This is a genomic window from Hyphomonas chukchiensis, assembly GCF_000682695.1.
Taxonomy (GTDB): domain Bacteria; phylum Pseudomonadota; class Alphaproteobacteria; order Caulobacterales; family Hyphomonadaceae; genus Hyphomonas; species Hyphomonas chukchiensis.
This window is the reverse complement of the sequence record NZ_AWFG01000096.1, coordinates 57,100-112,263: the sequence shown is the minus strand read 5'-3', so window position 1 is coordinate 112,263 and position 55,164 is coordinate 57,100. Positions and strand designations below refer to the sequence as shown.

General features: G+C 62.1%; 57 protein-coding genes and 1 tRNA gene (2 of these 58 cut by a window edge). 21 read left to right on the top strand and 37 right to left on the bottom strand.

All coding sequences use genetic code 11. The features are described 5' to 3' along the window. The 8 genes from thrC to coxB all read right to left on the bottom strand — a co-directional run. On the bottom strand, positions 1-614 hold the 5' portion of the coding sequence (gene thrC, locus HY30_RS18775) for a threonine synthase (RefSeq protein WP_034744720.1). Its footprint begins 772 nt before the window's first position; the window shows 614 of its 1,386 coding nt (coding positions 1-614); it begins with the start codon at positions 612-614; its stop codon lies off the left edge, out of view. Continuing rightward, entirely contained in the window at positions 611-1,303 is a 693-nt protein-coding gene (locus HY30_RS18770) for an SURF1 family cytochrome oxidase biogenesis protein (protein ID WP_034744717.1), read from the bottom strand. The genes thrC and HY30_RS18770 overlap by 4 nt, the downstream gene beginning before the upstream one ends. Before the next feature lie 87 nt (positions 1,304-1,390). Then, positions 1,391-2,269: a cytochrome c oxidase subunit 3 gene (locus HY30_RS18765; RefSeq protein ID WP_034744714.1), complete on the bottom strand. Its 879-nt coding sequence runs from the start codon at positions 2,267-2,269 to the stop codon at positions 1,391-1,393. A 77-nt stretch (positions 2,270-2,346) separates the two neighbouring features. Further along, the gene (locus HY30_RS18760) at positions 2,347-2,925 is read right to left on the bottom strand and encodes a cytochrome c oxidase assembly protein (protein ID WP_051615737.1); all 579 of its coding nucleotides are present in this window, start codon (positions 2,923-2,925) and stop codon (positions 2,347-2,349) included. Next, positions 2,922-3,248 (bottom strand): hypothetical protein, encoded by a 327-nt coding sequence (locus HY30_RS18755; RefSeq protein ID WP_034744712.1) that lies wholly within the window; start codon positions 3,246-3,248, stop codon positions 2,922-2,924. Before HY30_RS18755 ends, HY30_RS18760 begins: the two co-directional genes overlap by 4 nt. A 1-nt stretch (position 3,249) precedes the next feature. Continuing rightward, the gene (cyoE, locus tag HY30_RS18750; protein ID WP_034744840.1) at positions 3,250-4,203 is read right to left on the bottom strand and encodes a heme o synthase; all 954 of its coding nucleotides are present in this window, start codon (positions 4,201-4,203) and stop codon (positions 3,250-3,252) included. Positions 4,204-4,317: 114 nt separating this feature from the next. Continuing rightward, positions 4,318-6,000 carry a cytochrome c oxidase subunit I gene (gene ctaD / locus HY30_RS18745; protein ID WP_155839425.1) on the bottom strand — a complete coding sequence of 561 codons (1,683 nt, stop codon included), beginning with the start codon at positions 5,998-6,000 and terminating at the stop codon, positions 4,318-4,320. A 25-nt stretch (positions 6,001-6,025) separates the two neighbouring features. Further along, entirely contained in the window at positions 6,026-7,027 is a 1,002-nt protein-coding gene (gene coxB, locus HY30_RS18740) for a cytochrome c oxidase subunit II (protein ID WP_034744706.1), read from the bottom strand. A gap of 153 nt (positions 7,028-7,180) precedes the next feature. Here coxB and HY30_RS18735 point away from each other — a divergent pair, with 153 nt between their 5' ends. The 5 genes from HY30_RS18735 to HY30_RS18715 all read left to right on the top strand — a co-directional run bounded on the left by HY30_RS18735 (position 7,181) and on the right by HY30_RS18715 (position 11,249). Continuing rightward, on the top strand, positions 7,181-7,735 hold the full coding sequence (locus tag HY30_RS18735; protein WP_034744702.1) for a tetratricopeptide repeat protein: 555 nt from the start codon (positions 7,181-7,183) through the stop codon (positions 7,733-7,735). 111 nt (positions 7,736-7,846) lie between these two features. Beyond that, positions 7,847-8,011, top strand: coding sequence for a DUF1328 domain-containing protein (locus tag HY30_RS19875; protein ID WP_034744699.1), 165 nt, complete (start codon positions 7,847-7,849; stop codon positions 8,009-8,011). Then, on the top strand, positions 8,008-9,243 hold the full coding sequence (locus HY30_RS18725) for an AI-2E family transporter (RefSeq protein WP_051615736.1): 1,236 nt from the start codon (positions 8,008-8,010) through the stop codon (positions 9,241-9,243). Before HY30_RS19875 ends, HY30_RS18725 begins: the two co-directional genes overlap by 4 nt. A 48-nt stretch (positions 9,244-9,291) precedes the next feature. Beyond that, positions 9,292-10,695, top strand: a complete 1,404-nt coding sequence (gene tldD / locus HY30_RS18720) for a metalloprotease TldD (protein WP_034744696.1) — start codon at positions 9,292-9,294, stop codon at positions 10,693-10,695. Between the two features lie 122 nt (positions 10,696-10,817). Beyond that, the gene (locus tag HY30_RS18715) at positions 10,818-11,249 is read left to right on the top strand and encodes a rhodanese-like domain-containing protein (RefSeq protein ID WP_034744694.1); all 432 of its coding nucleotides are present in this window, start codon (positions 10,818-10,820) and stop codon (positions 11,247-11,249) included. A 65-nt stretch (positions 11,250-11,314) separates the two neighbouring features. On the opposite strand, the gene HY30_RS18710 is transcribed toward HY30_RS18715, so the two are convergent. Together HY30_RS18710 and HY30_RS18705 are read right to left on the bottom strand one after the other, a co-directional pair. Further along, a complete protein-coding gene (locus tag HY30_RS18710) occupies positions 11,315-12,898 on the bottom strand; it encodes a peptide MFS transporter (protein ID WP_051615755.1) in 1,584 nt (527 codons plus the stop codon). Between the two features lie 124 nt (positions 12,899-13,022). After that, a complete protein-coding gene (locus tag HY30_RS18705; RefSeq protein ID WP_034744831.1) occupies positions 13,023-14,402 on the bottom strand; it encodes a glutamate--cysteine ligase in 1,380 nt (459 codons plus the stop codon). A gap of 103 nt (positions 14,403-14,505) precedes the next feature. Here HY30_RS18705 and HY30_RS18700 point away from each other — a divergent pair, with 103 nt between their 5' ends. Then, complete coding sequence (locus HY30_RS18700) at positions 14,506-15,138, top strand: DUF6891 domain-containing protein (protein WP_051615733.1); 633 nt, start codon at positions 14,506-14,508, stop codon at positions 15,136-15,138. Between the two features lie 6 nt (positions 15,139-15,144). On the opposite strand, the gene HY30_RS18695 is transcribed toward HY30_RS18700, so the two are convergent. Next, positions 15,145-15,909 (bottom strand): 16S rRNA (uracil(1498)-N(3))-methyltransferase, encoded by a 765-nt coding sequence (locus HY30_RS18695; protein WP_241765785.1) that lies wholly within the window; start codon positions 15,907-15,909, stop codon positions 15,145-15,147. A 60-nt stretch (positions 15,910-15,969) separates the two neighbouring features. On the opposite strand from HY30_RS18695, the gene HY30_RS18690 reads away from it, so the two are divergent. Beyond that, positions 15,970-17,343 carry an NAD-dependent succinate-semialdehyde dehydrogenase gene (locus HY30_RS18690; protein ID WP_034744688.1) on the top strand — a complete coding sequence of 458 codons (1,374 nt, stop codon included), beginning with the start codon at positions 15,970-15,972 and terminating at the stop codon, positions 17,341-17,343. A 254-nt stretch (positions 17,344-17,597) separates the two neighbouring features. Here the strand turns inward: HY30_RS18690 and HY30_RS18685 are convergent, their stop codons facing one another. Then, entirely contained in the window at positions 17,598-18,194 is a 597-nt protein-coding gene (locus HY30_RS18685; RefSeq protein ID WP_034744685.1) for a hypothetical protein, read from the bottom strand. Between the two features lie 143 nt (positions 18,195-18,337). On the opposite strand from HY30_RS18685, the gene HY30_RS18680 reads away from it, so the two are divergent. Continuing rightward, positions 18,338-18,994, top strand: coding sequence for a hypothetical protein (locus HY30_RS18680; protein ID WP_034744681.1), 657 nt, complete (start codon positions 18,338-18,340; stop codon positions 18,992-18,994). 197 nt (positions 18,995-19,191) lie between these two features. Here the strand turns inward: HY30_RS18680 and HY30_RS18675 are convergent, their stop codons facing one another. The 3 genes from HY30_RS18675 to HY30_RS18665 form a co-directional block, all read right to left on the bottom strand. Further along, the gene (locus tag HY30_RS18675) at positions 19,192-19,446 is read right to left on the bottom strand and encodes a hypothetical protein (RefSeq protein ID WP_034744678.1); all 255 of its coding nucleotides are present in this window, start codon (positions 19,444-19,446) and stop codon (positions 19,192-19,194) included. A 26-nt stretch (positions 19,447-19,472) separates the two neighbouring features. Then, positions 19,473-19,730, bottom strand: coding sequence for a GlsB/YeaQ/YmgE family stress response membrane protein (locus HY30_RS18670; RefSeq protein ID WP_034744676.1), 258 nt, complete (start codon positions 19,728-19,730; stop codon positions 19,473-19,475). 75 nt (positions 19,731-19,805) lie between these two features. Then, positions 19,806-20,741, bottom strand: a complete 936-nt coding sequence (locus HY30_RS18665) for a LysR family transcriptional regulator (protein WP_081812372.1) — start codon at positions 20,739-20,741, stop codon at positions 19,806-19,808. Between the two features lie 83 nt (positions 20,742-20,824). Between HY30_RS18665 and HY30_RS18660 the strand changes: the two genes are divergently transcribed. Continuing rightward, the gene (locus tag HY30_RS18660; RefSeq protein WP_034744674.1) at positions 20,825-21,703 is read left to right on the top strand and encodes an oxidoreductase; all 879 of its coding nucleotides are present in this window, start codon (positions 20,825-20,827) and stop codon (positions 21,701-21,703) included. A gap of 62 nt (positions 21,704-21,765) precedes the next feature. Further along, positions 21,766-23,415: an NAD+ synthase gene (locus tag HY30_RS18655; RefSeq protein ID WP_034744821.1), complete on the top strand. Its 1,650-nt coding sequence runs from the start codon at positions 21,766-21,768 to the stop codon at positions 23,413-23,415. A 3-nt stretch (positions 23,416-23,418) separates the two neighbouring features. On the opposite strand, the gene HY30_RS18650 is transcribed toward HY30_RS18655, so the two are convergent. Then, the gene (locus HY30_RS18650) at positions 23,419-24,243 is read right to left on the bottom strand and encodes a hypothetical protein (protein WP_051615732.1); all 825 of its coding nucleotides are present in this window, start codon (positions 24,241-24,243) and stop codon (positions 23,419-23,421) included. Positions 24,244-24,377: 134 nt separating this feature from the next. Here HY30_RS18650 and gltX point away from each other — a divergent pair, with 134 nt between their 5' ends. Further along, the gene (gene gltX / locus HY30_RS18645; RefSeq protein WP_034744671.1) at positions 24,378-25,721 is read left to right on the top strand and encodes a glutamate--tRNA ligase; all 1,344 of its coding nucleotides are present in this window, start codon (positions 24,378-24,380) and stop codon (positions 25,719-25,721) included. A gap of 174 nt (positions 25,722-25,895) precedes the next feature. Here the strand turns inward: gltX and HY30_RS18640 are convergent, their stop codons facing one another. Next, positions 25,896-27,800, bottom strand: coding sequence for an acetyl/propionyl/methylcrotonyl-CoA carboxylase subunit alpha (locus HY30_RS18640; RefSeq protein ID WP_034744668.1), 1,905 nt, complete (start codon positions 27,798-27,800; stop codon positions 25,896-25,898). Positions 27,801-27,892: 92 nt separating this feature from the next. Between HY30_RS18640 and HY30_RS18635 the strand changes: the two genes are divergently transcribed. Further along, positions 27,893-28,288, top strand: coding sequence for a hypothetical protein (locus HY30_RS18635; protein ID WP_034744666.1), 396 nt, complete (start codon positions 27,893-27,895; stop codon positions 28,286-28,288). Here the strand turns inward: HY30_RS18635 and HY30_RS18630 are convergent. Further along, positions 28,278-29,153 (bottom strand): DUF817 domain-containing protein, encoded by an 876-nt coding sequence (locus HY30_RS18630; RefSeq protein ID WP_081812371.1) that lies wholly within the window; start codon positions 29,151-29,153, stop codon positions 28,278-28,280. The two genes, HY30_RS18635 and HY30_RS18630, sit on opposite strands and share 11 nt — an antisense overlap. A gap of 175 nt (positions 29,154-29,328) precedes the next feature. Here HY30_RS18630 and HY30_RS18625 point away from each other — a divergent pair, with 175 nt between their 5' ends. Further along, complete coding sequence (locus HY30_RS18625) at positions 29,329-29,685, top strand: hypothetical protein (RefSeq protein ID WP_034744663.1); 357 nt, start codon at positions 29,329-29,331, stop codon at positions 29,683-29,685. Here the strand turns inward: HY30_RS18625 and HY30_RS18620 are convergent. From HY30_RS18620 to HY30_RS18600, 5 genes are all read right to left on the bottom strand, one after another. Next, entirely contained in the window at positions 29,669-30,472 is an 804-nt protein-coding gene (locus HY30_RS18620) for an enoyl-CoA hydratase-related protein (RefSeq protein ID WP_034744661.1), read from the bottom strand. The genes HY30_RS18625 and HY30_RS18620 overlap by 17 nt on opposite strands. Further along, complete coding sequence (locus HY30_RS18615) at positions 30,469-31,524, bottom strand: acyltransferase family protein (RefSeq protein WP_241765783.1); 1,056 nt, start codon at positions 31,522-31,524, stop codon at positions 30,469-30,471. The genes HY30_RS18620 and HY30_RS18615 overlap by 4 nt, the downstream gene beginning before the upstream one ends. A gap of 66 nt (positions 31,525-31,590) precedes the next feature. Then, the gene (locus HY30_RS18610) at positions 31,591-32,175 is read right to left on the bottom strand and encodes an NAD(P)H-dependent oxidoreductase (protein ID WP_034744659.1); all 585 of its coding nucleotides are present in this window, start codon (positions 32,173-32,175) and stop codon (positions 31,591-31,593) included. Between the two features lie 168 nt (positions 32,176-32,343). Continuing rightward, on the bottom strand, positions 32,344-32,655 hold the full coding sequence (locus tag HY30_RS18605) for an EF-hand domain-containing protein (protein ID WP_034744656.1): 312 nt from the start codon (positions 32,653-32,655) through the stop codon (positions 32,344-32,346). Positions 32,656-32,762: 107 nt separating this feature from the next. Further along, entirely contained in the window at positions 32,763-34,370 is a 1,608-nt protein-coding gene (locus tag HY30_RS18600; RefSeq protein ID WP_034744654.1) for a carboxyl transferase domain-containing protein, read from the bottom strand. A 117-nt stretch (positions 34,371-34,487) separates the two neighbouring features. On the opposite strand from HY30_RS18600, the gene HY30_RS18595 reads away from it, so the two are divergent. Together HY30_RS18595 and HY30_RS19580 are read left to right on the top strand one after the other, a co-directional pair. Then, on the top strand, positions 34,488-36,284 hold the full coding sequence (locus tag HY30_RS18595) for a patatin-like phospholipase family protein (RefSeq protein WP_051615731.1): 1,797 nt from the start codon (positions 34,488-34,490) through the stop codon (positions 36,282-36,284). A 107-nt stretch (positions 36,285-36,391) separates the two neighbouring features. Beyond that, complete coding sequence (locus HY30_RS19580) at positions 36,392-38,371, top strand: ATP-binding protein (RefSeq protein WP_051615730.1); 1,980 nt, start codon at positions 36,392-36,394, stop codon at positions 38,369-38,371. Here the strand turns inward: HY30_RS19580 and HY30_RS18585 are convergent. From HY30_RS18585 to HY30_RS18570, 4 genes are all read right to left on the bottom strand, one after another. Next, complete coding sequence (locus HY30_RS18585; RefSeq protein WP_034744651.1) at positions 38,368-39,540, bottom strand: isovaleryl-CoA dehydrogenase; 1,173 nt, start codon at positions 39,538-39,540, stop codon at positions 38,368-38,370. The two genes, HY30_RS19580 and HY30_RS18585, sit on opposite strands and share 4 nt — an antisense overlap. A 46-nt stretch (positions 39,541-39,586) precedes the next feature. Continuing rightward, positions 39,587-40,810 carry a lysozyme gene (locus tag HY30_RS19575; protein ID WP_051615728.1) on the bottom strand — a complete coding sequence of 408 codons (1,224 nt, stop codon included), beginning with the start codon at positions 40,808-40,810 and terminating at the stop codon, positions 39,587-39,589. A 108-nt stretch (positions 40,811-40,918) separates the two neighbouring features. After that, complete coding sequence (gene mgtE / locus HY30_RS18575; protein WP_034744803.1) at positions 40,919-42,301, bottom strand: magnesium transporter; 1,383 nt, start codon at positions 42,299-42,301, stop codon at positions 40,919-40,921. Between the two features lie 53 nt (positions 42,302-42,354). Continuing rightward, positions 42,355-42,795 (bottom strand): MarR family winged helix-turn-helix transcriptional regulator, encoded by a 441-nt coding sequence (locus HY30_RS18570; RefSeq protein WP_034744801.1) that lies wholly within the window; start codon positions 42,793-42,795, stop codon positions 42,355-42,357. Positions 42,796-43,075: 280 nt separating this feature from the next. Here HY30_RS18570 and HY30_RS18565 point away from each other — a divergent pair, with 280 nt between their 5' ends. After that, positions 43,076-43,645, top strand: a complete 570-nt coding sequence (locus tag HY30_RS18565) for a tetratricopeptide repeat protein (protein WP_162176979.1) — start codon at positions 43,076-43,078, stop codon at positions 43,643-43,645. Positions 43,646-43,650: 5 nt separating this feature from the next. Here HY30_RS18565 and HY30_RS18560 read toward each other — a convergent pair whose 3' ends face one another. From HY30_RS18560 to HY30_RS18545, 4 genes are all read right to left on the bottom strand, one after another. Beyond that, entirely contained in the window at positions 43,651-43,923 is a 273-nt protein-coding gene (locus HY30_RS18560) for a hypothetical protein (RefSeq protein WP_034744645.1), read from the bottom strand. Positions 43,924-44,004: 81 nt separating this feature from the next. After that, positions 44,005-44,397 (bottom strand): PRC-barrel domain-containing protein, encoded by a 393-nt coding sequence (locus HY30_RS18555; protein WP_034744642.1) that lies wholly within the window; start codon positions 44,395-44,397, stop codon positions 44,005-44,007. 452 nt (positions 44,398-44,849) lie between these two features. Then, entirely contained in the window at positions 44,850-45,095 is a 246-nt protein-coding gene (locus tag HY30_RS18550) for a hypothetical protein (RefSeq protein WP_034744799.1), read from the bottom strand. A 110-nt stretch (positions 45,096-45,205) separates the two neighbouring features. Next, a tRNA-Leu gene (locus tag HY30_RS18545) sits at positions 45,206-45,290 on the bottom strand. Between the two features lie 86 nt (positions 45,291-45,376). Here HY30_RS18545 and lipB point away from each other — a divergent pair. Next, positions 45,377-46,075 (top strand): lipoyl(octanoyl) transferase LipB, encoded by a 699-nt coding sequence (lipB, locus tag HY30_RS18540; RefSeq protein ID WP_034744639.1) that lies wholly within the window; start codon positions 45,377-45,379, stop codon positions 46,073-46,075. Here lipB and HY30_RS18535 read toward each other — a convergent pair. The 4 genes from HY30_RS18535 to HY30_RS18520 all read right to left on the bottom strand — a co-directional run bounded on the left by HY30_RS18535 (position 46,060) and on the right by HY30_RS18520 (position 50,196). Beyond that, positions 46,060-46,854 carry a hypothetical protein gene (locus HY30_RS18535; RefSeq protein ID WP_034744636.1) on the bottom strand — a complete coding sequence of 265 codons (795 nt, stop codon included), beginning with the start codon at positions 46,852-46,854 and terminating at the stop codon, positions 46,060-46,062. The genes lipB and HY30_RS18535 overlap by 16 nt on opposite strands. A gap of 23 nt (positions 46,855-46,877) precedes the next feature. Next, entirely contained in the window at positions 46,878-47,414 is a 537-nt protein-coding gene (locus tag HY30_RS18530; protein ID WP_034744634.1) for a DUF805 domain-containing protein, read from the bottom strand. Between the two features lie 147 nt (positions 47,415-47,561). Next, positions 47,562-48,098, bottom strand: a complete 537-nt coding sequence (locus tag HY30_RS18525) for a DUF805 domain-containing protein (protein ID WP_034744630.1) — start codon at positions 48,096-48,098, stop codon at positions 47,562-47,564. 94 nt (positions 48,099-48,192) lie between these two features. After that, the gene (locus HY30_RS18520) at positions 48,193-50,196 is read right to left on the bottom strand and encodes an acetyl-CoA carboxylase biotin carboxylase subunit (RefSeq protein WP_034744627.1); all 2,004 of its coding nucleotides are present in this window, start codon (positions 50,194-50,196) and stop codon (positions 48,193-48,195) included. Between the two features lie 146 nt (positions 50,197-50,342). Between HY30_RS18520 and HY30_RS18515 the strand changes: the two genes are divergently transcribed. Further along, positions 50,343-51,311, top strand: coding sequence for a hypothetical protein (locus HY30_RS18515; RefSeq protein WP_034744625.1), 969 nt, complete (start codon positions 50,343-50,345; stop codon positions 51,309-51,311). Here HY30_RS18515 and HY30_RS18510 read toward each other — a convergent pair. Then, the gene (locus tag HY30_RS18510) at positions 51,308-51,754 is read right to left on the bottom strand and encodes an ion channel (protein ID WP_034744622.1); all 447 of its coding nucleotides are present in this window, start codon (positions 51,752-51,754) and stop codon (positions 51,308-51,310) included. The two genes, HY30_RS18515 and HY30_RS18510, sit on opposite strands and share 4 nt — an antisense overlap. A 19-nt stretch (positions 51,755-51,773) precedes the next feature. Next, positions 51,774-52,721, bottom strand: coding sequence for a hypothetical protein (locus HY30_RS19570; RefSeq protein ID WP_051615724.1), 948 nt, complete (start codon positions 52,719-52,721; stop codon positions 51,774-51,776). A 158-nt stretch (positions 52,722-52,879) separates the two neighbouring features. Here HY30_RS19570 and HY30_RS18500 point away from each other — a divergent pair, with 158 nt between their 5' ends. The 3 genes from HY30_RS18500 to HY30_RS18490 all read left to right on the top strand — a co-directional run. Then, positions 52,880-53,695: an SDR family NAD(P)-dependent oxidoreductase gene (locus HY30_RS18500; protein ID WP_034744619.1), complete on the top strand. Its 816-nt coding sequence runs from the start codon at positions 52,880-52,882 to the stop codon at positions 53,693-53,695. Positions 53,696-53,869: 174 nt separating this feature from the next. Next, a complete protein-coding gene (locus HY30_RS18495; protein ID WP_034744616.1) occupies positions 53,870-54,544 on the top strand; it encodes a TorF family putative porin in 675 nt (224 codons plus the stop codon). 178 nt (positions 54,545-54,722) lie between these two features. Continuing rightward, positions 54,723-55,164 carry the 5' end (the start) of a cation:proton antiporter domain-containing protein gene (locus HY30_RS18490; protein WP_051615723.1) on the top strand. It continues 1,364 nt past the right edge of the window, so 442 of the gene's 1,806 nt are visible here — the first part of the coding sequence; it begins with the start codon at positions 54,723-54,725; its stop codon lies beyond the right edge, outside the window.

The window sequence follows — 55,164 nt, the reverse complement described above, 5'->3', positions numbered from 1 at the left end:
ATCTTGTCCGCGAAGAGTGATTTCACGATCGCCTGGCAGTCATCGAAGTCGCCATCGAGGGCGAGGTTGGTGACATTGCTGGCGCCGGTCGTCGTCATGAAGAGGCGCTGCACCGGCGAGATGCGCTCATGCGGGTGCAGGATGAAGAGGTCCGCATGCTTCGAGCCGGCAAAGGCGGCAGCTGCCGCGCCGCCCGTATCGCCGGACGTGGCGCAGACGATGGAGAGGCGCTTGCCGCTCTTGGCCAGCATGTAGTCGTAGAGCTGGGCGATGATCTGCATCGCCACGTCCTTGAACGCCAGCGTCGGGCCGTGGTGCAGTTCCATCAGCCAGAGGCCGGGGCCCGCCTGCGTCAGCGGCGCGACCGAATGGTGCGCAAAGCTGGCATAGGCCCGCTCGCACATGGCCAGCATGTCGGCTTCGGGAATCGCATCGCCGGCGAAGGCCGACAGGATGCGGGCCGCGACATGGGCATAGGGCTCGTCGGTTTTGGCCGGGGCAATTTGCGGAAAGCTTTCCGGCACATAGAGGCCGCCATCGGGCGCGAGGCCTGCGAGGCAAGCGCCTGTAAAATCAACAGGCCCGGCCTGTCCGCGTGTCGAAATGTATTTCACGCACCACTCCCTTTGCGAAACCGCAGGCGGCCCTTCTGGTAATGGAAGGCGAGATACACGCCGAGCAGCGCCATGGCGAGCCCCCACCACGTAATCGCATAGCCAAAATGGCGCTGTGGCGGCAATTCGCTGTCCGGGCGGGCACGGGCGAACGGGTTTACCCCGGCCATTGAGCGACCGTTCTCGGTCAACTGGATGGTTTCAGGCTCGAAGACGCGGCCATGTACGCGGGCGGCATCTTCCGCCGGCAGCAGCGCGCCGAGGACGGCCGGGTCCAGCGTGTAGAAGATGCCTGTCTCCGGACTGTCGGTGCCGGTGAAGGCATTGCGCCCCCGCGGGCTCTGGTAGAGGCCGCGCGCGGCGAATCGCATGCCGGCGCCGCAATCAGGGCCGAGGCAGGGCTGCGGCGGCTCGACCTGATACAGCACTTCGATGGGCGTGAAGACGACTTCCTCGCCCGTATCGATTGCAACGACGCGCCGCCAGGCGGCGCTGCCATCGGTGTAGGAATAGACCATGGCCTCGCTGCCGGGCACGACATTGCCGTCAATAGTCGTCCAGTCCACCGGGGTCTTGTCGAGCGCCATTTTTTCGCTGAAGCGCCGATACTGCCAGTTGCCCAGCAGGACGAGGATCACGAGGCTGACCAGCGTGAAAAACGTGAGCACCGGAAGCGGTCGGAAGGACATGGCGGTGGTGGCCTTTATGAAAAAGGCCCGCCGGGCGGATCGACGCGCCGGCGGGCCTGGAATGGTTTCAGGTTCGCAGGAAGGCGCTTACTTGCCGCCTTCGAAAATCAGGTACGGCGCAACGTACACGAAGGCGAAGAGGAAGAGCCACACGACGTCAACGAAGTGCCAGTACCAGGCAGCGAATTCGAAGCCGAGGTGCTTCTGCGGGGTCATGCCGCCCATCATCAGGCGCATCAGGCAGATGGCGAGGAAGATGGTGCCGATGACAACGTGCGCGCCGTGGAAGCCGGTCGCCATGAAGAAGGCCGAACCATAGAGCGTGCCGTCATAGGTGAAGCCGGCTTCGCTGTATTCGATGACCTGAAGCGAGGTGAACGCCATGCCGAGCAGGATGGTGAGCAGCAGGCCGAGCTTGGCACCCGAACGGTCATTGTGCTGCAGCGCGTGGTGAGCCCAGGTGACCGTGGTGCCCGACAGGAGCAGGACCAGCGTGTTGATCAGCGGCAGGTGGAAGGGGTCGAAAGTTTCGACGCCAGCGGGCGGCCAGCTTTTGAAACAAGCCAGCGCATCGGCATAGAGCGGGTTGGTTGCGTCCCATGTGTCGCCAACGCGGGCGTGTTCAAAGATCGAGAATTCAAAGAAGCCCCAGAACCAGGCCACGAAGAACATGACTTCCGACGCGATGAACAGGATCATGCCGTAACGCAGGCCGATGGACACAACCGGCGTATGGTCGCCATGGGCGCCCTCTTTGGCGACTTCACGCCACCAGCCGATCATCACCCAGATGACCATGGCAAACCCGACGGCCATGAGCCAGGGGGTGCCCTTTTCCATGCCGAAAAGGCCCTTCATGTAGGTCACACCGCCAAGGGCCAGAACCACGACGGACAATGAACCGAGCAGTGGCCATGGGGAGGGATTGACGAGATGGTAGTCGTGTTTGACGTCGCCGCTGGACATGGCTTGGGAAACCCCTTGAAATTATCACGTATAGCTTTGCGCTGTTTAGCCCGCTCCGCAGGCGAAACGCAACAGGTTCAGCCGGGCGTGGCCGAATTCGCCGCACCCTGCGCCTGTTGCTTCAGCGGACCCTTGTACTCGGTACTGTCGAAGAACGTATAGCTCAGCGTGATTGTCTCAAGCTGGTTGGCCACGTGATCATCGATAATATCGGGCGAAATGAAGTAAACGACCGGCAGTTTCTTCGATTCGTGGGGGGCGATAACGCGCTCCTCGAAGCAGAAACACTCCAGTTTATAAAAATACGGCCCGGCGAAGTGCGGCGTCACATTATAGCTCGCGATCACGCGAATCGGCCGGTCAGTCGGATTTTCGACTTCGAAAAAGGCAAGGCCGTGCTGGCCGATCTTCACTTTCTGGTCGCGCTGCAGCGGACGGAAGGTCAACGGCGTGTCGGCCACGTTCGCATCGAACCGGACGGTGATTTCCTGATCGAGGATTTCCTTGGGCGCGCGGGTGGCGATTCGCGTCGTGCCGCCAAAGCCAGTGACCTGACAGAAGCTCTTGTAAAGCGGCTCCGCCATGAAGGCGAGGCCAAGCATGCCGGTGAAAACGCCTGCTGCAATCAGGCCGATCGTGACATTCGACAGTTTCATTCGGGTGCTCCCTCAGGCTCAAGCCCCGGCGGCGGGGCGGCCTGGTCCTGCGTCATGCCGGGCGGAAGGGCCGGCTGGTCATCAATCGGCATGCGGCCGTCTTCGCGCGCGCTGCCACCGCTATTGCTGTAATAGAAACCGGCGCCTTCGCTGAGATTGGCGTTCGCCAGTCGGATCATCGTGGTGATGGCCACGAGAACAACAAAGCCCAGCAGGGCAAGGCCGAGCCAGAGATTGCGCTTCTTGCGGGCCGCGACCGCTTCCGGTGTCAGGTGCGCCGCAGGGATGAACTCGCCCTCATAGGGCTCTTTGGAATCCGTCATCTCAGAAGCCCTTTACGGCAAAATACAATCCGGTCGCGTGCTCCAGGATCAGCGCGGCAAACACGACGAACAGGTAGAGGATCGAGAACAGGAACATGGACCGGGCCAGTTTCTTCTCGGCGCCGGTGCAATCATCGTCGCCCGCCTTGGACAGGAAAACCCGAACGGCATAGGTGAGAAACACTGCGCCCAGCACACCGGCCGTGACGGCATAGATCCAGCCGCCAAGCCCGGTCGCCACAGGGGCAAGCGCGAGCGGCACCAGCAGGATCGTGTAAATGAGCATCTGCAGGCGGGTCGCCTTGGCGCCATGGGTGACCGGCAGCATCGGCACGCCGGCCTTCTCGTATTCGCCATGCGCCAGCAGGCTGAGCGCCCAGAAGTGCGGCGGTGTCCAGAAGAAGATGATGGCGAACAGGATCCAGGCATCGACCGGCGTATTGCCCGTCACGGCGGCCCAGCCGATGACCGGCGGGAAGGCCCCTGCGCCGCCACCGATGACGATGTTCTGCGGCGTCGAGCGCTTAAGCCACATCGTGTAGATGACGCCGTAATAGAAGATGGAGAACGCCAGCAGCGCGGCAGCCAACCAGTTGGACGCGAGCCACATCAGCATCACCGATACGCCGGACATGATGAGGCCCATGGCGATCGCCTCCTCGCGCGGCACGGCGCCGGACGGGATCGGGCGGGTCGCGGTGCGCGTCATGATCGCGTCGATATCGGAGTCGAACCACATGTTGATCGCACCAGCCGCGCCCGATCCGAGGGCCACGGCAAGCAGGGCGATCACGGCCATCAATGGATTGATCGGCGTTTGCGTTGCGCTGGACGCCGCAATCAGGCCAGCCGCCGCGGTGAAGACGACGAGCATCATGATGCGCGGCTTCATCAGGTTCACATAGTCGCTCGCGGTGGCGTAGCGCTTTGCAGGTGTGGCGGGTGCGTCTGTCATGGTCGGAGCCTTATGGGGCATTCAAGCGAAACGGCCCATACGCCTTTTCAGCGCAGGGCCGCTTCGTGATTTGGGCCTGCCACGGTGCCGAAGCCTAACCGCGGCGAGGACGAATTAGTGGCCGCCCTTGGTCGTGACGTGGGGCAGTTCGTTGAACTGGTGGAATGGCGGCGGCGAAGACAGCGTCCATTCCAGCGTCGTAGCGCCCTCACCCCATGGGTTGGCTTCACCCTTGCGGCGGCGGATCATGGCTTCGGCGAGACCGAAGAAGAAGACCAGCGTGCCGACGAGCGTGATGGCGTAACCGATGGACGACACATAGTGCCAGGTGTGGAAGCCGTCAGCATAGTCGATGTAGCGGCGTGGCATGCCCTGCAGGCCGAGGAAGTGCTGCGGGAAGAACAGGACGTTCGAACCGATAAACATCAGCCAGAAGTGCAGGCCGCCAAGGAAGCCATTGTACTTGATGCCGAACATCTTCTCGAACCAGTAGTACCAGCCGGCGAAGAGACCGAACACGGCGCCGAGCGACAGCACGTAGTGGAAGTGCGCCACGACGTAATAGGTGTCGTGAAGGGCGTGGTCGATACCGGCGTTTGCCAGAACCACACCGGTCACACCGCCAACGGTGAACAGGAAGATGAAGCCGATGGCCCAGAGCATCGGGACCTTGAACTCGATGGAGCCGCCCCACATTGTGGCGATCCACGAGAAGATCTTGATGCCGGTCGGCACCGCGATGACCATGGTGGCCGCGATGAAGTAGGCTTTCAGGTCCACGTTCATGCCGACCGTGTACATGTGGTGAGCCCACACGACGAAGCCGATGACACCGATCGACACCATGGCATAGGCCATGCCGAGATAACCGAAGATCGGTTTCTTGGAGAAGGTCGAGACGATGTGGCTGATGATGCCGAAGGCCGGCAGGATCATGATGTAGACTTCAGGGTGACCGAAGAACCAGAACAGGTGCTGGAACATGACGGGGTCGCCGCCACCAGCCGGATTGAAGAACTGCGAGCCGAAGTTACGGTCGGTCAGCAGCATTGTCAGGGCGCCGGCAAGAACGGGCAGCGACAGGAGCAGCAGAACGGCCGTGACGAGAACGCCCCAGGCGAAGAGCGGCATCTTGTGCATGGTCATGCCAGGCGCACGCATGTTCAGGATGGTGACGATGAAGTTGATGGCGCCGAGGATGGACGCGATACCCGCCGTGTGGAGCGAGAGGATCAGGACGTCCATGGCCGGACCGGGGTGGCCGGTCGTCGACGAGAGCGGCGGATAGAGCACCCAGCCGCCGCCGAAACCATTACCGGCCGAGTTGCCGGGAACCGTCATCGAGATACAGGCCAGGACGAACGCAGCGACCGTCATCCAGAACGAAATGTTGTTCATGCGCGGGAAGGCCATGTCCGGCGCGCCGATCATCAGCGGCACGAACCAGTTGCCGAAACCGCCGATCAGGGCGGGCATGACCATGAAGAAGATCATGATCAGGCCGTGATAGGTGATGACCGTGTTGTAGAATTGCTTGGCATGCGTGATGGCCGCATCGCCCTGCACGCCTTGCAGGTGCTCGACGATCCAGAGCATCGGGCCGATGCCCGGCTCGGCCAGTTCCCAGCGGATCAGGCCGGAAAGGGTGTAACCGACAATACCCGCACACATCGCGAAGATGAGGTAGAGCGTGCCGATGTCCTTGTGGTTCGTCGACAGGAACCAGCGCCGGAAGAAAGGCGGCTTGTGGTCGTGGGCATCGTGGTGATGGTCGAGGGCGATTTCATCCATTGGCATGGCGTATCTACTCTTCTCTCAAAGCTTAGTGGTTGGCAGCGAGCTTGGTGCTCGGCTCAATGGCGGCGATGGTCTGGACCGCGGAATAGGCGCCTTCATAGTCGCCTGCGAGCATCAGCTGGGCCCACTGGTCGAACTGGGCCTGCGGGACAACGTGGACCTCGATCGGCATGTAGGCATGGTCGATGCCGCACAGTTCGGAACACTGGCCGTAATAGATGCCCGGCTCGTCGACGAGGAACCAGCCCTCGTTGAGGCGGCCTGGAACAGCGTCCGTCTTCACGCCGAAGGCCGGCACGGTCCACGAGTGGATCACGTCAGCAGCCGCCGTGTAGTAGCGGATGTAACGGCCAGCCGGGATGACCATCGGATAGTCGACAGCCAGGTTGCGCGGCAGGGAATCATAGTTCGTGCGGCCGGTGGACTCTTCGTATTTCTTCTTGTCGTCGGGCGTGCCCTTGTGGACGGCGTTGGACACGAATTCCAGCGGAACGCCATCAGCGTCGACAATGTCGGGATAGGAATAGGTCCAGTTCCACTGGTTGCCCTGGGCCTTGACGTTGATGAAGCCCTTCTCGGCCGCATCCGGGAAATAGTTCTTCGTGTAGCGCTCGTACTCGGCCGACTTGCCGTCAGCCAGTAGCTCGGCTGATTCGGTCTTGATCTTGTCGAGGTTCGGCACGACGTCCTGATAGTAGAGGTTCGGGAAGGACAGGCCGGCAATCGCCACAAGGATGAGCGCCGGAACGATGGTCCAGATCACCTCGATGAGGGAGTTGTGGCTGAACTTGCGCGAGACCGGGTTGGACTTGCGATTGTAGCGCACCATGACCCAGACCAGCAGGACGGACACGAAGATCGTGATCGCCGTGATGATCCACAGGACATAGTCGTTGTGGAAGAAGTGAATGCGTTCTGCAATGCGGGTTGCAGCGGGCTGAAAGCCGAGCGCACCGTCGTGGGGAATGGCAGCAAACGCCGGTGCAGCCAGTATTGAAGCGCACAGGGCGGCAAAAAAGTGTCGCACGAAGGAATCCTCGTCTCGTTGGAATTGCTCCGCTGTATCTATATCAGACCGCCCCCGCAACCCAGCAGTTTTCGCGCTCAATATTGTCGCAGGCGCTCGTCGCATATGGGAAATCGTGCTAATCTAAGGAAAAATACGAATAGGGAGACGTCAATGGTTAAACTATATGTACTCGCTTCACTTGCATTCTCGCTCACAGCGCCCTTCGCTTCAGCCCAGGTTGCCATTCTCGGCAGCGGCGTATCCAAGGACTGCTATGAAGCCGCCAAATACCAGCGCGTGTCCGCACGCGAAGGCGAGGAAATCTGCACCAAGGCCCTCGAAGCCGAGGTGATGAATATCACGAACAAGGCCGCCACCTATACGAATCGCGGCGTGCTCCGCATGCGCGCGGGCCGCCTCGAAGCCGCGCTTTCCGACTATGACATCGCCAAGCAGATGCGGCCCGACGAAGGCGCGACCTACCTGAATGAAGGTGCCGCGCATATCCTGCGCAAGGATTACACTTCGGCCCTGGTCTCGCTCGACAAGGCAATCGAACTGAATTCACACGATCTCTACGCGGCGTTCTACAATCGGGCGATCGCCAAGGAGAATACGGGTGACATCCGGGGGGCCTATTTCGACTTCAAGACGGCTGATGAGCTGAATCCTGAATCAGACCTGGCCCGCAAGCAAATGGCGCGTTTCGAGATCTCGACAAACTGAAGGCCCGGCTGCGCTTAGGCGATATTTTCGGGCTTTCTAAAACCTGACGTGGAACCAATCCGGCAACCTGCCGTTTCCCTTTTCAGAATTCACAATGGAAAAGGAAACACCATGTTGCGCTGGGCTATCATCTTTCTCGTCGTCGCGCTTGTCGCGGCAGTTCTCGGTTTTGGCGGCATTGCCGGCACTGCGGCTGGCATCGCGAAACTGCTGGCACTGATCTTCATCGTCCTGTTCGTTGTCTCGCTGATTTTCGGCGGCCTGCGTAGGGGATGACCTCACCCTCGTCCGCCTCGACGGATGAAACGAAGCGAGCGCCCGCTACGCATAGCTGGGCGCTCGTTGGTATTTTTTGGATCATGGCCCTGAGCACACTGACCGTGGCTCAGGGCCTTATTGTACCAATCGTCACCGCCATGATGCTGGCGCTGATCTTCAGCCCCGTCCGGCGGGCACTTGGCAGCGTCGGGATCCCTTCCGGCGTCTCGGCAGCGCTGATCCTCCTCGCCCTGCTCGGATTTATCGGAACACTGGGCTATTTCGTTTCCGGCGCTGCGAGCGACAGGCTCGCCGACGCACCGCACATGATCGAGGATGCCGGCGACAAGCTGAAGGAGCTCACAGGCACGGTACAGCCGGTGATGGATGCCACCGAGCAGATCGAGCACATCGCTGCCAAGGAGCCCGCCAAGGACACGGTCACCATCCGCGAGCCCGGCTTCATGGCCGGATTCACCGACAAGATGCCCATCGTTACAGGGCAAATCATCATCTGCCTGACGCTCGCCTTCTTCCTGATCGCCTCGGGTGACCTGTTCTATGAGAAGCTCGTACAGGTCATGCCCACGCTGAAGGACAAACGGCGCGCCCTCGCCATAGCCCGGGCGATCGAGAACCAGCTATCGGTCTACCTGCTGACGATCACGCTCATCAACATGGGGCTCGGCGTTGCCATCGGCCTGGCTATGTGGGCGCTGGGCATGCCGGATCCGCTCCTCTTCGGCCTCGCCGGATTCCTGCTGAACTATATCCCCTATATCGGGGCGATGGCCGGTGTCGGCATCTCGTTCATTGTCGCGCTGGTCACATTCGATTCGGCATCAGCCGCTCTCCTGCCAGCCTTCATCTATTGGGGGCTGACATCCTTCGAGGGCCAGTTCGTGACGCCTGTGATGGTGGGCCGTCGCCTGCGGCTCAATGCTGTTGTGGTCTTCGTGTCATTCGCCCTCTGGGCTTGGCTCTGGTCGTTCATGGGCATGCTGCTGTCGACACCGATGTTGCTGACCATGAAAGTCGTGTCCGACAATGTGCCCGGCATGGCCAGCTTCGGGAAGTTCCTTGCCGACAGGGATGACCTCTCGCGCTCGGACCGGCGCATCCTCAAATTCATCTTCCGCCGCGACGTGCCGCTCGCGAAACGCAAGGTGACGAAGGAGGCCGAAACAGCCGCGAAAGACAAACCCGCGTCGTCCGACTCCAAGCCCGAGGCCGAGCCGCAAACGGCTTGAGCAGGCTTTGCACTTGCTGCAGCGGCCAATCACACGCATCTAGGATGCATGACCCAGACCGAATTACCCTTCGATATCGCCCGCGCTGCGGATATCCTGTCTGACGCTGTCTCCGGCGGCGATGACGGCGACCTCTTCATCGAGCGCTCGCGCTCTGAAAGTTTCATGTTCGACGATGGCCGCCTGAAATCGGCTGCCTTCGACACAGACCAAGGCTTTGGCCTGCGGGTCGTGGCAGGCGAAGCGCAGGGCAGCGGCTACGGCTCCGAACTCTCCCTCGACGCCATCAAGCGCGGCGCGCTGACGGCATCGCAGGCCAAGCGCGGCTATTCCGGCCGCCTCGCTGACGGTCCCCAGCCAACCAATCGCCGCCTTTATGCCCCCATCGACCCGACCTCGGCACCTGATTTCACGGCGAAGACGGGCCTGCTCGCCGAGATCGACGCCTGGACACGGGCGCTGGACCCGCGCGTCGTGCAGGTCTCCGTCTCGCTCGCAGGCAGCCACCGGGAAGTCGACATCATTCGTCCCGATGGCGCTGTCTTCTCCGATGTGCGCCCTCTCGTGCGCCTCAATGTCTCCGTGACGCTGGAAGAGAATGGCCGCCGCGAATCGGCCAGCGCCGGCGCAGGTGGCCGCGCGGCCTATGACGAATGGATCCAGCCCGGCCGCTGGCAGGACCTTGTTCGCCGCGCGCTCGGCAAGGCGTCGGTGAACCTTCAGTCCATCCCCACGCCTGCGGGCGTGATGGAAGTCGTGCTCGGCCCAGGCTGGCCCGCCGTGCTGCTGCACGAAGCGGTCGGCCACGGCCTCGAAGGTGACTTCAACCGCAAGGGCACAAGCGTCTATGCCGGTCGGATCGGCGAACAGGTGGCCGCCAAGGGCGTCACCGTGATCGACGACGGCTCGATCGAAGCCCGCCGCGGTTCGCTCTCGTTCGATGATGAGGGCACGCCGACCCAGCGCACCGTGCTGATCGAGGACGGCATCCTGAAAGGTTACATGCAGGACCGCCTGAACGCCCGCCTGATGGGCGTCGCACCAACCGGCAATGGCCGCCGCGAAAGCTATGAAGCCCAGACCATGCCCCGGATGACCAACACGGTCATGCTGGGCGGTGACAAGGACCCGGCCGAGATCGTTTCCTCGATCAAGCGCGGCCTGTGGGCGGTCGATTTTGGTGGTGGCCAGGTCGACATCACGTCGGGCAATTTCGTGTTCCAGTGCACCGAGGCCTATCTCGTCGAGAACGGCAAGGTCGTGGCGCCGGTCAAGAATGCCACGCTGATCGGCCACGGGCCGACCGTGCTGCAGCAGGTCTCCATGATCGGCAACGACTTCGCCATGGATGACGGCGTCGGCGTCTGCGGCAAGGCCGGACAGTCCATTCCGGTGGGCGTCGGCCAGCCGACGCTCAAGGTCGGTGCCCTGACCGTAGGCGGCGCCGGATAAAATTCGCGTTAGGATTCACGCTGACTCTTGCGGCCCTGCGAGGGTTTTGCCACTTTATCGCCACATTGGGCGCCGGGTTCGTTAAGCATCCCGGCCTGCGGCGTAGAGGGTAAGATACGGCAATGAGATTGAGATTCCTTGCATTGGCTTGTGGGGCGATGGGCCTGGGCGGTGTGGCCATGGCGGATATCGAGACACTATCGGCCGATACGGCCTATCAGATGTCCCAGAAGGGCGAGCTTGTGCTGATCGACGTGCGCACGCCGTCGGAATGGGCGATGACCGGCATGCCGCGCGACAGCGTGGGCGCCACGCTGCAGGATACCGATTTCGTCGCAAGGGCACGCGGAGCCGTTCTCGGTGACCTGGACCAGCCTGTCGCCGTGATCTGCAAGTCCGGCACGCGCTCGACCTCTGCAGCGCAGAAACTGGTCTCCGAAGGCTTTGGTCACGTGTTCAACATCACTGAAGGCATGGCCGGCCATCTCGGCGCGGGCGACGGCTGGATCAAGCGCGGCCTGCCAACAGACCCGTTCAACCCGCCGGACCGGTAGACATATCAATCTCATAATAAAAAAAGGGCGGCCTTTGCGGGCCGCCCTTTTGTCTTGTCCGGCTGTTAGCCGAGGGTCTTGTCCGGTGCGCCCGGATCCGTGTTCGAGCCGAACGTATCGACCGTTGCGACGTCTTCGGACAGGTCGTCTGCCTCAAGCGTCTCAAGATGCATCATCTTGGTCAGGAAGGGCGAGGCGATGGCAAACAGCACGCCCACGCCGATGGCGACCCAGCCGACCTTTGTATAGACGCCGAGCACCTGCCCGACACCTTCACCGCCGGAAGCCGTCGCCTGCGCGATCAGGGCCGCAACCGCGTTACCGGCGCCCGACGCCAGGAACCACGCGCCCATCATCAGGCCGACCATGGAGGTCACCGACAGACGCGTCATGGCCGACAGGCCGACCGGGCTCATGCAAAGCTCGCCGGTGGTGTGCAGCAGGTAGATCAGGAAGATGAAGATAACCGGCGTCAGGCCGTCACCGGCTGCGCCGAAGACCAGCACGAGGAAGCCGAGACCGAGCTGCATCAGCGCCAGAGCGAACTTCATCGGCGCACTTGGCTCCCAGCCCTTCTTGCTGAGCCAGATCCAGAGCCCGGCGAAAACAGGACCGAGCGTCATGATGTAAAGCGCGTTGATCGACTGGAACATCGAGGCGGGCACTTCCCAGCCGAGCAGGTTCCGGTCGACATGCTCATCCGTGAAGATGTTCAGTGACGAGCCTGCCTGTTCGAACAGACCCCAGAAGAGGACGTTGGTGGAGATGAGGACAAGCGCCACGATGATCCGGTTCCGCTGGTGCGGATTGAGCTTTGCCACCGCGCGCCAGACGATGAACAGGTAGGTCACGATCATGGAGGCCAGGAGCAGCAGGTTGACCGCGCCCTGGCTGCGGACGAGGAACCAGACGATCAGCGTGGTCACGAGCGCGCCAGCCCAGATCGTATGTTCCCGGCTGAGCGGACCGATGATCTTGTCTGCCAGCAGCGCAGGATTGCTCGGCTCCCCTGCCCCCTTGAGCGCGGGCCTGCCCCAGACGAACACGACAAGGCCCAGCAGCATGCCGACACCCGCCGCGCCAAACCCGTAGGCCCAGCCATAGACTTCGCCGAGATAGCCGGCGATCAGCGCGCCGAGGAAGGCGCCTGTGTTGATGCCGACATAGAAGATGGTGAAGGCGGAATCGCGCCGTGCATCCGTCTTGGGATAAAGCGAACCGACAATCGTCGAGATGTTGGCCTTGAGGAAGCCGACGCCGACGATGATCAGCGCAAGGCTGAGATAAAAGATGTTGAGCACGCCGGGATCGGCTGTCTCACCGGCGGCGACCGGGTCGCCCTCAATCGCCATGCCGAGGTGCCCGAGCACGAGGAAGATCGCCCCGATGGTGACGGCCTTGCGCGCGCCGAGATACCTGTCTGCGAGAAATCCGCCGATCACCGGCGTGATATAGACGAGCGTCGTATAGGCGCCGTAGAGGCCGTAGGCGGCTTCACGGTCGAACAGGAAGTGCTTGGTCAGATAGAGGACCAGCAATGCCCGCATGCCGTAATAGGAGAAGCGCTCCCACATCTCTGTGAAGAAGAGGACGTATAGGCCTCTCGGATGCCCCAGAAATGTCTTGTCGTAATCCTGCCCGTCGGCCATCGAATTGTCTGTCACGCAGCGCTCTCCCGTCAGCTTCCCTGAATTTCGCATATTGAGCCTGCTCTGGCGCATGGCTCAAGGCATTTTCTGCTTTTTCAGGAAGCTGAGAGGGAAAAGCGTGCCCCTAATAGGCCTCTTCTGTGAAAATAGGGCGCACGTCGCGGTTCCAGGGGCCGTGATAGCGGGCGAGGAGCCGGTCGGCGGGTGTGAGGCCTGTCTTGGCGATGTCGTCGAGTTCAGTGAGGTAACCGGTCTCGTCATCCCCGGACGTGGACAGGTTGGCGCGGTTGCGCAGGCCCTGCCGCGAGAGCTCCAGCACCTGCTTGGCAAGATCCTGCATCGAGCCGCCGCCGGGCACAGGCGTCCGCAGGCCAAGCGTGCGAACGCCCTGACGCATGCATTCGCGCTCGGCATCGGTCCAGTTCTTGACCAGATCCCAGGCGGCATCGAGGCACTGGTCGCAATAGAGCAGCCCCGTCCAGAAGGCGGAGAAGGCGCAGAGGCGGCTCCACGGACCGGCATCGGACCCGCGCATTTCGAGGAAGCGCTTTAGGCGCACTTCCGGGAAAATCGTTGAAAGATGGTCTTCGAAGTCGCCCATGGCGGGCAGTTCGCCCGGCAGGATGGGCAGCTTGCCCGCCATGAAGTCGCGGAAGCTGAGCCCGCTGGCATCGAGATACTTACCCTGACGGCGCACGAAATACATCGGCACATCCAGCGCATAATCGACATATTGCTCAAAGCCGAAGCCCTGATCGAACACGAAGGGCAGCATGCCCGTTCGGTCCGGGTCCGTGTCGGTCCAGATCTGCGAGCGGTAGGAGAGGAAGCCGTTCGGCCGTCCGTCAAGGAAGGGCGAATTGGCGAAAAGCGCCGTACCAAGCGGCTGAAGCGCCAGCGAGACACGGAATTTCTTCACCATGTCGGCTTCCGAGCCGAAATCGAGATTGGTCTGTACGGTGCAGGTGCGGAACATCATCTGGCGGCCGAGGCGGCCCACCTTGTCCATGTATTCCGTCATGATGCGGTAGCGGCCCTTGGGCATTACCGGCGTCTCGGCGAGACTCCAGAGCGGGCTCGCGCCTGTGCCCAGGAAGGCAATGCCGAGCGGCTCGGCAATCTGGCGGACCTCCTCGAGGTGGCTGCCGACCTCATTACAGGTCTGGTGGATGGTCTGCAGCGGCGCGCCTGACAGTTCAAACTGGCCGCCGGGCTCCAGCGAGACGCTCGCCCCGTCCTTTTTGAGGCCAATGAGGTGCCCCCCCTCAATAATGGACTCCCAGCCAAAAGTGTCGCGCAGGCCTTCCAGCATGGCACGGATAGACGCCTTGCCCTCATACGGAAGCGGCCGCAGGTCGGCTGTGGTGAAGCCGAATTTCTCGTGTTCGGTGCCGATACGCCAGTCCGCACGGGGCTTTGACCCGGCGTCAAGGTACTCGACCAGTTCGGTCTTGGATTCGATACGTGCGGAGGACTCGTCGATGTCCGCGGTCGGTGTGGTCATCTCGGCCTCCCATAAATCGGCGATGGAAGTGCACATAGGTATGTTTCATCCCGACGCCAACCGGGTTATTCTATCCTTTGAAGAGAGAGTCTAAGGGGCATAAGTGACCAAGCTGAAGGCAGACGAGCGCGACGACCTGAAGATGTGGGCCAGAATCCACGTCCGCGGAGGCTATGAAGAAGCCGATGAGATCGAGGAAATCCTCTACGAACTCACCGAAGACTTCGAGACCCCGATGTCGGAACGCGACCGCCGGATCGAGGTGCGCAATGCCCTCATCGGGGCTGCGCAGACGCTGGTCGACGAGCAGGATTCCTGGCCTGTGCTGACCGATTATGACCGGCTGGAGCTGGCCATGGACACGCTTGAAGACAATGGCGTGGTCGCGCGGGCCAACTTCACCTGTTGCGGCAATTGCGGGGCCGCCGAGATCGGCGCCGAGATCGAGGACTACGAGGCCCTCGGCCAGGTTGCCCGCGGTTATGTCTTCTTCCACCAGCAGGACACGGAAAGCGCCGTCGAGGGCCATGGGCTCTATTTCAGCTATGGCGCGGCCCATTCCGAGCATGACGCGGCCCATATCGCGATTGCGCAGGAATTGTTCGACCTGCTGGTCGCGGTCGGCCTCAAGCCGCACTGGGACGGCAAGATCGACCACCGCGTCGGCGTCGTGCTCGACTGGAAGCGCCGCTGGGTGGACGGCGTGCCGACCCCGCTGAAGCGCTGGTCTTTCTAACGGGGTTTAATTTCCCCAATCGCCGCAGATCGCCTGCCACAGGGTCATCGCCGCCACGGCCGCCGTTTCCGCACGCAATATGCGCGGGCCGAGACTGACGGGGTGGGTGCCTTCGCGGGCCCGCAGGAAACCGCGCTCCGCCGGGCTGAAACCGCCTTCGGGCCCGATCAGGATGGCGGCCGCCTGCCCTTTCAGGCCTTCCAGCACCTGCACCATCGGCTCGGCACGCCCCGACTGGCCACCCCAGGGGGCATCTGCCTCATCGCCAGCCTCGTCACAGAAGATCAGCACTGTCCCGGCCGGCAGCGCCTCCAGGGCCGCGTCGAGACCCAAGGCATCGGCGAGGAGCGGCACGTCCAGCCGTTCGGTCTGCTCGGCGGCCTCCAGCGCGATCTTTTCGAACCGGTCGAGGCGCACGGTGCGCGACTGGGTGCGCTCGGTGATGACGGGCTGGATGAAGCCGGCGCCCAGCTCGGTCGCTTTCTCGACGATGAAGTCGGTCTCCGATTTCTTGACCGGCGCAAAGAGCAGCGTCAGCGGCGCCCTGGCCTGTGCCGGCTGCTCGCGCAGCTGCTCGGCGGGGGTCATCTCGGCGCGGCGGCCAGCCACGGCGCTGATCTCGGCGCGCCATTCGCCGTCACGGCCATTGAACACACGGGCGGCGTCTCCCACGCCGAGTCGCATGACGCGGGTCAGGTATTTTGCCTGCTCCTCGTCGAGCTCGAAGGCATTGCCTGCGACAAGATCACTGTTCACGAATAGGCGAGGCATGGAACTCATGGGCGTCCTATATGCCTATATAGAATTGAAGTTAAGCCGAAGGACTGTCTCATGAGCAAACCCGTTGTCACATCGATCAACCCCGCCACCGGAGACGTGCTTCAGACCTTTACCCCCCATGGCAGCGCAAATGTCGATGCGGCGATCGAGCGGGCGGACGACCGGTTCCAGACCTGGCGCCTCTCCAGCTTCACCGAACGCTCCCGCCTGATGCACAAGGCCGCCGACATTCTCGACGCCAGAAAAGATGCCTTTGCCCGCACCATGACCATGGAAATGGGCAAACCCCTGCGCGAGGCTGTGGCCGAAGTGGAGAAGTGCGCGCTCGTCTGCCGCCACTATGCCGACCATGCGGAGGCCTATCTGAAGGATGAGACGATCCAGACCGAGGCGAAGCGATCCTATGTCCGCAACCTGCCCATCGGCCCGGTTCTGGCCGTGATGCCGTGGAACTACCCGTTCTGGCAGGTCTTCCGCTTTGCCGCGCCGACGCTGATGGCGGGCAATGTGGGCCTGTTGAAACATGCATCGAATGTGTGGGGCTCGGCCCTCAATATTGAGAAAGTGTTCCGCGAGGCGGGCTTTCCGGAAGGCTGTTTCCAGACGCTGCTGATCGGATCGAAAGCGATTGAAGGCGTCATCCGCGACTCGCGGGTCAAGGCCGTGACGCTGACCGGTTCAGGCCCCGCCGGGCGCAGCGTGGCCAGCATTGCAGGCGAGGAGCTGAAGCCCTCGCTGCTGGAACTCGGCGGATCGGACGCGTTCATCGTCATGCCGTCGGCGGATATTGCCAAGGCAGTCGATACCGCCGTGAAATCGCGCAACAAGAATAATGGCCAGTCCTGCATCGCGGCGAAGCGTTTCTTCGTGCACGCCGATATCTATGACGCCTTCACGCGGGACTTCGTGAAACAGGTCGAGGCGCTGCGCGTCGGGGATCCGATGCTGGACACGACCGATATCGGGCCGCTGGCGACCAAGAGCATCCGGGATGATCTGGCGAGCCAGGTGGAGGCGACGCTGAAGGGCGGCGCGCAACTGATCAGCAAGCCGGCCGACGTGGACGACAAGGGCTGGTGGTTTGCCCCGCAAGTCCTCTCCGAAGCGCCGCGCGGCACGCCGGGGTCGGACGAGGAAATGTTCGGGCCCGCGGCCAATCTCTGGCGCGTCGACAGCCTGCCGGAAGCGATCCTCAAGGCCAATCACAGCGATTTTGGGCTCGGCTCGGCGCTCTTCACGCAGGATGAGGCCGAGATCGAGGAAGCCGTGCGCGACCTGCAGGCAGGCTCGACCTTCGTCAACGCGCTCGTCGCCTCCGACCCGCGCCTCCCCTTCGGCGGCGTGAAACAGTCAGGCTATGGCCGCGAACTCGCGGCGGATGGCATCAAGGCCTTCGTGAACCGGAAGACCGTTTCGGTGAGCTGAGCCTCTGTATCCCTATCCTTGGCGAAAGCCGGGGTCTTTCTCCCGTTGGCTGAGGCTCCCTTTGAGAACGCGGTACCGGACCCCCACCCAGCCTCCCCCTTGCAGGGGGAGAAGTCCCTTTTGTGAGGTGCCGTTATTCCCAAAAAGCGCGGACTGTTCTCCCCCTGAAAGGGGGGAGGTAGAGGGGGGTCATGCAGGTGCGACCGGAAACGCCCCTAGGGCGTCCGGCAAAACTGTCTGATTGTGCCGCGGACTCAGCCCGAACTTTCCCAGCTCTTGAACGCGTCGCGCAGCAATTCCGGCAGGGCCGTGGCGATGGCGCCCAGCTCCGGCGGCAGGCGGTGGGTGCGGGTCATGGGAAGTGCCATGGGGGCCGGGTCTCCGGCCTTGCGCTGGCGCTCGAGGGTTCGGGCGAGGCGGCGGGCGTGGGCTTCGGGCGCCGCGAGCAGTTCCTGCAAAGCCGCGAGGCGGGCGAGGATCGGGGCGGCCTGAACGGGTCCGCAGGATCGCGCCGCTGCCGCAAGCCCGTCCCGGTTCATGTCCGGCCCCAGGATGCGGGGCGAGAGGCCCGTGAGGCGGCCCGAGGCCTTGGTCTCGACCCGCTCGGTGCACGAAGGATGCACGGAAAATGCACGGATAGGGACCGGCGGCAGCACGAGCCCCAAGGCCATCAGAGTGAGAAGCCGCCGGATGATGATTTCGAGCCGCGCGAGTTCGGCCCGGGCGCGCTGGGCGAGGGTTCGCTTCAGTGTAGTGGGGTTGAGGTGCGCGTTCGTCATCGCAGCGACGGCGCTCAGAGCGCGTTGCGCCTGGGCGATACCGTGACTGACGAAGGCGGACGTTTTGGTCATGGCGGCCAGTATAGGCCGGGCGCCATTAGGGTTGGATAAGGTGGGGGCGCGGGGCGGCCTACTATTGATGAGCATCGCGATGCTCACCCCCTAAGCTTGCTCTCGCCGGTCGCCCGAAGTATGTCTGCGGCGGGGAGAGAGCGATGAAAGTATGTATCTCGCTTCTTATGATCGTGCTTTTCAGCACTGGCTGTTCGGATTCTGATCGTAGGGCATTTTTGACCAGTCGTTGTGAGGCTGCCCTTATGCCGTCGTCACCATACCTCACGAAAACCAGGGTCGATACACTTTCGGTTTATCCCGATGATGCGCCTCCAGTTCTTCTTAAGCCGGATGTTGCTGAATATCGGGAGCAAACAGTCGCGGCCAACTTTGGTTTTGGATACAACGATGTCTTTTCGGTCGATGATGCCGATTTGATCGTGCGGACCGTTCGAAATTTAGGCGATAAAACCTCAGATACGAGCACAGCCACTCTTTATTCGAACGATTATTGTGTCCTTCAAAAGCGAGGTGACCAAGTTGAGTTTATTTATGTTTCCGGGGGCGCCTCTGAGCATGCAAGGGAGTATGGTGTGTGCTTTGCCAGCCAGTTTCTATTGTTTGCGGGTTTCGATCCAAAATTTGCGGATTCTCTAATTATCCGTACGCAGGCGGATAAAATAAGAACTGATCAAAATCAATTTTATGATGTGATTGTCCAGGTTGTTGACAAGGAGCACTTGCGCGTCGGTTTGAGCCTGAAGGGGCCCAATATGGCATGCCTTTTGAGGGCAAAAAGCGAGCTTAGGCTGCATTAAGCCTAGCGTGATGCGCATAGGCCCAAAGACTGATGCATTACGGCCTGAGGCTTTAATGCGCTTTACGGGACTTGCTCCAATTGCCTGCGATCCCGGCCTTCGCCGGAACTTCGGTGTATGGGGTGGGGCATGAGGAAAGCGCTGCGACCAGCAGTGTCCGCCAGGGGGGCACGGCGGCCGGTCGCAGCGCCCAGTCCTCAGGCGGCGCCGGTCGGGGCGGGTGGCACCTGGCCTGTGGCGGGTTTGCGCGACGTGGAATCATCGCTGCGAATGCTGTCACGCACGGAATCCGTCAGCCGTCCGAGCACGGAGTCTTCACCTGTGAGATGGTGCTTGTCGGCTTCGGTTTTTACCGTGGAGAAGAAGCGGCCAAGCTTCTTGCGGTTGGCATAGCCTGCAACGGCGGCGAGGCCGAGCAGCGCGATTGTGGAGGGATATGACTTGCTGGACATGATATGGTCCTTTCCGGTTTCGGGGGTTACGCGGGAGTGCGACGTGAGAAGAAATTCCAGATCACAAGAACGATGATCGCGCCGAGCGTGGCGCCGATAAGGCCTGCGCCGTCACCTTCGCCATAGAAGCCAAGCGTCTGGCCGAGGAAGGTGAAGACGAAGGCGCCGACAACGCCGAGCAGCATCGTGAGCAGGAAGCCTTTCGGCTCGTTCTTGCCGGGGTGGAGAAACTTGGCGATGACACCGGCAATGAGGCCGATGAAGAGAGTCATGATGAAGCCCATCTGGCGGGAGTCCTTTGCGGCTGGATTGCCAAATTAATCCGCGCCAATGACTTTCGTTCCGGGCTAACAGAATGATTATTTGTTTTGTCGCGGCTCAGGTGCGCGGCGGGCCTCGGCGACAAAATCGACAAAGGCGCGCAGCGGCGCCGGCATGTAGCGCCGGCTGTAGAAATAGAGCTGCGGGCCTTCAAACTCCGGCCACCAATCCTGAAGCACCGGCTCCAGCGCGCCGGAGGCGAAATGCGGCTCGAGCCAGTTGCGGAAGCCCTGGATCAGGCCGAAGCCATTGATCGCAGCCTTGATGGCCGCGCTTCCGCCCGCCGTGCCGACGATCAGGCGGCCTTCCGGCTCGACCACGAGCTCCTCGCCATCACGCGCAAACTCCCACGGGATCAAGGCGCCGCTCGAGAATCGCAGGCGGATGCATTCATGCTGCAACAGGTCGCGCGGATGGTCCGGGCGGCCGTTGGCCTTGAGCCAGGCGGGCGAGGCGGCGATGGCGGCCTGCTGCGTGGCGGGGCCGATGGGCACGGCGATCATGTCCTGCGCGAGACGCTCGCCATAGCGGATGCCCGCATCACAGCCCGCCGCAACGGAGTCGACGAAGCGGTCGTCGACCATGATCTCGACACTGACGTCCGGATGGCGGCGCAGGAATGCCTCGACCAGTGGCGGCAGGATGTCGACCATGACGGCGCCGGGCACATTCAGCCGCAGCGTGCCGCGCACGGCATTGCCGGAGCTCATGGCGGATTCGACGGCGGCGCGCGCCTCGGAGAGGATCGGTTCAAGGCGGGCGGCGAGGTCGCGCCCGGCATCTGTCGGCGTGACGGAGCGCGTGGTGCGGCTGACCAGGCGCACGCCCATGCTGGCCTCAAGGCGCGACAGGGTTTCGCTGACGGTCGAGGGCGAGACGCCCAACTGGCGCGAGGCATCGCGGAAGCCGCCAGCGCGCACGATGGCCAGGAAGACGGAGAGTTCATCGAGGGAGGCGGGCATATTGTTCGACATACCGATCAGTCTATTCGGGATTGGCCGGATTATCAATTCGGTTGTCGGGCGCTATTTCGAAGGCGCACAAGGAGACCCGCGCGATGACACAGACAGACACGAAACCCTCTGCGACCGCCGCAGGCCGCTTCACGCTTCCGGGCACGGACATCAGCATTAACCGCATGGGCTATGGCGCGATGCAGCTCGCCGGGCCCGGCGTGTTTGGCCCGCCCAAGGACGAGGCCGTGGCCCGCGACGTGTTGCGCGAGGCAATTGCGCTGGGGGTCGACCATATCGACACGAGCGACTTCTACGGGCCGCACGTGACCAACCGGCTGATCCGCGAGGCGCTGCATCCCTATCCGGCCGACCTGACGCTGGTGACGAAGGTCGGCGCATATCGGGACGACAAGGGCGCCTGGCTGCACGACATCACACCGGACTTCCTGAAACGTTCGGTCGAGGAGAACCTGGAGAACCTGAAACTGGAACGCATGGATGTGGTGAACCTGCGCATTGCGGGCCCGGGGGAAGACGTGACCAAGGCCATGAAGGCGCTGCGCGACCTGCAGGACGAGGGCCTTGTCGGCCATATCGGGATGAGCACGGTGACGATGGAGCAGCTAAGGGCGGGTCAGGATATCGCCCCGGTCGTGTGCGTGCAGAACCTCTACAATATCGTGTTCCGCGAAGACGACGCGATGATCGACCAGCTGGCGGAGGCAGGCATTGCCTATGTTCCGTATTTCCCGCTTGGGGGCTTTTCGCCGATCCAGTCGGCGGGCCTGAATGACGTGGCGGCGGACCTTGGCACGACGCCGCAGCAGGTGGCGCTTGCCTGGCTGCTGCACCGCAGCCCGAACATGCTGCTGATTCCGGGCACGGGCTCGATCGCGCACCTGCACGAGAATGTGGCGGCGGCGGCGCTGGACCTGACGCCGGAGGCGAAGCGCACGCTGGACGGGCTGGCGGCGGCATAATTGGCCGGGCAATCGGCGCGCCGTCGATTGCTTATCCTTCGCGGCCCGCCTAAATGCTCATTATGAGCAAAGTACTGGATATTCTCGCCGCGCAGCTGAACCCCGTGGTTGGCGACATCAATGGCAACCTGGCGCTGGCCCGGGAGGCCTATGCCGAGGCGAAGGAGCGGGACGCGGACCTGCTGGTGCTGAGCGAGCTGTTCATCCTCGGCTATCCGGCGGAAGATCTCGTGCTGAAGCCGAGCGCCGTGGAATTGTCCATGGCGGCCGTGCAGACGCTGGCGGGCGAGACGGCCGGCGGGCCGGCCATACTGATCGGCTGCCCATGGGATGTGGACGGGAAAGTGCACAATTCATCGGTCCTGCTGAAGGATGGCATTGTGGCCGGGCGGTGTGACAAGCGCGAGCTGCCGAACTATGGCGTCTTCGACGAGAAGCGGATCTTTGCGCCGGGCGAAGGCGCGCCTTTCGTGTTCACATTGAAGGGCGTGAAGGTGGGCGTCGCGATCTGTGAGGACATCTGGTTCGAGCGGGTGCCACTATCGCTCAAAGGCGCGGGCGCGCAAATGCTGATCGTGCCGAACGGGTCGCCCTGGCGCCGGACGGTGCATGCCGAGCGGCACACCACGTTCAGCGCCTGGCGGAAGACCGGCGTGCCCTACCTCTTCGTCAACCAGGTCGGCGGGCAGGACGAGCTGGTGTTCGACGGCTCCAGCTATGCCGTGGACGATGATGGCACCGAGCACCAGTTGCTGGGCGATTTCGAGACGGGCACGGCGCTGGTCTCGTTCGACGGTGCGACGGGCAGTTTCCAGAGCGGGCCGAAAGCCACGCTGACCGAAGGCTGGGAGGCGGAATACCGCGCGGCGGTCCTGGCGCTCGGCGACTATGTGAACAAGAACCGGTTTCCCGGCGTGGTGCTCGGCATGTCGGGCGGCATCGACTCGGCGCTGACGGCGGCGATCGCGGTGGATGCGCTGGGCGCAGAGCGCGTCTGGTGTGTGATGATGCCGTCGAAATATACGTCGAGCGACAGCCTCGAGGATGCCAAGGCCTGCGCCGAGATGCTCGGCTGCAAGTATGACATCATCAACATCCGCCCCGGCGTGAACGCGCTGGACGAGATGCTGGCGGACCAGTTCGCCGGGACACAGCCGAACACGACCGAAGAGAATATTCAGTCGCGCTTGCGCGGGCTGACGCTGATGGCCCTGTCCAACAAGTTCGGCCACATGGTGGTGACGACGGGCAACAAGAGCGAGATGGCCGTCGGCTATGCGACGCTCTATGGCGACATGTGCGGCGGCTACAATGCGCTGAAGGATTTCTACAAGACCGAAGTGTTCGAACTGGCCAAGTGGCGCAACACGACGATCCCGCGTGGCGCGCTGGGGCCCGGCGGCGAAGTGATCCCTGTGCGTATCATCACCAAGCCGCCCTCCGCGGAACTGCGCGAGGACCAGCGCGACGATGACAGCCTGCCGCCCTATGACGTGCTGGACGACATCCTGCGCGGCCTTGTGGACCTTGAAGAGGACATCGACGACATCCTCGCGCGCGGCCATGACGTCGCCACGGTCCGCCGTATCGAGCACCTGCTCTACATCGCCGAGTACAAGCGCCGCCAGGCTCCGCCGGGCGTAAAAGTGGGCGGCAAGAATTTCGGCCGCGACCGGCGCTACCCGATCACCAACCGGTTCCGGGACGACTGAGGCCTACTCGATCGGTTCTTCGCCGAGGCTGCCGGCCAGCGCGGCGTTCTGCTCCGCTTCGGCGCGGATGCCTTCCACCTGGTCCAGCGTGATGTCCGACGCGTCGCCATAGCCGGTGATCGGCGATGGCACGATGCCGGGCACGGTGACCACTTCGTCGTAGAGCAGCCAGGCCCTGGAGCCATCGGTGCAGGTGACGCGAAGCCATTCGTCTTCCTGGCCCTTGGTGGCCTGGATATCGGTAATGTCCATCAGTTCGGCTTCGTTGATGTCATATTCCGTGCCGGCATAGGAGAGGATCGCAAAGCCCTCGCCGAGATAGCGCAGATAGTTCAGCTGCTCGCCCTGCTTCAGGTCCAGCGTCTGCATGCTGCCCGCATCGCTGATATATTCGATCTGGGCGTCCTGATTGAGCGTGACGGGGAAGGTTTTCGTGGCGACGAAGAATTCCAGCTCGTCGGACGAGACGCGCGGATTGTTCCAGAGCTGGTAATTGGCAAGCTGCGGCAGTGTGCACGCCTTGTCCTGCGGCGAGGCCGGGTTGGGCCTGGCGCGGCCCATGACGCTGATGCCCTCATCGAGCACGACAAAGCCCGCCGGATATTCGCCCGGCCAGCCGGGCGAAATATACCAGCCCTCGCCATAGCCGGAGAGCTTGGCAAAGTCCGGCGCCACATAGTCGCTCGCCTGAGGCGTTTCGCTGAGCGAGCCCGGCTCGGCCATTTCATGGTCCTCGACCGGCACGATGTCGCTTTCCTGCGGCACGTCCTTGGACTGGCCACAGGCAGCCAGCAGGATGGCGGCGGTGAGCATCCAGCCATATTTCATATCCGACTCCTTCGGGCGACTCGCTCGAGTCTCATTGATTAGCATAAACAATAGCAAGATTGTGACCTCAATGCCTTGGCTTTTTAGTCAATTTGATGTCGAAAGCGGCTTGGAATGACTGGAAAACAACGCCCATGACCCACCCGATTGTCCGCTTTGCCCCTTCGCCCACCGGGCGCCTGCACGTTGGCAACGTTCGCACAGCCCTGATCAACTGGCTGTTTGCGCACGCGAAGGGCGGTAAATTCATCCTGCGTATCGACGATACGGACCTTGAGCGCTCCACCAAGGCCTATGAAGACGGCCTGCGCGAAGACCTGACATGGCTCGGCCTCGTCTGGGCCGACACGTTCAGCCAGTCCGATCGCTTTGCGGAATATGACAAGGCCGCCGCGCGCCTGAAGGAGATGGGCCTCCTCTATGCCTGCTATGAAACCGCCGACGAACTGGAGCGCAAGCGCAAGATCGCCCTCTCGCGTGGCCGCCCGCCCGTCTATGACCGTGCCTCGCTGGACCTGACGGACGAGGAGAAAGCCAAGCTGGAAGCCGACGGCGTCAAGCCGCACTGGCGCTTCAAGCTTTCGGGCAACCGCGTCGAATGGGACGATCTCGTGCGCGGCCCGCAAAGCATCGATACGTCGAGCCTGTCAGACCCCGTGCTGATCCGCGAGGACGGCTCCTACCTCTACACGATGCCCTCGGTGGTCGATGATATCGACGCCGGAATCACGCATGTCGTGCGCGGCGAGGACCATGTGACCAATTCCGGCGCGCAGATCGAGATCTTCCTCGCGCTGGGCCGCACGGCCCCGCAAATGGCCCACACGCCGCTGCTGATCGGCGCGGACGGCCAAGGCCTATCCAAGCGTCTCGGCTCGCTCTCCATGGGCGAACTGCGCGCGCAGGGCTATGAGCCGATGGCGATCACCAGCCTGCTGGCCAAGATCGGCACGTCCGACAATGTCGAGGCGCGCACGAGCCTTGATGAACTGGCCAGCGAATTCGACTTCGGCAAGATCGGCCGCGCCCCGGCGCGCTTTGACGAGGCGGACCTCCTCTCGCTCAACGCGCATATCCTGCACGGCCTGCCCTTTGAGGATGTGAAGGAGCGGCTCGCCGCGATCGATCCGAAAGCGGCTGACGAAGCCTTCTGGACGGTTGTGCGCCAGAACTGCTCGCTGCTGCCGGACGTGTCGGCCTGGGTGGATGTCGTGTTTGGCGATACGGCGCCGCTGGTCGATGTCGAGGACAAGGACTTCGTGCTGCAGGCAGCTGACCTTCTGCCCGAAGGCGAGCTGACCGCCGAGACCTGGAGCGAATGGACGAACGCCGTGAAAGCCGCGACGGGCCGCAAGGGCAAGGGCCTGTTCATGACCCTGCGCAAGGCCCTGACGGGTCAGGAGCATGGGCCGGACATGGCGAGCCTGATGCCGCTGATCGGGCGTGAGCGGGCACTGGCTAGGCTGAAAGCGGCTTAAAGGCCCTCACCTCCCACTGCCTTCGGCAGCGGGCCCCTCCTCTCCCAGAGGGAGAGGCGTTAAGTGGCTCTTCCCGTCAAACCCCTCTCCCTCTGGGAGAGGAGGGGCCCATCGCAAAGCGATGGGAGGTGAGGGCGCTTCGTGAGATCAGGGCTCAGGATGAGCGCTCAGGTGTCAGGCCTCTTCCACAAGCTGAACCAGCACCACACCTTCAGCGACCTGTTCGCCGACCGCGCCTGAGACCGCTTCCACCACGCCATCGCGCGGCGCGGCGAGGCTGTGTTCCATCTTCATCGCTTCCATGACGGCGAGCGTCTGCCCGTGGGTCACCGTGTCACCGGCCTTCACGTTCATCGCGATGATCTTGCCGGGCATCGGGGCTTTCACCGCGTCGCCGCCAAGCAGGGCTTCGACATCGGCGTCATAGTCCGGCACCTCGACCAGCACGCTGTCGCCCGCTGTCGTGACGGCATAGCGACGGGGCGACAGATCTGTCACGAGGGGCAGCGGCAGGTCTTCATCAACCTCGTAATCGTCGGGATCGATCCAGTCGGCATCGCCGCCAACGGCCACTGATGCCCGATAAACGGGCGCCGCATTCATGCGCCAGCCATCCTTGATGTCCCAAGGCCTGGCGGCGCCAGGTGCATCCAGCTGGATATCGCAGACGGCCATGACAGAGGCGTGCTGGTTTGCGCCCGGAGCGTGGGTGAGTGCATCGCCCTGCTCCGCGATCCAGTTCACATGGTGCGTCGCCTCAAGGAAGGCGTCCGACATGGCGCAGCGGCGCAGGAAGCCGGCATTGGACGGCACGCCGACAAGCTGGGTATGGGCCAGCGCGTCGATCAGGCGGTCGGCGGCCTCGTCGCGGTCCTCGCCCCAGACGATCAGTTTGGCGATCATGGAATCATACGAGGACGGCACGCGGTCGCCGCTTTCAAATCCCGCATCCCAGCGGACATGCTCGCCGTCCACTTCTTCCAGCAGGCCGAATTCGAGGATCAGGCCCGCGCCGGGGCGGAAGCCTTCAGCGGGGTCTTCGGCGCAGATGCGCGCCTCGATGGCATGGCCGCCCAGCACGATCTCGGATTGCTTCAGCGGGATCTGTTCGCCACTGGCGACCAGCAGCTGCCATTCGACGAGGTCGGTGTCCGTCACCAGTTCGGTGACCGGGTGTTCGACCTGCAGGCGGGTGTTCATTTCGAGGAACCAGAAAGAGTCGAGACTCAGCGGTCGGCTGCCATCGACGATGAACTCCACCGTACCCGCGCCTTCATATTTCACGGCGGCGGCCAGTTTCACGGCGGCATCCGTCATCGCGGCGCGCACATCGTCCGGCATGCCGGGCGCGGGTGCTTCTTCCAGCACTTTCTGGCGGCGGCGTTGCAGCGAGCAGTCGCGTTCGAACAGGTGGACGGTATTGCCGTGGCTGTCGCCGAAGACCTGCACTTCGATATGGCGAGGCTGTTCGACCAGTTTCTCCAGCATGACGCGCCCGTCGCCGAAGGCGCTTGTCGCCTCGCGCACGGCGCTGTCGAGTTCGTCTTTCAGGTCGGCCGCCTTGGTGACGAGGCGGATGCCCCTGCCCCCACCGCCCGCAATGGCCTTGATCAGTATCGGATAGCCGATCTCTTTGGCCGCATTGGTCAGCGTCTTCAGGTCCTGCGCCTCGCCGCGATAGCCGGGCAGCACGGGAACGCCCGCCTCCTCGGCAATGCGCTTGGCTTCGTCCTTGAGGCCCATGGCGCGGATGGCGGATGGCGGCGGGCCGACCCAGATGAGGCCCGCATTGCGCACATCCTCGGCGAATTCGGCATTCTCGGACAGGAAGCCGTAACCGGGGTGGATGGCGTCGGCGCCGGCCGCCCTGGCGGCAGCGAGGATGCGGTCGCCGCGCAGGTAGCTCTCGGCAGCAGGCGCCGGGCCGATATGCACGGCTTCGTCAGCTTCGCGCACATGCTTGGCACGGGCGTCGGCATCGGAATAGACGGCGATCGTGCGGATGCCCATGTCACGGCATGTCGCCATGATACGGCAGGCGATCTCGCCGCGATTGGCAATGAGGAGGCTTTTGATCATGGCCGCAGCAAGACCCGATTTCGCCGCAAAAGACAAGTTGCGGGGCCGGAAGCGCGTGCCTAAGCTGGCGGGCCATCAAGGATGAGAACGCCATGCGCCGACTGACCGCCCTGATTGCCTCCGCCACGCTGTTAACCATGGGCACGGCTGCCGCCGCACCGAAAGACGAGACATCCGTCGCCAAGGCGTGGGAGAAACAATGCCGCGTCGATGTTGCGGCTGAGGGCGTGTCGAAGGCCCGGGCCAGGCCCTTCTGCAAGTGCGCCAGATCGGAAGTCGCCGACTGGATCGACAAGGCCGAAGGCGACGAGCACGCCCTGCGCCTCTGGTCAGCTTACTATCAGGGCGACCCGGACATGCGTGAGGATGATTTCTACGAAGGCGCCGCGGCGGCGGGCCTGAACCCGGACGAACTGAAGGCCATGCTCGTCTCGCTCTTCTTCGAACCCGGCAAGTTCTACGCGCCCTGCGTGGACATCATCGAGTGAGCATCGCTGGGCGGGCCCGGTGAACCGTCGCGACCAGCACGAAGCTGATGATCATCAGCAGGTACCATGAGCCGAGCTTGGCGAGCGAGACCATCTCCCATCCGTCTTCCTGCCCCGGATAGGCCCATGCCCGGGCGAAGGTGCCAAGGTTTTCGGCAAACCAGATGAACAGCGCGACCAGCAGGAAACCGACGACGAGCGGCATCCGGCGGTAAGCCTCGTCCGGCCTGAACTGGACCCAGCAGCGGCCATAGATCAGAACCGTCGCCGCAAAGAGGACAAGGCGAATGTCCGACAGCCAGTGGTGCGCGAAGAAGTTCACATAGATCGTGACGGCCAGCAGGCCCTGCAGCCAGAGCGGCGGGAAGTGCGTGAACCGGAAAGCAAAGATGCGCCACACGCGAGCGAGATATGATCCCACCGCCGCATACATGAAGCCGGAGAACAGCGGCACCGCGCCAATGCGGAGATAGCTGTCCTCGGGATAGATCCAGCTGCCGGCGTGCGTCTTGAACAGCTCCATGATCGTCCCGACGACATGGAACACGAGGATGATCCGCGCCTCCTCCCATGTCTCCAGCCCGGTCAGCAGCATGGTCACCTGAATGGCGACGGCGGCGAGCACGAGGAAGTCGTAACGCGAGAGTAGCGCCCCATCCGGATAGAACAGGAAGGTCAGCATCAGGAGGCCCAACATCGCCCCGCCAAACAGGCAGGCCCAGGCCTGCTTGATGCCGAAGGCCAGGAATTCGAAGGCCGCCTGGCTGACAGGCCCGCGCACCCAGCGCGCATGAAGAGCGGCACGCGCCGCATGGAGGCGGCGTTGCAGGGCATTGGCGGGCGGCGGACTCGGCGTGGGCTTCATGGGACCCTCCATCCACCCCGAAGCGGGCAGGTTTAGGGCCGGAAATGGTCACGGAACGGTCCGGGAATGGTCAGCGAACGGTCCACGAAGCACAGCGGAAGGGGGTGAAATTCCGGCTTTCTGCCGCCTGCGGGTTGTCGTAAGGGTTAACCATAGTCAATCGAGGGGACTAAACATGGCCTATGCATCCGGAGTTCAGTTGAGCGGTCTTGCCGGCGTGGTCGGCGCGGCCGTTGGCGGCTATATCGGCTATTCGCAGGCAGCGGACGTCAGCAACCTGACGCCCATTGCCGGGGCACTCATCCTTGGCGGTGTTGGCCTTGTGGCAGGCAGCGCGGGGGCGTTCCTGCTGAAGTCAGCGATGCAGTTTGTGATCTACCTCATCATGTTCGGCGTGCTGGTTTACGTATTCCAGACACCCATAACGAACATGACCGGGATAAACCCCGTGGCCGCGACCCTCGAATTCCTGGGCGACATGGGCCTGCCCGTGAAGACTGCGACCGACAAGCTGGTTACCGGCTCCAACTAGGCTTGCGCTTCTCCAGGAAAGCCGCAACGCCTTCCTTGCCTTCATCCGATGCCCGGCGGGCCGCAATGCGGCGCGCCGTCTCGTGGCCAAGATCCTTGTCGATGATCTCGCCTGTGACATCTGCCACCAGCTTCTTGGCATCGGCAATCGCGCCCGGTGCGGCAGAGAAGACGAGATTGGCAATATGCTCTTCCATGGCCGTCATGCCGGCCTGGTCGGCCACGACATAGTGCACGAGGCCCATGCGCTCGGCATATTCGGCATCGAAGGTCTCTGCCGTCACGAACAGGGCGCGGGCCCGGCGCGGACCGATGGCGTCGATCACATAGGGGCTGATCGTGGCTGGCGTCAGGCCGAGGCGCACTTCTGAAAAGCGGAACTTGGTGCCGGTCATCGCCACGGCCACATCGCACGCCGCGACAAGGCCTGCTCCGCCGCCCATGGCCGCACCCTGGACCAGCGCCAGCGTCATCTGGGGCATGTCGTAGAGCGCCTGAAGCATGGCCGCGAGCCTTTGCGCGTCATGCTCGTTGTCGTCCTTGGTGTGCAGCTCGGCGGCCTGCTTCATCCAGTTGAGGTCTGCGCCAGCTGAAAAGGAGGGGCCATTGCCGCGCAGGATCATCATCCGGATGGTTTCCTGATCCGCAATCGCCTCGAACGCATCCGTCAGCTCCTCGATGACGAGCGCATTGAACGCATTGTGAACGTCAGGCCGGTTGAGCGTGACAACAGCGAGGCCCTCCTGCGTGGCCTGGAGGGTGATGGTTTCGTAAACTGTGTCGGTCATGCGGTTTCCTGACGTTTGACGGCGTGTTCGGTTCCAGCGGCCTGCCTGTAATGGCTGGACGGCCGCAGTGCCGGCTTCTCGACACTATGCCAGAGAAGCAGGCTGGCGGCGAATACGATAAAGCCCGTAAGGGTGAATGCCGCAATGGGGCCAACTGCAGCAAAAAGCCCAAGCATCACAAGCGCCTGCAGGATCGGGAAATGGGTGATGTAGACCCCGTAGCTGACATCCCCGAACCGGGCGACATTGAGAGCGGCCCCCGGCACGAAAGCCACGCAGGCGATCAGGCCAGTGAGACCTGCGGCGCGGGCTGGCACAAAGGCAGGATGGACAAACGACAGGAAGACAAGGCCGAGCCCCACGGCGCCAAATAGCAGCGGGCGGGTTTTTGCAAGGCCCCACAGGCGCCAAAGGGCGATGCCGCTGGCAAAGAAGGCCATCTGGCCGGGCAACTGACGGGCCAGAGTGTAAGCTTCAGGCCCCTGCCAGACATGCGGCAGACCGAGCCGCCAGACCTCGCCGCCGACATACAGGACCGCGATGCCCACCCACCAGAACCGGCCCATGCGGCGCAGGACCAAGGCGATCAAGGGCAGTGCCAGATAGAACATGACCTCGATCTTGAGAGTCCAGAGCGCGCCATTGACCTCCGTGAAGCGCTGGCCCTCAAAAAGGTCGGGCAAATTGGGGGCGAGGAAGTTCAGGAAGGTGAGATTGGCGCCGAGATAGGCCAGCACGCCCGGCAAGTCGCGGCTGAGCACGAGCGAAATCAGCGCCGGAACCAGGATCACCGTGGCATAGGCCGGATAAAGGCGCCGAACCCGCTTGCCCGCATAGTCAGCCAGCGTAGCGGCGCGAGCGAGCGACCCGGAGACCAAGGCGCCGGACGTGATGAAAAAGCCCTCGATGGCGACCTCCGCACCCTGCCCCAACGCCGTTTCGAGCGGACCGAATGAATGGAGCGCAGTGAGCGCAACGGCATGGAAGACGCAAACCACAGCCGCAAAGACGAGGCGCAGCAGGTCGAATCGGTTTGTCTGCACGGGCAACATCCTCCGGCGCCACTGGTCACAGCCAGTGGCCGGAAAATCAAGCCTGCCTGTGTCACATGTTTCGCATCAAACGCCTTCGCGGCCGAAGATGCGCATCTCGGTGCACCAGCGCTTGAACTTGGCCTCATCGACCTCGCCGGCCGTGCCGAGAATGGTGTGGTGCAGCGGGCCGAAGCCGGACAGGCCGAGGACGCCGCGCTCGAGCGCGCGCAGGGCGCCGGCATCCATGCCAAACCGGTAGACGAGACCTGGCATGCCCATGGTAATGACAGTGCGCGCGGATTTGCCCTTCATCATCTGCATGGGCCATTTATGCGCGCTGTCGGATGCGGCGAGGAAGAATTCTGCGCGCGCCGCCTGTTCGAAAAAGGCGCGCAGCTTGGCCGGCATGCCACCGAGCCAGAGCGGAAAGGCAATCAGGAGATGATCGGCCTCGGCGATTTTCCGGCGTTCGCTCAGCACGGGCTCAGATGGCGGCGTGGCAAAATCGTCCGGTGTACTGAGGAAGCCGAAATCGAGACTTCCGACGTTTATGCGCGAGACGGCGTGGTCTTCCTCCGCCGCCCCTTCGGCATAGGCATCGCACAAGGCGTGGATGAGGTGATGCGGGGCGGGGTCCGGGTGACCATCGATGATGCAGATCTGTGTCATTGGGGCGGTCCTCAAGGTGATCCTGAGGGCCCATTCTGGCAGCCGTGCCCCCGCTCGCCCATACGGGCTTGCCCGTAGCCGAAGGCATGTCAGATTTCCGGCAGTCCCCGAAAAAGCAAAGAGGGCCTGCCAGGGGACAGGCCCTCTCCCCTTCCATGCCGGACGCAATTACTGACTGGCAGCCAGATCGGTTGCGGACACGGATGTCTCGTCTGTTTCTCCGCGCCAGGCCTGGACGGCGCGGTAGAGCTCTTCTTCGGAAACGGTGTGGTTCTGGTCGAGATCGAGCCGGGTGAATTTGGCGATAGCCTCGGATTCGGAGGCCTTGCGGGTGCCGGTCTGCTGGGAGACGTATTCGTCCTCCGAGATCAGGCCGTCATCATCGACATCGAACAGCGAAAAATCCGGCAGCTGATCCGCGTGGCTGATGAGGGCGGTCATCATCGCCGCCGCCATAAGGAAATTCGCACGTCGCACCATGGCCGTCTCTCCTTTTCATGCCTGCCGCAATGTTTGCGACAGGCTGACCATGTCACAATGTGGCATAAATTGGGCGTGAAAAGCCGTTCACGAACAAGATGTAATGTTTACATCCTGAACACGCCAAAGCCGCGTTCGGGGAACGGGGCGTTGAGGCTGGCGGAGAGGGCGAGGCCGAGGACGCGGCGTGTGTCGGCCGGGTCAATGATCCCGTCATCCCAGAGGCGGGCGGTCGAGAAGTAGGGGTTGCCCTCTTCCTCGTAGAGATCGCGGATCGGCTGCTTGAAGGCTTCTTCCGCCTGCGCGGGCCACTCACCGCCCTTGCGCTCGATGCCTTCGCGCTTGACCGTGGCGAGCACGGACGCGGCCTGTTCGCCGCCCATGACCGAGATGCGCGCGTTCGGCCACATGAAAAGGAAGCGGGGGCTATAGGCCCGACCGCACATGCCGTAATTGCCTGCCCCGAAGCTGCCGCCGGTGACGACCGTGAACTTCGGCACGCTGGCGGTGGCGACGGCGGTAACCATCTTGGCGCCGTCCTTGGCGATGCCGCCGGCCTCGTACTTTGAACCCACCATGAACCCAGTCAGGTTCTGCAGGAAGACGAGCGGAATGCGGCGCTGGTCGGCCAATTCGATGAAATGCGCCGCCTTCTGGGCGCTCTCGGAGAAGAGGATGCCATTGTTGGCGAGGATCGCGACGGGCATGCCGTAGAGCCGGGCAAAACCGCAGACGAGCGTTTCGCCATAGAGCTTCTTGAACTCGTGGAATTCCGATCCGTCGACGAGGCGGGCGATGACTTCGCGGGCGTCATAGGTCTCTTTCAGGTCCGGCGGGACGAGGCCGTGGAGTTCGGCGGGGTCGTAGAGCGGCTCAGCTGGTTCGGTCAGTTCGAAAGGCTGGGGCTTGGGAGTGGCGAGGGTGCGGATGATCGAGCGCACGATGGCAAGCGCATGGGAGTCGTGGGCGGCGTAATGGTCCGCCACGCCCGACTGGCGCGCGTGGACGTCAGCGCCGCCAAGGTCTTCTGCCGATATGACCTCGCCGGTGGCGGCCTTCACCAGCGGCGGGCCACCAAGGAAGATGGTGCCCTGCTTGCGCACGATGATCGTCTCGTCGCTCATGGCGGGCACATAGGCGCCGCCGGCCGTGCAGCTGCCCATGACGGCGGCGATCTGGGGAATGCCCTTCGCGCTCATCTGGGCCTGGTTGTAGAAGATGCGGCCGAAATGCTCGCGGTCGGGGAAGATTTCGGACTGGTGCGGCAGGTTTGCGCCACCTGAGTCCACGAGATAGATGCATGGCAGGCGGTTTTCGAGGGCGATCTCCTGCGCGCGCAGGTGTTTCTTGACCGTCAGGGGGTAATAGGTGCCCCCTTTCACGGTGGCATCATTGCAAACGATCATGCATTCGCGGCCCTCGATACGGCCGACACCGGTGATGATGCCAGCGCCGGGGGCCTCGCCATCATACATGCCGTGGGCGGCGAGCGCGCCAATTTCGAGGAAGGCGCTGCCGGGATCGACCAAGCGCTCGACCCGCTCACGGGGCAGCAGCTTGCCACGCTCTGTATGGCGCTGGCGGGACGCTTCCGGCCCGCCGAGCGCGGCTGCAGCGGTCTTTTCGGCCAGTTCGCTCAGCAGGGCCTGCATGGCGGCGCGATTGCGGGCAAAACCCGGTCCGGCAACGTCGAGACTCGATTTCAGTACGGGCATGATGCCTCCCTCAAGGGCCTGGAGCCTGCTTAGCGAGCGTGCGGGCCGCTGTCACGCGACTGTAACCCAATATTGAGAGAGTTCAGGTAGGGTTCCCACTTGGAAGGACCTTCTGGAATGGGCATCTTCAAACCTATGAGCATCGACATCACTCCGGCCCTCAAGAACATCCCGTTCCTCAAGGATGTCCCTGCACGCGCAATGAAAGCGGCAGGCAAAGAGGCTCAATGGTATTCGCTGCCCGCCGGCGGCGCCCTGTTCAAGACGGGCGAACCGGCCGATTCGATCTATTTTGTCCTCTCCGGCACGCTGGGCGCGTTCCATGAAGGCCCGGAAGGCGCAAGCGAGTTCATCGGCCATATACGGGCCGGCGAGCCGTGCGGGGAGATGGCGCTGTTCCTGGGCGGACTGGACGTTGATGGCGACGGTTCGCCGGAAAATGCGCCGCATACCGGCTCTGTCTACGCGATACGCGATTCCGAAGTGATCGCGATCACCCGCAAGGGCTGGCAGCGCATGGTGAAGGCCGAGCCGGAACTGCTGGAGGCCATGATACGCGTGATCCTGCGCCGCCTGGGCAAGGCGGGCCAGCGCTCGACACGGGCCGCACCAAAGGTTTTCACACTGGTTGGCACATCGCCCACGATAGACCTGAGCCTGCGCGCCAGAGCTCTGGCGGACAGTCTTGCGCGGGCCGGGAAGACAAGCGTCATCATCGCCGAAGCCGAAGGCGACGAGAAGCCGGCAGCCTTCTTTGACGATCTCGAACTGCGCCATGACGTCGTGATCCTGATATCGACCATTGGCGATAATGCCTGGTTCAGACTGTCGATCCGGCAGGCCGACCGGATATGGGTCATGGCGCGCGCCGATGCGCGGCCCTCCATTCCGCTCATGCCGACGGAAGACTCCCCGGCACTGGCCCTGAAACTGGTCGACGTCGTGCTGCTCCATCACGGCAATGAACGCCGGGCTGCCCGCCCGGTCGAGTGGCTGGACGCGTCAGGTGGCAGCCGGGTTTTTCACTGGACCGGCGTACAGGGACCAAGTTGCGCGCGGCTGGCGCGTGTCATGTCCGGTCGATCCGTCGGCGTGGTCATGTCAGGCGGCGGCGCGCGGGCCTATTCCCATATCGGCATGGTCCGCGCCATTCGCGAGGAAGGCATACCCATCGACTTTGTCGGCGGTTCGTCCATGGGTGCGGTTATCGCAGCCTGCGTCGCCATGGGGTGGGACAATGACGAGATTGACCGCCGCATCCGCAAGGCCTTTGTCGAGACCAATCCGCTTGGGGACTATAACCTGCCGGTGGTCGGCATGGTCAAAGGCGCACGCGTGAATGCGCGCCTGAAAGAGCATTTCGGCGAGGCGGAAATCTGCGACCTGGATATTCCGTTCTTTGCCACTTCGACCAATCTGACGACCGGCACATTGCGGCTGCACCGGACCGGCCTGCTGCGCGAGGCCCTGCGCGCGACCATTTCCCTACCCGGCATCCTGCCGCCTGTGGTTGATGGCCATGATGTGCTGGTTGACGGCGCCGTGCTGAACAATTTTCCGGTCGATGTGATGCGCGAGATGCACCGGGGTTTCGTGGTTGGCTGCGACGTGACGCAACAGGCTGAAGGCCTCGATGTGGAAGAGTTCATCAATCCGCCGAACTTCTTCCGCTGGGTCCTCGGCAACGGGTTCTCGGCGGCCCCGCCGATTGCGGGCCTGTTGATGCGGGCGGCCACGATCCGCGCAGACCGCACGTTTGGCCGCGACATGACCGATGTGCTGATCCTCCCGGATCTGATCGACACGGAGCTGCGCGACTGGGAGGCCTATGACGCCACTGTCGAGGCCGGCTACGAGGCTGCCAAGAAAGTGCTCGCCACCAGCGATCTCAAGGAAAAGTGCTGCACTGAGTGATCCGTGCGCCTCTGGGGGCTGAAACGACCCGTTAACCGAGATCTGGCCATTCTGCCTTCGCTATGGAGGCAAAGATGCCACTTGGCGCCATGGGGAGGAAAACTGGCATGGACGAAACCATCATCGACATGTTGCCGTTGACGATTGTCGAACTGGCGCCCGTGCGGGATGACCACGGAAAAATAGTCGATTTTATCTGGGTCTATGCCAACGAGATGTCAAACCGGGTGGTCTTGCCGGAAGGCGGTTCCATTGTCGGTCAGCGCGTGTGCGACATTGATCCGGCCTATCGCGAATCCGACATGTTTGCCGACGCCGTTCTCTGCATCGAGACGGGTCAGCCGCGCGAATTGTTCAATAGCAGCCGCACGCCAACGCCGCACGGACGCCTCAAGCACCTGGAAGGCACCGTTGTACGCTATTCCATAATGCCCAAAGGAGAAGGCTGCGTCATATGCTCGGTTGAAATCACTGACCTGGTCCATGCACGGGATGAGGCCAATGACTGGCTGGAAATGTTCCGCTCGTCCTTTGATCATGCTGTTCAGGCCATCACGCTGACGACGGAAACCAGCCGGATCATCTATGCGAACCAGGCCCTGTACGACCTGCTTGGCTATGCCCCCGGAGAACTGGACGGCAAGTCGACCCAGGTCATCATGCGCCCGGAAGACCACGCGGCCGTGGTAAAAGCCGGCACAAAAATGTGGGGCGGCAAGATTGAGCAACAGATCAGAGACCTGACGCTTATCGCAAAATCCGGCGAGGAAATCGTCGTCTCCAATGCCTTGAGCAGCATCTATTCAGAAGTACGTGGCGAGCGCATATTCATCTCGCACGGCCGTGATGTCCGCGCCGATCGCAAGCTCGCGCACGACCTCGCCTCCGCCGTCCAGAGGGCCGAGCACGCCACCCAGCTGAAATCCGAATTCCTGGCCAATATGAGCCATGAACTGCGCACGCCGCTGAATGGCATTCTCGGCATGGCGCAGGTCCTGACCGGGGGAGACCTCAGCTCGGCACAGGCCGAACAGGTCAGCATCATCCTTGAATCGGGCCAGTCATTGCTCGCCATCCTGAACGACATTCTGGATCTCTCAAAGATCGAAGCCGGCCGGATGGAGTTGTCATTTGTCGAGTCTGACTTGCGGCACAAGCTGGCGCGGGTCTGCAAACTTTACGAGCCCATTGCAGAAGACAAGGGCATAAGGCTCCGTCTTGTTGTCGACCCGAGCGTGCCATCGCGCATGATGCTCGATCCGGTGCGTTTGCGCCAATGCGTTGGAAACCTGATCTCGAATGCGGTGAAGTTCGCAGACAGCGGCGACATCCTCATCGTCGCAACCGCCGACGCGCGCGGAGATGATGCGACACGACTTACGATCCATGTCTCCGACAATGGCTGCGGCATCCCGGCCGAAAAGGTGGCCCAGATTTTTGAATCCTTCGTACAGGCGGACGGCTCCACCACGCGCAAGTATGGCGGCAGCGGCCTCGGCCTGCCCATCTCCCGTAAGCTCGCCCGCATGATGGGCGGCGATATCACGGTCGCCAGCGAACCGGGCAAAGGGTCCATCTTTACCCTGACACTCGAGGGCCAGATCGTACACCAGGAAAAGCCCGCGTTTGTTCCCTCATCCGGCAGAGACACGACGGCCGGAAACGTCCCGTCCGAGGGCGGGCGTGTCGCACCCCGCGTCCTGGTCGTGGATGACAATGCCATCAACCGACGGGTGGCACGCTCCTTCCTCGACCAGAACCATTATGAGGTTGAGGAAGCCTCTGACGGCCTTCAGGCACTCGCCCGGCTTGGCAGTGAGATTTTCGACCTTGTGCTGATGGATATCAACATGCCCGAACTGGATGGACAGCGCGCGCTGGACAGGTTGCGCGCCGGGGATGGCCCGAATGCAGGTGTCCCTGTGATTGCCCTCACCGCCGATTCAATGCGCGGTGACCGTGAGAAATACATCGCGCGCGGCTTTAACGGCTATGTTTCAAAACCGATTGACCAGCGCTCGATCCTGACCGTGATGGAATCCTGCCTTGCGGCGTCCGGCCCGGATCCGGAACGGCGGATCGCCTAGGCGGTCTCGCCGAACAGTTCGCGGCCGATCAGCCAGCGGCGGATTTCGCTCGTGCCCGCGCCGATCTCGTAGAGTTTGGCGTCGCGCAGCAGGCGGCCCGTCGGGTACTCGTTGATATAGCCATTGCCGCCAAGGATCTGTATGGCATCAAGCGCAAGTTTCGTGGCCGTCTCGGCGGCGTAGAGGATCGCTCCGGCGGCATCCTTGCGGGCTGTCTCGCCCCGGTCGCAGGCCTTTGCGACGGCATAGACATAGGCTTTCGCCGCATTCATCTGGACATACATGTCCGCCAGCTTGCCCTGGATCAGCTGGAACTCGCCGATCGACTGGCCGAATTGCTTGCGGTCGTGGATGTAGGGAATGACCACGTCCATACAGGCCTGCATGATGCCTGTGGGGCCCGCCGACAGCACGGCGCGCTCATAGTCGAGCCCGCTCATCAGGATGCGCGCGCCGGCGCCCACCGGGCCCATGACGTTCTCCTCAGGCACTTCGCAATTGTCGAAGACAAGCTCGCCCGTCTCGGACCCGCGCATGCCCAGTTTGTCCAGCTTCTGCGCCACGGAATAGCCCTTGAAGCCCCGCTCGATCAGGAAGGCCGTGATGCCCTTGGAGCCGCCCTGAGGATCGGTCTTGGCATAGACGACCAGCGTGTCGGCATCCGGCGAATTGGTGATCCACATCTTCGTGCCGTTGAGCACATAGCGGTCGCCCTTCTTCTCCGCGCGGAGTTTCATGGAGATGACGTCCGAGCCCGCGCCGCTCTCGCTCATGGCGAGGGCACCGAGATGCTCGCCCGAGATCAGTTTGGGCAGGTAGCGCGCCTTCTGGTCGTCAGTGCCCCAGCGCCGCAGCTGGTTGACGCAAAGGTTCGAGTGGGCGCCGTAGGACAAGCCGACCGATGCAGACGCACGGGAGATTTCCTCCATCGCCACGACATGTTCGAGATAGCCAAGGCCGGTGCCGCCCCATTCCTCTTCCACTGTAATCCCAAGCAGGCCAAGCTCGCCCATCTTGGGCAGCAGATCCCGCGGGAAGGTGTCAGTCTTGTCGATTTCCGCGGCACGGGGTGCAATCTCGGCCTGGGCAAAGCTTGCCACGGTTTCGCGGATCATGTCGGCGGTTTCGCCGAGATCGAAGTTCAGGGTGGGATATGTGTTCGGGATCATGCTGCCTGACTAGCAGGGCCTGCCCTGCATGTCAGCGGAAAATGCGTCAGGTGCGACGTACAAGGACACGCATCAGGTAATAAGCGGAAATCACGAGGATGACGCCGCTGCCGAGCGCCAAGAGCGGCCCGACATAGATATCCGACGTGCGGCCTGCCAGCTTGTAGGCTTCGCGGAAGAAGCGGTCGACGCCGATCAGGAAGCCGATAATGCCGAGCCCCGCAAGCAGCGCAAAGGGCCAGCCTTCGCGCATGACTTCATACCATGTGTCGTCATGATAATTGTCATTCTCGGCAAGACGGCGCTCGATCTCTTCGTCACTGATGCGGACCTGTTCGAGATCGTCCACGATGATCGGTTCGGCCGGCGGCAGCAGGGCGCCGCCAAATTCGAGGGGTGAATCGTATGATGGCGTGCGCGGTGTGCGACGGCGCTCGACACCGTCCGGTGGGCCCTTGGTCACGTCAATGACGCTGGAGGGCTCATCCATGCCGAGCGGATCGGCCAGCGCGGAGACTGCACGGGTGATCTCGTCGATGCTGGGACCATCATGCGAACTGTCATTGTCGGCGACAGGCGGTGTCTGCCCCGATGCAAGCGTGGCATTCTCACCGAGGATACGCGTCAGGCGCTCGTTGACGGCCCGGGCGGCAGCCTGTGGAGAATTGCTTGCGGGCCTGGCCTTGGCAGCAGTCGCGCGATCGCCATCGACACGTGTCTCGACGATGACGGCCCGCTCGCGCGGCGTCATCAGCGATGCGGCGACATCCAGCATGGGGGCAACAAGCGCCGATGGCACGGAGGCCCGGCCTGACGGATGTTCCAGGAACATGGCCTTTTCAGCGGCGCGGCGGCGGACGAGCGCATCAATGACGCGCGTTTCGCCTTCAACTTGCCCCTTACGCCAGAAGGTCAGCGCGTCGGCGGCCTGCAGCCGGTCGCCGCTATTGAGATGGGCCAGCACATCCGAGGCAATGAAGGCCTCGACGCCAATATTGAAGACGAACGAGACAAGCGCATCGAACTCGTTCTGGTTCAGGGGCGCCAGAACGCGGTCGACAATGGCCTGTTCAATGGCCAGCAGATCATGATGGCGCAGGAGCAGTTCGGCATCTGCAGCGTTAACCGTCAGGCCCCTGCGAGCCGACTGGGTATGCCCATAACCGATGATCCAAATCCCCGTTGGCAACTGGGCCGCGCGCGCACGGAAACCCTCAAAGCTCTTGATGAGCTCGAGACCCTGTCGAGACGTTCGCATTGGCCGGGCCATTCGGATGGCTCCCGTATTGATACAATTGGACTTTTACTATCGCGCCACCCTGCAAATGGCGCGCCTGTTCGCCTGCGCGGCGAAATCACCGATCAAAAACACCCCAAATTACAGCAGAATCAGTGACGCGAGGCCCAGGAAACTGAAAAATGCCATCACGTCTGTCAGCGTCAGAACGAAGACCGACGAGGCGACTGCGGGGTCCGCCCCCAGGCGCTTGAGGCTCAGCGGCACCAGAATGCCCGACAGGCCGGCCCACATGAATGTGGCCAGCATGGAGGCCGCAATCACGAGCGCCAGCTTGACCTGATGGAACCAGAGAAACGCAATGATGCCGACACCGATGGCGAAGATGACCCCGTTAACCGTACCGCTCAGGAATTCGCGCAACACGGCCCGGCGCGCGGCAGGCCCGTCAAGCTCACGCTCGGCGATGGCGCGAACGGCCACGGCAAGGCCCTGGCTGCCGGCATTGCCACCCAGCGCCGCTACAACCGGCATGAGCACGGCCAGCGCGACCAGCTGCTCGATCGTGCCTTCGAAGATCGAAATGATGGCTGAGGCGATGAAGGCCGTGAACAGGTTCACTGCGAGCCAGGGCGCACGGGCCTTGACGGTGTCCCACACGTTATCCGAGCCATCGGCCGAGTTGACGTTGAGCAGGGACAGAAGGTCTTCCGTGTTTTCAGACTGGATGACGTCCACCATGTCATCAACGGTAATCATGCCCACAAGACGCCCGGCGCCGTCCTTTACCGGGGCGGAAGCCAGCGAGTATTTCTGGAACTGGTAGGCGACCTCTTCCTGGTCCATGTCGGTGGTGATGTTGGACATCGGGTCTTCCATGATGTCCGACAATTGCGAGTCGCGAGGCGTCCGCAGCAGCGTGGCCAGAGAGACGACGCCGATCAGGCGGTGGGCAGGGTCGGTGACATAGACCTCGTAAAAGACTTCCGGCAGTTCCGTCCCCAGCTTCCGGGCATGGTCGATGGAATGGCCGACGGTCCAGAACTCGGGCAAGGCCACGAATTCTGTCTGCATGAGACGACCGGCGGTCTCTTCTTCATAGGCAAGGCCGCGTTCGAGCTGGGCCCGGTCAATGGGGGCCAGATCTTCAAGAATGCGCTCGCGGCGGTCATCCTCGAGGTCGTCCAGAATTGTCGTCGCATCATCTGAATCAAGCTCGTCGAGCGCGTTGACAACGGCGTGGTCCGGCAGAACGTCGACGGCGCCTTCGCGATAAGAATCGCGCAGCTCGATCAGGATATCCGGCGGCAGTTCCCCGCCAAGCAGCTCGACGGCTTCCTCGAACGTATCATAGGGCAATTGTTCCAGCGCATCGGCGGCGTCCGCCGGGTGCATGCGCTGCAGCGTACGGGCCAGCCAGCGGACATCCCGTTCTTCAACGGCATCCGACATGTCCGCCAGCAGGGCGGCATCAATCTCGGCGGCGTCCTGCACCGGAGGCGTGGTTTGCGAAGTGTCCGTCATGTCGCTGTTCTTGCCGGGCTTAACGCGTTTCGGCAAGCGGAGACGTGGGCGGCCTAGCCCTCAGCGATCGTCTCGGGCCGCAATAGGGCAAGAGCGCCGTACAGATCCTGCAACTTTGCCTCCCCGAGGACTTCTTCGATACGGGTCTGGGCCTTTCGCCATAGGGGCATCGCTTCCTTCAGCTTGGCGACACCGAGCGTGGTCAGCAGGACCCGCCTCCGGCGGCTTTCACCCTCGTTGCCACGAAAGACCAGCCCGGCATTTTCAAGCGGCTTCAGATTGCGCGACAGCGTCGTGCGGTCGACATTGAGCATCTGCGCGACATCGGAGATGGACTCCGGTTCATAGCGCTTGATCATGTTCAACAGGCCGAATTGCGTGATCGTTATCCCGACGGGACGCAGCGCGTCATCATAGTGGCGTGTTACGACCCGCGTCGCCCGCAGCAGGCGCGCAGCTGAGCAGACAAAGTCGGGGTCAGGGGTTGTCGCCAAATCGTTCATATCACGTGCATATACAGCTTTACGTCGGGACATCAATCAATTCGAGCTGCCACAGGCCATCCAATTGGTAAATCTTACTTGACCACACAGTAACGTGCATATACACATAAAGCTCATTCTGTGTGTCGCGTTCGCCAAAGCTGTCAGCCAGCCTCCGTTTACCGACATGCTACTCCCCGTCCGGCCTTGCAGGTCGGACGGGGCTTTTTGACCCCACCGGGCAATCAATCTGCCCCAATATCGTGTATATGCACTAATGAAAGACAATTTCATGAAAGTCCTTACCGGCATTCCCCTCGCGGCACTGCTTTTCGCCGCGCCAGTATCCGCTGCGAGCGCGCAATCAATCGTCTATCATTCCGGCATGAGCCACGCGGAGACCTGCGCGGAGCGTGTTTCCGACCCGCAAGAACAATCGGCTTATGTCTTGCGGCTCTGCAAGACCGCACTGACCGACGAAAGCCTATCGCCCGCAAGTCGCGCCGCCACGCTCACCAATACGGGCATCATGGAGATGCGGCAGGGGAGCCTCGATGCAGCGGTAGCTCACTTCCAGGCAGCGCGCGCTGTCGATGCTGCCTCGCCGGACGTGGCGATCAATCTCGGCGCAGCCCTGATCCGCCTCGGTCGGTTCCAGGAAGCGATTGATGTATTGCACGATCCTCAGGCCATATCCGTAGGACACCGGCATATCGCATACTACAACCGCGCCATCGCGCACTGGGCGGTCGACGATGTTGCGCTAGCCTATGAAGACCTCAGCGCGGCCAACGCGCTGAGACCAGACTATGACGCGGCGCGGGAGCTGCTTCAGCACTTCCAGGTCGCCGAGGTCAACTAAGATTGCTAGGCGCGGGCGTCGGCGTCGAGGATGCGCTGCGTCTCCGCCGCAAGCATACGCTTCTCCTCCGCGATCATGTTTTCCACCGCAAAGGCTGCATCGGGCACGGCGCCGGGGTCTTCGGCATAATCATTCGGACCAAAGTCCTCGGCTACAAAGCCGCGGACCCAATCCGATAGAGGCCCGCCAGCCCGGTCACAGGCGGCGAGCAGTTCGGCCAAGACCTGGCGCTGAGCCAGCAAGCGGCCTTCCAGTGTCGCATTCTGAATCTCGGTCATGTCGTCCTCCTGCAAAATATTGCGCGATACGAAAGGGGCCGATGCCCATGGCACCGGCCCCGGATCCGTTAGTGAAAGATCCTAGGCGATCGGAATCCAGTATGGCGTATGGCCATAGTGGGAGTAAATCGCTGCACCATAGATGCGGTCCTTCAGGCGATCATATTCGTCTTTACCGAGTGTCGGCGCGGACTTGAGCTCTTCTGTCGTCATGTTGACGACATAGCCGTCCTTGCGCTCGTCATAGTCGAGGGATTGCCATGGCAGCGGGTGATATTGCTCGCCGATGCCAAGAAAACCACCGAAGGACATGACGGCATAAGCCACCTTGCCTTCGTACTTGTCGATCATGATCGCATCGACGGTACCGAGCTTCTCGCCAGCTGCGTTGTAGACGTGGGTGCCTTCAACGCGGGCCGAGCTGATCAGCGCATTGTTCGATTGGGTGGATGGGCGTGTGATTGTATCAGTCATGCTTTCCTCTCCATTCTAATGGGTGGGACAAAAACCCCTTGTTGGATCAACAGATGACGCCGCCTTGCGTTCCGTGATTTTGCGGAAAATTCCACAGGCTGCGATGATGATACGTAGCGCGTTCACCGGCTGGTTAATCTGCGGGAACCAAATCAGGCATCGCCGGTTATAATTCGCATGAAACGCACATCGTCCCCTCATCAGCCCCAAAATGCCAGCCTGCGCAGAGGGGGAAATCTCGCCAGCCTGCGCCATGTCGTATCCAGTGGTAATATTCGGGCTGCGTTCGCAATGGTCTTCACCGGCCTGGCCTGCGCGCTGACATGCGTCATGCAACGCGCCCGACTGGCAACCAATCTGCGACGGCGCAAGGTTCTCCTGCTGACCTATCAGGGGCCAAGCCGCCAGCACATACAAGCCTGACCAACGCCGCTCTCACCGAGCGGCTTTTTTCATGATGGCTTCTCTTTGCGGATCAGCCAGCGATAGATGCCGAACACGTTCACTGCCGTCAGCGCCACATTCTGGATGATCAGCGGCGGCTCTCCCTTGAGCGTGCCGACAATGACCCAGACGATCGACGATACCGTGAACACAATAAAGGCATAGCCGGTGATCTTGCGGCTGAGATTCGCCGACACGACCACAGCCGCAACGATGCCGGTCGCCATGGCCACATATCCAAGAAAATCGCTCATGCCTGCCATCCCCCGCGCATTTTCCACAGCGCTGGACACATACGTGAGCCATACCGAAAGGTTGCGATGTCATTATTTTCAGGAGAGACCGGCCCTCAGAGAAGGCCAGGTGGTGCGGTCAAGAGGACTCGAACCTCCACGGGTTGCCCCACAGCGACCTCAACGCTGCGCGTCTACCAATTCCGCCATGACCGCACACTGGTCTGTAATAGGCAGACGGGCCGTATAAGGCGCGCGCCAACCTTTGTGAAGCCCCGATTATCGCCTATATGCCACCCATCATGCAGAAATTTCCCGATGTTGAATGGGCCGTCTCCGATGCCCCCGTCCCATATGAGGCCGCTGTTGCCTTCATGGAGGCCCGTGCACGGGCGATTCGTGAGGGGGAAGCGCCCGAACTTGTGTGGTTCCTGGAGCATCCGCCGCTCTATACATCCGGCACCTCCGCCAAGGCCGAAGATCTCAAGGCGCCGGACCGCTTTCCCGTCTTCGATGCCGGCAGGGGTGGCCAGTACACCTATCATGGCCCGGGCCAGCGGGTGGCCTATGTGCTGCTCGACGTAGGGGCCCGTGGGCGTGATGTGCGGGCGTTCGTGCAGAACCTCGAGACGTGGATCATCGCCGCCCTCGCCGCCTTCAATGTCGAGGCAGGCCCGCGTGACGGCCGCGTCGGCGTCTGGGTTGACCGGACGCAGGCGGGCGGCTCATTGCGCGAGGACAAGATCGCCGCGATCGGCGTGCGCCTGAAACGCTGGGTCAGCTATCACGGCATTTCGCTGAACGTGGAGCCCGACCTGGAGCATTTCTCAGGGATAACGCCCTGCGGCATTGCTGATCCGCGCTATGGGGTCACCAGTCTTGTCGATCTTGGCATTCCTGCGAGCATGGATGATGTCGACATCGCCCTGCGCGATGCCTTCGAGCGTGTCTTCGCGAGCCGTCTTGTGACCGTTCCGTGTCCGCTTCAGGCGGTTTCGTAGGGACGGCGCAGGCCTTCATTTTCCGGAATATGGCTGCCCGTGTGGAACTCGCCCACGCCGCCATTCGGCATGCGCGCGACATAGAGCAGGGTCCACAGCATGGCGCCGAACGAAGCCAGCATCCAGATCGGGAGGGCCAGGCCGATCCCGCCGCCAATCGCCATCTGGCGCGCGGTCTTCGGTTCAGCAGGCGGGCCAGGACGCTGCGGGCCTTTGGCTGCGTTCGGATTGTCCTTCGCCTTGGCGTCGGCCTCCGCCTTGGCAGCAGCGGCTTTTACGGGATCTGCAGCGATTTCCTTTTCCAGCGCAGCCTTTGCTACTTGTGCCTCATGCTGGGCAATGCCGCCCGCCACGCCGCCTGCAAAGGCCAGCATGGCAAGGATCAGAGGGATCAGAACAATGCCCGCAAGCAGGGTGGACCGTCCCGCTTCCGCCAGCCGGCGCATGTGCGCCACGAAGGATGTGTACTCAGTCACCAGCACGAACACGACAAAGGGCACCAGAAGCGCTGGCACCGGCACGGGGCCCAGGTTGACCGGCTCGTTCAGTATCGCCGTCTGGATGCCCGCAACGGCCAGCACAGCCGCGATACAAGTCGGGACGATATAGAGCAGCACGCGCCCCATGAATATGAAGGTCCAGGCGCGGCTGAAATGCAGCTTGCTGGACTTGCCCATCGGATTGAACAGGGTCTGAAGCCAGTTCATCGCAGCCGGGTCATCCCGGCGGTCGAGGATCCAGGGGCGGTGCGGGTCGATCACGGCGGGTGAGTCTTGCATCGGGGATGTGTCCTGCGAAAGCATCAAGAAAATGTATCGGGCTGGTCTGAACGGGCGGTTGGCGGGCCATAGACATTGCTCGACGGATCGGACTTCAGCCGTCCGCCGATCAGGCCAAGAATGCCGCTGGCAATCAGAAAGGTGACAACCGTTGTCAGCACGGACTGGCGCGCGAGTTCCTGGGCGTCCTGCGTCATGGCATCGAACGCCGCCGCAATGCCGCCGGACTGCGCCAGTTTCTGGAATTCCGCCTGCATCGAGAAGGCATCCGGCGAGAGCACAGGCAGAAGAAACGCACTGCCAACCGTCACGATGAAGAAATAGCCCGCAAGGAAGGCCAGATAGAGCCATGCCGTGCGGCCACCATCATGCAGCCGTTTGCCGAAGACGCAGACATAGGAGAAGACCAGCGGATATTGCAGGATCCCGAAAGCGGGCGAGACCAGGGCTGAGGCGATCTGCACGAGCATCATCACCCCTGTCAGCAGGATCAGGCCACGACCGAAGTCGCTAGGGCCAATACGGCCCTTGGGGCTAAGCAGGACATGTTGCACGTCCATGTGTGGGCAGTCTCCTCGGTATGACGCCATATGGCGCCCGTATTAGCGCCTTTGGCGCTCCTTATCAATAAACGATAAATTTGTGCAAGACAAAAGAGCCGAAGACAGGCTCCGGCTCTTCTGGATGATATCACGATTGGCGCACGCTCAGGCGAATGTATCTTGCGGTGCCATGCCCGGAGGCGTGCCGTATTTGTTCGGCCCGGGTGTGGACTTGAACAGGCTCATGACAAACCCGATCACACCGGTGACAATGGCCGTCGACAGCAGGTTTGGAAGAAGCTGGGCTCGCGAAATCTTTTTCGAAGCCTCCATGCTTGCGGCAATCACTGCGCCCGGATCATTGCTCGACGACATATCCTCCATGTCGCGCATCATTTCTTCCTGCATTGCCATCATGTCGACGCCAAACAGCGCCGGCAGGATGAAGCTGAGAATCATCGAAAGAACGATCGCGAGCACGACCATGCCCACGGTGATCCAGCCGGTCTGGTCCGCATCATGGAAGCGCTTCACGTGCAGCACGATCCAGGGCCAGATGACAATCAGGCCAAGAATGCCGAGGAAGGGCGAGACAAAGGCAGAGAGAACCGAAATAACGGCGCTGACGACGAAAAGCGTGATGACGCCCCGCCAATAGGTGGGCTGATCAATACGCCCATTCGGGCTGAGATAAAGATTCATGGGGCTCTCCCTGCATGGCCTTCACGCAGGGTAACGGAAACACCGGCCCGGGGCCAGTGAAATGCCTATGAATGTCGTGCCGCTTCAGGCCGGATCAGGCGAACTCGACCATGATCTCGTCGGCCGCAACGCTGGCGCCCGCTTCGACATTGATCGCCTTCACGGTGCCCGTGGCTTCAGCGCGGATGATGTTCTGCATCTTCATCGCCTCGACCACGCAGACAGCCTCGCCAGCCTGCACTTCCTGGCCGACTTCCACGTCCATGGACACGACAAGGCCCGGCATCGGCGAGATGACGAGCTTGGACGTATCCGGCTTTTCCTTTTCGGGAAGGCGCGAATGCAGATCCGCGACGGTCGGCGTGCAGACCAGGGCGCGCAGGGCCACGCCGCGGTGACGGAAGAGATAGCCTTCAGTCCGGTCAGCGAACTTCACCGCAAAGGACTTGCCGTCCAGAACGCCCTCGATCAGGTGCTGGCCCGGCGCCCAGGCCGTCACCAGCGTATGCGGCTTGCCACCATTGATCGTGATCTGCGCGTCGCCGTCCTCACCGAGTTCAAGGTGTACCGGATGATGCTTGTCGCCGAGGATGACAACCCAGTCCTGACGCGCTTCAGGCACGGGCGACATGCGCCCTGTGACCAGCTGTGCGCGGCGCGACATGAAGCCGTGGACATAGGCTGCCGATGCGATCAGTTGCGTCTCCTGCAGCTTCGTCGGCTCGACGCCGTGGAAGCCCTCGGGGAACTCGTCCTTGATATAGGCCGTGGTGATATTGCCGGAACGGAAGCGTTTCTCGTCCATCACGGCTGCAATGAACGGGATATTGTCCTGAATGCCTTCAATGTAGAAACGGTCGAGCGCCTCGGCCTGCGTATCCAGCGCGGTATCGCGGTCCTTGCCCCAGGTGATCAGTTTGGCGATCATCGGGTCGTAGAACATGGAAATCTCGTCGCCTTCGCGCACGCCGCTGTCCATGCGCACTTCGCCCTTGCCCAGCTTGCCTTCGACCGGCGGATGGAAGCGCTTCAGGCGGCCAATGGACGGCAGGAAGTTGCGATACGGGTCTTCCGCATACACACGGGTTTCAACGGCCCAGCCATTGATACCGATATCAGACTGCTTGAGCTTCAGCGTCTCGCCATAGGCCGACAGCAGCATCTGCTCGACCAGGTCGACGCCCGTGATCATCTCGGTCACGGGGTGCTCCACCTGAAGGCGGGTGTTCATTTCAAGGAAGTAGAAACCCTTGTCCTTGCCGGACGCAACGAACTCCACCGTGCCGGCGCTGTCATAGTTCACGGCCTTGGCCAGTGCGACGGCCTGTTCGCCCATTTTCTTGCGCGTTTCCGGATCGAGCAGCGGCGAAGGCGCCTCTTCGATGACCTTCTGGTTACGGCGCTGGATCGAGCATTCGCGTTCGTTCAGGTAGATGCAGTTGCCATGCTTGTCGCCCAGCACCTGGATCTCGATGTGGCGCGGCTCGAGGATGAATTTCTCGATGAAGACGCGGTCGTCGCCAAACGAGGACTTGGCTTCAGCCTTCACGGCCGGGAAGCCTTCTTCGACTTCCTTGTCATTGGCGGCTACACGGATGCCCTTGCCGCCGCCGCCAGCCGAGGCCTTGATCATGACGGGATAGCCGATCTCCTTCGAGATCTTCACGGCTTCCTTCGTGTCCTCGATCAGGCCCATATGGCCCGGCACGGTCGAGACGCCGGCTTCAGCGGCCAGCTTCTTCGATGAAATCTTGTCGCCCATGGCCTCGATGGCATGCGCGTTCGGGCCGATCCAGCCAATGCCCTCTTTTTCGAGGCGTTTGGCGAAGGCCGGGTTCTCGGAGAGGAAGCCAAAGCCCGGGTGGATGGCCTCTGCGCCTGTCTTCTTCACCGCGTCGATGATCTTGTCGGCCACGAGATAGGATTCAGAGGCTGGCGATCCGCCGATATGAACGGCCTCGTCGGCCATTTCCACGGCCATTGAGCCAGCATCGGCATCGGAATACACGACCACGGTTTTCACGCCCAGGCGGCGGCATGTCTTGATCACGCGAACAGCAATTTCGCCGCGGTTGGCTATGAGAATCTTCTTGAACATTTCACCCCTGGCCTGTTTGGCAATTCATATCGGGTTCGAGTTAAGCTGCGGGCTCGCTCTTGTCCACACTGCCCAAGCGTCAAATTGGCTTGCCAGAACTCGCCGCTCATGTTAGCAAACGCTCACAACAGATAGTGAGCGCTCACATGCATATCATTCGTCTTGAACTGGAATCCCTCGTTCAGCAGGGGCAAATCTCACCGCAGGAGGCCGCGCGCCTGAAAGGCTTTGCCCTGCCAGACCAGAAAGGGAGCCTGCTCATCAACCTGCTCCTGATCTTCGGGGCACTCTCGGTCGCCGCGGGCACGATCGCCCTTGTGCCCAATCCGGCGACAGGGCTCGTCCTTGCGCTCGCCGCGCTGGGCGGGGCTGAAATCTTGCGGCGAATAGATGTGGATGCCTCGCTGAAAGTCCTCGGCGCAGGTCTTACGCTCATGGGGGCGCTCGGCCTTGCCGGCTGGATCGGATGGGAATTCCGCGAATCAGCAGAGTCGCTCTATCCGACGCTGGCCATTGCCGGCGTTCTGGGCGCGGCAGCCATTTGGTTCCGCTCGCCGTTCCTTGTCGCGCCCGCCGTGCTCGCCCTCGGTGCGACGCTCGGCTCAGGCACGGGCTACTGGCACGCGAGCTATGGCATCTTCGTCGAGGAGCCGACGCTGACCATCCTGATGTTCGGCGCGTTGACCGGCGGCTTCTACGTCATGCGCGGCAAGGTCGTGGAGGCCTATGAAGGCCTTGCCACCATTGCGGCGCGGACATCGCTCTTCATGGTCAATTTCGCCTTCTGGGTCGGCTCGCTCTGGGGCGACAGGATCGGCCAGCACTGGTTCGCGCCGGACGAATGGGCTGCCCGTGAGGACTGGCAGGCGCAGGCAATCGACATCCCCGACCATGTCTTCACGCTTGGTTGGGCCGCCTTCCTGATCGCTATGATCGTCAAAGCCCGGCGCGGCGGCTTTCTCTCGACCCTCTCGATCGTCTTCCTGTCGATCCACTTCTACACCCAGTATTTCGAACTGCTGGGCGCCAATCCGGCCAGCCTGGTCGTCGGCGGCGTCATTCTGGTGGGGCTGGCCGTCGGCGGCACGCACCTGTTCCGGGCAAGCCGGGCCTAATCCTCGAGCTTTTCGATATCGGCTTCAAAGGCCCTGACACGTGCTGTGACGGCCACGAGGAAGGCGGTAGACCAGCCGATCAGCAGGAAGCCATTGGCCGCCTCTGCCGCCCCCAGCATGCGCCAGTCATCGCCCAGCACGACATCACCAAACCCAACGGTGGTGAAGGCCGAGGTCGAGAAATACAATGCCTCCTCCAGCCCGCTGAACTGACCAAGGGCGAGATAGGCGAAGGCATAGGTCCATATCTGGACCGAGTGCAGGCCGAACAGACTGATCACCACGAACAGGATCGACACGCCCTGCCCGAACACCGAGGTCAGGTTGACCGGATGCACCTTCCGCTCACGCAGGATGGCAGACAAGACAACAAGGCCCACGAAGTGGATTGTGAACGTCAGCGTGACCATGCCGCTCGCGACGAGAAGGTTCAACCAGAGCATGGAGCCCACCGTTAAGCGATCAGGACGCTACGGCAAGGCCTTGCGTGAAACCTGGCGCTTCGAGCTTGAGAAAATCGATCAGCGTCCGTTCGGCCAGGCTGACGGATTTCTGCTCGCCCACGCATTTGAGAAACCATGAGGCCTCGTCATCCGTGCTGATATCGGCTTCGCGGCGGGCGGCCTGGTGCGCCGCACGACGGGCTGCCTCTGCCCGGTCTTCATCCCGGCTGATCGGCTCGAACCATCCGCCTTCTGAGAAGCTGGCGCGCACATCCTCAAGGAAGGTTCCCGGCTCGGGCCGCATGTCACCAATCCAGTGGTCGCGCGACAGAAGGGAGGTCTCCGATTTGGGCTCCGGGTGGGCCCGCGCCATGAGGTGATTGGCAATCGCGCGCGCAAACAGGTCGTTCCACGACGGATCATTGGCCGCAAAGCCGATCTTGTCATTGGTGCGCACCAGCAGTTCCGCCTCGGCGCCGGTGACCCAGCCGCCGCTTTCACCGGCCGGGACGATCAGTGCCCGGCGAACCCGCTCGACATCTTCGGCTGTCGCCTTGCCAAGAGCGGAAATGCGGGCACAGGCCACTTTCAGCGTGTAATAGCCGAGCCGCTCAGGCACGCCTTCAGCATAGCGCATGATCTGCAGCAGCAAGTCCACTTCGGATGCGATCGGGCATGTCCCCTGACGGTCAATTTGCTCGATCAGCCAGTCGGCTTCGTCTTCGGTTACCCAGTTACGAGGATCACTATGGAGAAGGACATAGTCACGCACCGCGCTGACAAACAGCCGGTCCCATGTCGTGTCGCTTCCGGCGAGGCGGGCATTGATGTCGAACAGGGCAGCACCGTCGGTCAACGATGTGACGCCGCCACGATAGAGTTCGGTTGAGATGCGGTGCGCATCTTCCTCAGACAGTTTCATAACGCCTGAGATCTGAGCGAGCAGCGCCTCGAACCCCTGATCCATCCATCAAGCCTCCAACTTGATGATCCTGTATATTTTGCAACAGTTTCCGGATCGTTGACGCGTTTGTCACGAATTCGATTTGTCGCGCAACTTGACTTTCCGTGGCGGCAGTCCTCTTCAGGTCACGAAACAATTCTCAAACCAAGGGTGGACCAGATATGGCAGAACTTCGTGATCTTTCGGGACGCACAGCAGTCGTAACGGGCTCGGCAACGGGGCTCGGTCGGTCCATTGCCCTGAAGCTTGCAGAGCGCGGCGCCGAAGTGATCATCAATTGCAGCCGGTCCGTCGCCGATGGCGAGGCAACCGTCGCTGACTGCCAGGCGCTGGGCTCGCAGGCTCGCCTCGTACAGGCAGATGTGTCCACTGAAGAGGGGTGCCGCAAACTCGCGGATGCCGCCGCCTCCCATGGCCGTCTCGACATCCTCGTCAACAATGCCGGCATCACGCGGCATGCGAGGGATCATTCGGATCTTGATGCGCTGAGCAAGGACGATTTTCTCGACACCTATGCCGTCAATGTGGTCGGCCCCTTCATGATGATGCAGGCCTGCCGCGATCTGCTGACAGCGACCTATTCCCAGACAGGCCGCGCGGCCGCTGTCCTGAACGTCTCTTCCATTGCGGGCGTTACAGGCATTGGCTCGTCCGTCGCCTATGCCGCCACCAAGGGGGCGCTTAACACGATGACGCTTTCCCTCGCGCGCGCACTGGCCCCCGCCATTAGGGTCAACGCTGTCTGTCCCGGCTTTATCGGCACGCGCTGGTTCAAGGACGAGATGAGCGCTGATCAGTATGCAAAAATGGAGGCCGGCGTCGCAGCGTCAACGCCCCTGAATGTGGCAAGCGGGCCAGACGACATTGCCGATTCAGCCGTATTTTTCCTGACCGATGCTTCACGCCACGTCACCGGCGAAACCCTGCTCGTGGATGCCGGAATGCATCTTGGATACGCCCCATTATCCGCCCGGTGACGATACGCAGAACGCTTGATTTTCAGGCATCATCAATTGCCGCATGCACAAAATTTCAGCGTTCGGAAGACAGGCTATCCCTGATAGAGATTTTGGTTCGAAACGGGCGGAATCGCGCGCAATCCTCGGTCTTGCGCTCCAAATAAGGAGTGGTTCGAAAACGGGGTATTAACAATGAAAACCAAGGTATCACGGGCGGGGGTCGCCCTTGTTGCTCTTCTGGCCACGGCGGGCACCGCCATGGCTGAAGGTGAATGGTCAGGAAACGTAGCGATGACGTCAGACTATGTCTGGCGCGGCGTCTCACAGTCTAATGAAGATCCGGCCATCCAGGGCGGCTTCGACTATGCCAATGGCCTGTTCTACGCTGGCACATGGGCATCCAACGTCGATTTCGGTGACGATTCCGACACCAATATCGAAGCTGACTTCTATGGCGGCTTCGCTGGCGCACTCGAGAGCGGCATCAGCTGGGATATCGGCGTGATCTACTACGCCTACCCGGATGCAGATGAATCCGATTTCGACTTCGTGGAAATCAAGGGCGCCCTTGGCTACGAATTCGCCAGCGGTCTCGCCATCGGTGGCGAAGCCTATTGGGATCCGGACAACCAGAACGTCTACCTCAACGCAACCGCCGGCTATGGCCTGACGGACGCTCTTTCGATCGACGCCAGCGTCGGTAATTACAGCTTCGACGGTGGCGGTGACTACACCAACTGGTCACTTGGCGGCACCTACAGCCTGCCAATCGGTATCGACGTGGACCTGCGCTACTGGGGCACCGATGTTGATGATGTCGACATTTCCGACGACCGCTTCGTGCTGACACTCTCGAAGAGCCTCTAAGGCAAGGGAATATCTTCCTCCTGTACTGTGTGTGGAGTTGATTGCCCTCCCCGCGCGCAGCAAGGTGAAGGCCGCCGGTCCGAAATGGACTTGGCGGCCTTTGTAATTCTGCCCCGGAGGCACTAGGTTCTATGAAGCCCTGCGGGGCTTTCCCACCAATAGGAGACATGAACGACGCATGGCCGCAGAACTGACCCCAGTCGAAGCATTGGTTCCCGCAATCACATTGCTCGGCTTTGGCGCAGCAGCCGCCCTTGCATCGAAAGCCCTGAGGCTCAGCCCGATCGTGGGATACCTGATTGCCGGCATCCTGATCGGCCCCAGCGTGCTCGGCCTGATCGAGGAAAGCAGCGCGACCCACCTCATGGCGGAACTTGGCGTCGTCTTCCTCCTGTTCGACATCGGCATGCATGTCTCCCTGCGCGAGCTCAATGAGAGCCGCCGCGACCTGCTGCGCCTCGCGCCGATGCACCTGTTCATGACCGGCCTGATCGCCGCCGCCGCCCTCGCGATGATCGGCGTGGACTGGGCCATCGCACTTGCTGTTGGGCTCAGTCTCGGCCTCTCGTCCACAGCCGTCGTTGCCCGCATCCTGACAGAGCGGGAACAGAACTCCTGCC

Excerpts from the sequence above, each read along its gene's own strand:
- HY30_RS18715 (WP_034744694.1), top strand. The coding sequence starts at position 10,818 with ATGAGATTGAGATTCCTTGCATTGGCTTGTGGGGCGATGGGCCTGGGC.
- HY30_RS18600 (WP_034744654.1), bottom strand. The coding sequence starts at position 34,370 with ATGCCCGTACTGAAATCGAGTCTCGACGTTGCCGGACCGGGTTTTGCC.
- HY30_RS18550 (WP_034744799.1), bottom strand. The coding sequence starts at position 45,095 with ATGAGCGATTTTCTTGGATATGTGGCCATGGCGACCGGCATCGTTGCG.
- HY30_RS18630 (WP_081812371.1), bottom strand. The coding sequence starts at position 29,153 with ATGAAGCCCACGCCGAGTCCGCCGCCCGCCAATGCCCTGCAACGCCGC.
- HY30_RS18665 (WP_081812372.1), bottom strand. The coding sequence starts at position 20,741 with ATGTCGAACAATATGCCCGCCTCCCTCGATGAACTCTCCGTCTTCCTG.
- mgtE (WP_034744803.1), bottom strand. The coding sequence starts at position 42,301 with ATGACGGACACTTCGCAAACCACGCCTCCGGTGCAGGACGCCGCCGAG.
- HY30_RS18755 (WP_034744712.1), bottom strand. The coding sequence starts at position 3,248 with ATGACGGATTCCAAAGAGCCCTATGAGGGCGAGTTCATCCCTGCGGCG.
- HY30_RS18695 (WP_241765785.1), bottom strand. The coding sequence starts at position 15,909 with ATGCCTCGCCTATTCGTGAACAGTGATCTTGTCGCAGGCAATGCCTTC.
- HY30_RS18530 (WP_034744634.1), bottom strand. The coding sequence starts at position 47,414 with ATGGACGTGCAACATGTCCTGCTTAGCCCCAAGGGCCGTATTGGCCCT.
- HY30_RS18595 (WP_051615731.1), top strand. The coding sequence starts at position 34,488 with ATGGGCATCTTCAAACCTATGAGCATCGACATCACTCCGGCCCTCAAG.
- HY30_RS18515 (WP_034744625.1), top strand. The coding sequence starts at position 50,343 with ATGCATATCATTCGTCTTGAACTGGAATCCCTCGTTCAGCAGGGGCAA.
- HY30_RS18770 (WP_034744717.1), bottom strand. The coding sequence starts at position 1,303 with ATGTCCTTCCGACCGCTTCCGGTGCTCACGTTTTTCACGCTGGTCAGC.
- HY30_RS18510 (WP_034744622.1), bottom strand. The coding sequence starts at position 51,754 with ATGCTCTGGTTGAACCTTCTCGTCGCGAGCGGCATGGTCACGCTGACG.
- gltX (WP_034744671.1), top strand. The coding sequence starts at position 24,378 with ATGACCCACCCGATTGTCCGCTTTGCCCCTTCGCCCACCGGGCGCCTG.
- HY30_RS18585 (WP_034744651.1), bottom strand. The coding sequence starts at position 39,540 with ATGATCCCGAACACATATCCCACCCTGAACTTCGATCTCGGCGAAACC.
- HY30_RS18610 (WP_034744659.1), bottom strand. The coding sequence starts at position 32,175 with ATGACACAGATCTGCATCATCGATGGTCACCCGGACCCCGCCCCGCAT.
- tldD (WP_034744696.1), top strand. The coding sequence starts at position 9,292 with ATGACCCAGACCGAATTACCCTTCGATATCGCCCGCGCTGCGGATATC.
- lipB (WP_034744639.1), top strand. The coding sequence starts at position 45,377 with ATGCAGAAATTTCCCGATGTTGAATGGGCCGTCTCCGATGCCCCCGTC.
- HY30_RS18635 (WP_034744666.1), top strand. The coding sequence starts at position 27,893 with ATGCGCCGACTGACCGCCCTGATTGCCTCCGCCACGCTGTTAACCATG.
- HY30_RS18680 (WP_034744681.1), top strand. The coding sequence starts at position 18,338 with ATGAAAGTATGTATCTCGCTTCTTATGATCGTGCTTTTCAGCACTGGC.
- HY30_RS19580 (WP_051615730.1), top strand. The coding sequence starts at position 36,392 with ATGGACGAAACCATCATCGACATGTTGCCGTTGACGATTGTCGAACTG.
- HY30_RS18760 (WP_051615737.1), bottom strand. The coding sequence starts at position 2,925 with ATGAAACTGTCGAATGTCACGATCGGCCTGATTGCAGCAGGCGTTTTC.
- HY30_RS18625 (WP_034744663.1), top strand. The coding sequence starts at position 29,329 with ATGGCCTATGCATCCGGAGTTCAGTTGAGCGGTCTTGCCGGCGTGGTC.
- cyoE (WP_034744840.1), bottom strand. The coding sequence starts at position 4,203 with ATGACAGACGCACCCGCCACACCTGCAAAGCGCTACGCCACCGCGAGC.
- HY30_RS18605 (WP_034744656.1), bottom strand. The coding sequence starts at position 32,655 with ATGGTGCGACGTGCGAATTTCCTTATGGCGGCGGCGATGATGACCGCC.
- HY30_RS18685 (WP_034744685.1), bottom strand. The coding sequence starts at position 18,194 with ATGACCAAAACGTCCGCCTTCGTCAGTCACGGTATCGCCCAGGCGCAA.
- HY30_RS18565 (WP_162176979.1), top strand. The coding sequence starts at position 43,076 with ATGAAAGTCCTTACCGGCATTCCCCTCGCGGCACTGCTTTTCGCCGCG.
- HY30_RS18615 (WP_241765783.1), bottom strand. The coding sequence starts at position 31,524 with ATGTTGCCCGTGCAGACAAACCGATTCGACCTGCTGCGCCTCGTCTTT.
- HY30_RS18640 (WP_034744668.1), bottom strand. The coding sequence starts at position 27,800 with ATGATCAAAAGCCTCCTCATTGCCAATCGCGGCGAGATCGCCTGCCGT.
- HY30_RS18670 (WP_034744676.1), bottom strand. The coding sequence starts at position 19,730 with ATGGGCTTCATCATGACTCTCTTCATCGGCCTCATTGCCGGTGTCATC.
- HY30_RS18725 (WP_051615736.1), top strand. The coding sequence starts at position 8,008 with ATGACCTCACCCTCGTCCGCCTCGACGGATGAAACGAAGCGAGCGCCC.
- HY30_RS18765 (WP_034744714.1), bottom strand. The coding sequence starts at position 2,269 with ATGTCCAGCGGCGACGTCAAACACGACTACCATCTCGTCAATCCCTCC.
- HY30_RS18690 (WP_034744688.1), top strand. The coding sequence starts at position 15,970 with ATGAGCAAACCCGTTGTCACATCGATCAACCCCGCCACCGGAGACGTG.
- HY30_RS18535 (WP_034744636.1), bottom strand. The coding sequence starts at position 46,854 with ATGCAAGACTCACCCGCCGTGATCGACCCGCACCGCCCCTGGATCCTC.
- HY30_RS18555 (WP_034744642.1), bottom strand. The coding sequence starts at position 44,397 with ATGACTGATACAATCACACGCCCATCCACCCAATCGAACAATGCGCTG.
- HY30_RS19875 (WP_034744699.1), top strand. The coding sequence starts at position 7,847 with ATGTTGCGCTGGGCTATCATCTTTCTCGTCGTCGCGCTTGTCGCGGCA.
- HY30_RS18735 (WP_034744702.1), top strand. The coding sequence starts at position 7,181 with ATGGTTAAACTATATGTACTCGCTTCACTTGCATTCTCGCTCACAGCG.
- HY30_RS18675 (WP_034744678.1), bottom strand. The coding sequence starts at position 19,446 with ATGTCCAGCAAGTCATATCCCTCCACAATCGCGCTGCTCGGCCTCGCC.
- HY30_RS18660 (WP_034744674.1), top strand. The coding sequence starts at position 20,825 with ATGACACAGACAGACACGAAACCCTCTGCGACCGCCGCAGGCCGCTTC.
- HY30_RS18655 (WP_034744821.1), top strand. The coding sequence starts at position 21,766 with ATGAGCAAAGTACTGGATATTCTCGCCGCGCAGCTGAACCCCGTGGTT.
- HY30_RS18560 (WP_034744645.1), bottom strand. The coding sequence starts at position 43,923 with ATGACCGAGATTCAGAATGCGACACTGGAAGGCCGCTTGCTGGCTCAG.
- HY30_RS18500 (WP_034744619.1), top strand. The coding sequence starts at position 52,880 with ATGGCAGAACTTCGTGATCTTTCGGGACGCACAGCAGTCGTAACGGGC.
- HY30_RS18710 (WP_051615755.1), bottom strand. The coding sequence starts at position 12,898 with ATGGCCGACGGGCAGGATTACGACAAGACATTTCTGGGGCATCCGAGA.
- HY30_RS19575 (WP_051615728.1), bottom strand. The coding sequence starts at position 40,810 with ATGGCCCGGCCAATGCGAACGTCTCGACAGGGTCTCGAGCTCATCAAG.
- HY30_RS18705 (WP_034744831.1), bottom strand. The coding sequence starts at position 14,402 with ATGACCACACCGACCGCGGACATCGACGAGTCCTCCGCACGTATCGAA.
- HY30_RS18520 (WP_034744627.1), bottom strand. The coding sequence starts at position 50,196 with ATGTTCAAGAAGATTCTCATAGCCAACCGCGGCGAAATTGCTGTTCGC.
- HY30_RS18650 (WP_051615732.1), bottom strand. The coding sequence starts at position 24,243 with ATGAAATATGGCTGGATGCTCACCGCCGCCATCCTGCTGGCTGCCTGT.
- HY30_RS18495 (WP_034744616.1), top strand. The coding sequence starts at position 53,870 with ATGAAAACCAAGGTATCACGGGCGGGGGTCGCCCTTGTTGCTCTTCTG.
- HY30_RS18620 (WP_034744661.1), bottom strand. The coding sequence starts at position 30,472 with ATGACCGACACAGTTTACGAAACCATCACCCTCCAGGCCACGCAGGAG.
- ctaD (WP_155839425.1), bottom strand. The coding sequence starts at position 6,000 with ATGCCAATGGATGAAATCGCCCTCGACCATCACCACGATGCCCACGAC.
- HY30_RS18525 (WP_034744630.1), bottom strand. The coding sequence starts at position 48,098 with ATGAATCTTTATCTCAGCCCGAATGGGCGTATTGATCAGCCCACCTAT.
- HY30_RS19570 (WP_051615724.1), bottom strand. The coding sequence starts at position 52,721 with ATGGATCAGGGGTTCGAGGCGCTGCTCGCTCAGATCTCAGGCGTTATG.